The following is a 49,146-nucleotide window of genomic DNA, read 5'->3' as shown; positions in this document are numbered from 1 at the left end:
GCCAGTGCTGGGCCGGTCTTGTTGGCGGGCCGCAGCTCGGTCTGGCGGCTGACCTTGTTGGCTGGTCGCGGACCCGCGCTGGTGGCTGACCTCGTCGACCCGCTGACGGCGACGCCCGGACCTGGTCGGTCGGGACCAATGCCGGGGGCGGCCTCCTTGTAGGCCGCAGCATGGGCTGGCGGTTGGCCTCGTCGGTCGGCCGTGAACCCGCGCTGATGGACGACCTCGTCAGTCCACGGGACGGCAATGGCCGGGCCGGCCCGCGTGGTGGTTACCAGCCGCCGTGGACCAGGTCGTCCGGGGGCGGGGTGAACTTCAGCTTCGGCTTGCCCTTGAGGGCGTCCTTCAGGGTCTGCGCCACCGTGTACTTGGAGATCGTGCCCCGGCTGGTCCCCACCGTGTTATCCGGGTTGTCGGGATCCGCCACGAAGGCCGCCGCCGCCAGCTGCGGCGTGAACCCGCAGAACCAGGCGCTCCGGTTGCTGTCCGTGGTCCCGCTCTTGCCCGCCACCGGCCGGTTCATCACCGAGTGCACCATCGGCGACGTCTCCCAGCCCCCGCACCCGCCCTTGGCCGCGCCGTAGCCGGTAACGCACCGGGCCGCGTCCGTGGCGGCCTGCGCTACCTCGGCACGCAGCGCCTGGTGGCAGCGCGGCCCGGCGACCTTCTTCCCCCGGTACTCGAGCGAGGTGCCATCCCGGGTGTTGATCATGCGGACGGGCAGCGGTTCGCAGTACTTGCCCTCGGCGGCGACGGTCGCGAAGACGTTCGCCATCTCGACCGGGGTCACGTCGCTGACGCCGAGTGTGAACGCGCCCCAGCCGTCGGCGTGGTCCGGGCCGGCCAGGGTCCGGTCGATCTCGGTGCGCCACTTCAGGCCGAGCCGTTCCGCCATCTGGACCGCCTTCTCGGCGCCGACCTTCTCCTCGAGTTGCACGAAGTACGTGTTCACCGACTTGCCGAAGCCGCTCCACATGGTCTGTCGCCCGGTCATCGACTTGCTGGCGTTCTTGGGGCACCAGTGCACCCCGCAGGTCGCCGGGCCGGGCGCGGTGATGTATTTGGACACGTAGCGTTTCGGGGCGTTGAAGGACGTGGACAGTGGCATGCCCGCGTCCAGGGCCGCCAGCAACGTGAAGATCTTGAAGGTCGAGCCGGCCTGATAGCCGGCCATGTCGCCGCCGCCGAGCAGGGGGTTGACCGTGTTCGGGTAGTTGCCCTTGGCCTCGTCGCGCTTGCGGCGGTCGCTGTGCTTGCCGTTCTTCTTCTGGCTCAGCGCGTACTTGCGGTTCACCGCCATCGCCTTGATCCGGCCGGTGCCGGGCTCGATGACGACCTCGCCGTGCGCGTAGACGCTGCGCTTCTTCTCCTTGTCGAGGATGTGTTTCATGGCCGACTTCTGGATCTTCGGGTCGAGCGTGGTGACGACCTTGTAGCCGCCGCGGCGCAGGTTCTCCAGGCGCTCGCGCGGCGTCTTGCCGAACGCCGGCTGCTCCATCCACCAGTTGCGCAGGTAGTCGCAGAAGAAGCCCCAGTGGTTGCGCTTCTTCGGCACCGAGACGCAGTCGTTCGGCGGGGTGGTCAGCTTCAGCTGGATCGGGGTCCGCTTGGCCGTCGCCGCCTGGGCCGCGGTGATCGAGCCGATCTTGACCATCTGGTCGATGACGTAGTTGCGCCGCTCGGTGGCGGCGGTCTGGTCGTTGGTCGCCGGGTCGTACGCGGACGGCGCCTTGACCAGCCCGGCGAGCAGGGCCGCCTCGGTCAGGGTCAGGTCCTTCGGCTTCTTGGAGAAGAAGACCTCGGCGGCGGCGAAGATCCCGTACGCGCGGTGCCCGAAGTACGCCGAGTTCAGGTACTTCTCCAGGATCTCGGCCTTGGAGATCCGCTTCTCCAGTTCGAGCGCGAGCCGCATCTCCCGCAGCTTGCGCGCGGTGGTCTGCTCGGTCGCCTTGAGCGCCTGCATCGGGGTCTTGGCGCCGTCGCGCAGCGCCATCCGGACGTACTGCATGGTCAGCGTCGAGGCGCCCTGCGAGACGCCGCCGGCCTGCTGGTTCGCGATGAAGGCCCGGGCGACGCCCTTGGCGTCGACTCCGTTGTGCTCGTAGAAGCGGCTGTCCTCGGACGCCACGATCGCCTTGGTGATGAACGGCGACATCTCGCCGATGTCGACGGGACGGCGGTGTTCCTCGTAGAACGTGGTCAGCAGGGTCCGGCCGTCGTTGGCGTACACGTAGGTGGTCTGTGCCGAGGGGACCTCGATGAGCTCCTCCGGCATGCGCTGCAGCGCGGTGGCGCCGTCCTTGGCGGCGGCGCCGGCGAGCGCGATCAGCGGGAAGATCAGGGCGGCGATCGCGACCCCCGCGATGAGCCCGGCCCGGACGAGCGGGGCGATCCGTCCGGCTTTGGCGAGTCGGCTCTTCGTCACTTCTCGAAGGTATGACAAAACAGCTCATGTCCTGACGGAACGGCCGAAGTATTCCGGCGGATCACATCCGGCATGCTGGGTCGTGTGACCCCTTCCGTGGATCTTCATCCTCATGGTGACGACGCCGGCGGGACGGCCGTCCCCGGTTCGGGGTACGCGGCCGGAGCCGGCGACTGTGATCTGCATCATCACGGCGACGCCGAGGTCGCGCCGGGGCTGGTCGACCTCGCGGTCAACGTGCGCCGCCAGCCGATGCCGCCCTGGCTGTCCGGGCCGATCCACGCGGCGCTGGCGGACCTGGCCGCGTACCCGGATCACTCCGCGGCCACCGCGGCCGTCGCGGCGCGGCACGGCCGCGCGCCGGGCGAGGTCCTGCTCACCGCCGGCGCGGCGCAGGCGTTCGTGCTGATCGCGCAGGCGCTGCGCGACGCGCGCCGGCCGGTCGTGGTGCATCCGCAGTTCACCGAGCCGGAGGCGGCGCTGCGCAACGCCGGGCACGCCGTCGGGCGGGTGCTGCTGCGCGAGGCCGACGGCTTCCGGCTCGACCCGGACCTGGTGCCGCCGGACGCCGACCTGGTCTTCGTCGGCAACCCGACCAACCCGACGTCGGTGCTGCACCCGGCCGCCGACGTCGCCGCGCTGGCCCGGCCGGGCCGGGTGCTGGTGGTGGACGAGGCGTTCGCCGACACGACGTTCCGGCCGGGGACGCCCGGTGAACCCGAGTCGCTCGCCGGCCGCCGCGACGTTCCCGGCCTGATCGTGCTGCGCAGCCTCACCAAGACCTGGGGCCTGGCCGGGCTGCGGATCGGCTACGCGCTCGGCCCGGCCGGCCTGCTGGCCCGGCTCGCCGCCGCGCAGCCGCTCTGGGCGGTCTCGACGCCGGCGCTCGCGGCGGCCGCCGCCTGCGCGGGGCCGGTCGCGGTGGCCGCGGAGCGGGAGATCGCCGCGGAACTCGCCCGGGAACGAGACCATCTGGTCGCTCGCCTCGCCGACGTGCCGGAAGTCACTGTCGCGGGCACGCCGGCCTCCGCGTTCGTCGCGCTGCGCCTCGCGGGTGCCGCAGAGATCCGCCTTGAACTGCGCAAACGCGGGTACGCGGTGCGGCGCGGCGACACGTTCCCGGGGCTGGGCGCCGATTGGCTGCGGATTGCGGTGCGCGACACTGCCACCACCGACGCGTTCGTCGCGACACTGGTTGAAGTGCTGAAGGAGCGACCGTGACCCTGGAGACGACCCTCGCCGCGATCACACCCGCCGACGAGCAGGCCATGTCGGCGGCCCGCGACCTGCAGGCCCGGCTGACCAAGCCGGCGGGCTCGCTGGGCGAGCTCGAGGAGCTGTCGGTCCGCCTGGCCGGGCTCTCCGGTGCCTGCCCGCCCCCGCTGCCGGAGCCGGGCGCGATCGCCGTCTTCGCCGGTGACCACGGCGTGCACGCCCAAGGCGTAACCCCGTGGCCGCAGGAGGTCACCGCGCAGATGGTGGCCAACTTCGTGGCCGGCGGCGCGGTGATCAACGCGTTCGCCCGCCAGGTCGGCGCCTCGCTGATGGTGGTCGACGTCGGCGTCGCGATCCCGCTGCACGGCGGGGAGAACCTGCTCGACGCGAACATCCGGCGCGGCACCCGGGACCTCAGCGTCGAGCCGGCGATGACCACCGACGAGGCCCGCGCGGCGCTCGAGGTGGGCATCTCGGTGGCCGGCGCGCTGATCGACGGCGGCGCGCGGTGCCTGCTCACCGGCGACATGGGCATCGCGAACACCACCCCGGCGGCGGCCCTGATCGCCGCGTTCACCGGCGCGGACCCGGCCGCGGTCACCGGCCGCGGCACCGGCATCGACGACGAGACGCACGCCCGCAAGATCGCCGTGATCGCGGCCGCCCTCGAGCGGCACGCGCCCGACCCGGCCGAGCCGCTCGCCGCGCTGGCCGCCGTCGGCGGCCTCGAGCACGCCGCGCTCGCCGGCTTCATCCTCGGCGCCGCCGCGCGCCGGGTTCCGGTCATCGTCGACGGCGTGATCGCCGGCTCCGCCGCGGTGGTGGCCGCCGCGTTCGCCCCGGCCGCGGTCGACGCGATGGTCGCCGGGCACCGCTCGGTCGAGCCCGGCGCGACGGTCGCCCTCGCCCACCTCGGCCTCACCCCGCTGCTCGACCTGGGCCTGCGGCTCGGCGAGGGTACCGGCGCGGCGCTCGCCCTGCCGGTCGTCGCCGGCGCGGTCCGGGTGCTGCACGAGGTGGCCACGTTCGACTCGGCGGGGGTCTCGGAGAAGTGAATCTCTACCCCTTGGCGCTGAAGCTGGATGGCCGCCGGGTGCTGGTCGTCGGCGGCGGCGCGGTGGCGACCCGGCGGATGCCGGCCCTGCTCGCGGCCGGTGCCCGGGTCGACGTCGTCGCGCCCGCACTGACCCCCGCGCTGCGGGCGCACGCGGACGCCGGGCGGCTGACCTGGCACGAGCGGCGGTTCACCGCCTCCGACGTGGACGGTGCCTGGCTGGTCCAGGTGGCGGTCGACGACCCGGCCGCGGCGGCCGAGGTCAGCGCGGCGGCCGAGCGGCGCGGCGTCTTCTGCGTACGCGCGGACGACCGCGCCGCCGCGACGGCCTGGACCCCCGCGGTCACCCGGCACGACCAGGTCACGGTGGCGGTCACCGACGGCGGCGACCGCAAGCGCGCCCTGGCCGTACGCGATCAGATCGCCGCCGCGCTGGAGGCCACCCCGCCGCGCGAGCGGGAGTCGCTGAAGGGGCAGGTCGCGCTGGTCGGCAGCGGGCCGGGCGACCCGGAGCTGATCACCGTCAAGGGCCGGCGGCTGCTCGCCCGCGCCGACGTCGTGGTCGCCGACCGGCTCGCGCCGGGCATGCTGCTGGACGAGTTGCGCCCCGACGTCGAGCTGGTCGACGCGGCCAAGATCCCCTACGGCGCCTCGGTGGCGCAGGAGGAGATCAACCGCATCATCGTCGAGCGGGCCCTGGCCGGCGCGTTCGTCGTCCGGCTCAAGGGCGGCGACCCGTTCGTCTTCGGCCGCGGCGGCGAGGAGGTCGTCGCGTGCGCGAAGGCGGGCATACCGGTGACCGTCGTGCCGGGGGTGACCAGCTCGATCGCCGCACCGGCGCTGGCCGGCATCCCGGTGACCCATCGCGGGGTGGCGCACGAGTTCACGGTCGTCTCCGGGCACGTGCCGCCGGAGAGCCCGGAGTCGCTGGTCGACTGGGCCGCGCTGGCCCGGCTGCGCGGCACCCTGGTCGTACTGATGGGCCTGAAGAACCTGCCGCGGATCGCCGCCCGGCTCATCGCCGAGGGCCGGCCCGCCGATAGCCCGGCCGCGATCGTGCAGGAGGGCTCGACGGACTCCCAGCGGGTGCTGCGCAGCACCCTCGGCGAGGTGGCCGCGGCCGCCGCCGAGGCCGGCGTCCGGCCGCCCGCGGTCGTGGTGGTGGGTGACGTCGTCACCGTGCTGGGATAGTCGGGTGGCGGGTGGGTACTCCATCCACATGAGTGAGCGACCACACATGACCCTCGCCGGGGTCGTGCTCGACAGCCCGGACGCGCGGGAACTCGCGGCCTTCTATCAGCGGCTGCTGGGCTGGAACGTCGTGCAGGACGAGCCGGGGTGGGTGATGCTGGGCGCGCCCGACGGCTGCCCGGGCCTGTCGTTCCAGACCGACTCCGGTTACGTGCGGCCGGTCTGGCCCGCCGGCCCCGGCGACCCGCAGATGAGCGTCCACCTCGACATCCGGGTGCAGGATCTCGAGCACGCCGGTGGCCACGCGCAGAAGGCCGGCGCCGTCCTCGCCGACTACCAGCCGCAGGAGGACGTCCGGGTCTTTCTCGACCCGGACGGCCACCCCTTCTGCCTCTTCCTCTAGCCCGCCTCGGACTCCGGCTCCGGCTTCGACTCCGTCACGCCGAGCTCGTTGAGGAACGTGCGCGCCCACTCGGCGACGTCGTGGGTGCGCAGGTGACGCTGCATGACGCGCATCCGTCGCTTGAGCTCGGACGGTTCGGCGCCGGCGGCGCGCAGCAGCGCGTCCTTGACGCCGTCCGGGTCGTGCGGGTTGCAGAGGAACGCCTGCTTCAGCTCGGTCGCCGCGCCGGCGAACTCGCTGAGCACCAGCGCGCCGCCGCCGTTGGCCCGGCAGGCCACGTACTCCTTGGCGACCAGGTTCATGCCGTCGCGCAGCGGCGTCACCATCATGACGTCGGCGGCGAGGTAGAGCGCGGCCAGCTCGGTCCGGCTGTAGGACTGGTGCAGGTAGTGCACGGCCGGCATGCCGACCCGGCCGAACTCGCCGTTGATCCGGCCGACCTCGCGCTCCACCTTGACCCGTAGCGTCTGGTAGTGCTCGACGCGCTCCCGGCTCGGCGTCGCGACCTGCACCATCACGGCCTCCGGCACCTTCAGCTTGCCGTCGGCGAGCAGCTCCCGGAACGCTTTGAGACGCAGCTCGATGCCCTTGGTGTAGTCCAGCCGGTCGACGCCGAGGATGACCGTCTCCGGGTCGCCCAGCTCGGCGCGGATCTGCTTGGCGCGGGCCTGCACAGCCGGGTCGGCGGCCATCCGTTCCATGTCCGCGGTGTCGATGCTGATCGGGAACGCCCCGGCCTTGACCTTGCGGCCGTCGACCTGGATCGACTGCCCCTCGTAGCGGAGGCCGAGCAGGTGCCGGGCCAGCCGGACGAAGTTCTGCGCCGCCAGCCGCTGCTGGAAGCCGACCAGGTCCGCGCCCAGCAGCCCGCGCAGGATCTCGGCGCGGAACGGCATCTGCATGAAGAGCTCGATCGGCGGGAACGGGATGTGCAGGAAGAAGCCGATCCGCAGGTCGGGACGCATCTCGCGGAGCATCGCCGGCACCAGCTGCAGCTGGTAGTCCTGCACCCAGACCGTGGCGCCCTCGGCGGCCACGTCGGCGGCGGCCTGCGCGAAACGCTGATTGACGATCCGGTACGCCTCGCGCCAGCGACGCTTGTAGACCGGCGTCTCGACGGCATCGTGGTAGAGCGGCCAGATCGTCGCGTTCGACTGGCCCTCGTAGTAGCGCTCGAGCTCCTCGGCGCTCAGTGGCACCGGATGGATCCGGATGCCCTCGAGCTCGAACGGCTCGGGCGCCTCCCCGGCGCCGCCGGCCCAGCCGATCCACGTGCCGCGCTGCTCGGCGAGCACCGGATGCAGGGCGGTGACGAGGCCGCCCGGGCTAGGCCGCCACTGCCGCTCGCCGTCGACGATGACCTCGTCGACGGGCAGGCGGTTGGCGACAACAACAAAGGAACTTCGTTCGGCCACGCTGAGTGCACCTCCGGGTCGTTCTGGGTTCCCGCTATCGAGCCTACTGTGCGTAGCCGGTATGGGCCTTCCCAGCCACCTTCCGGCCGCGCGGCGACGCCTCTGGCCAGAGGGTGCCATCCTTGGCCGGTGAGCCTGTCCGATGATCTTCTACCGCCGCGTCGACCACTGTTCTTCCCTGTGGTCATCGCCACCGTATTTCTGAGCATCATCGGGATGTCGGCGGGTCTGGTCCTGGGCTCACACCACGGGACGCCGCCCGAGCGGGACGTCCCCGGCGGCAGCTCTGTACCTACCCAGCCGGTGATCACCTCCATCGCCTGCCCGCCTGAGATGCATGCCACTGCCCGCCGGCTCGGCTACGACGTGACCCTGGTCCAGGTCTTGAGGGTACGGGCGGAGAGCACCGGTACCACGGTGTGGATCTGCAGCGACGAGGCCGGACGCCTGTACTACCAGGGCAACCGCGGCGGGTACGAGACGTGGATCGAGGGTAAGACCGCCCTGTTCCTGACGGACGTCGTCAAGAAGGACGACGGCTACCACGCCGTCGCCGCCAACGGCACCACGTTCTTCGTCAATGAGCAGCGGCTGGAAATCGTGCGCAAGAAGGGCGAGCCGGAGGGCTGGGACGTCACGCCGGAGTGATTCCGCCGGGGAATCCTGGCGGTGTCGACGGGGTTGTTGTAGGTGGCCGGGGGCGACCTGGAAAGATTGACCTCTCGTCCGGCAACCCGGAAATCCCGATCACGGAGGTAGGCCGCACCGTGGCCCAGTTCATCTACGTACTGGAAAAGGCGCGCAAAGCGCACGGCGACAAGGTCGTGCTCGATGATGTGACGCTGAACTTCCTCCCCGGCGTCAAGATCGGTGTGGTCGGTCCCAACGGCGCCGGTAAGTCCAGCCTGTTGAAGATCATGGCCGGGCTGGACAACGTCAGCAACGGCGAGGCGCGGCTGATGCCGGGCTACACCGTCGGCATGCTGGCGCAGGAGCCCCCGCTCACCGAGACCAAGACCGTCCTCGGCAACATCGAGGAGGCCGTCGCGGAGACGAAGGCCAAGCTCGATCGGTTCAACAAGATCGCCGAGCAGATGGCCACCGACTACACCGACGAGCTGATGGAGGAGATGGGCAAGCTCCAGGAGGAGCTCGACCACGCCAACGCGTGGGACGTCGACTCCCAGCTCGAGCTCGCCATGGACGCCCTGCGGTGCCCGCCGCCGGACGCCGACGTCACCCAGCTGTCCGGCGGTGAGCGCCGCCGCGTCGCGCTGTGCAAGCTGCTCCTCGAGGCGCCCGACCTGCTGCTGCTCGACGAGCCGACCAACCACCTGGACGCCGAGAGCGTGCAGTGGCTGGAGCAGCACCTGGCCAAGTACGCCGGAACGGTCATCGCGATCACGCACGACCGGTACTTCCTCGACAACGTCGCGACCTGGATCCTCGAGCTCGACCGGGGCCGCGCGTACCCGTACGAGGGCAACTACTCGACCTACCTGGACAAGAAGGCCGCCCGCCTCCAGCTGCAGGGCCGCAAGGACCAGAAGCTGCAGAAGCGCCTCACCGACGAGCTCGAGTGGGTCCGGTCGAACGCGAAGGCCCGCCAGACCAAGTCCAAGGCGCGCCTCGAGCGCTACGAGGAGATGGCCAACGAGGCGGAGAAGACCCGCAAGCTGGACTTCGAGGAGATCCAGATCCCGCCGGGCCCGCGCCTGGGCAACACCGTTATCGAGTCGAAGGACCTGGTCAAGGGCTTCGACGACCGGGTGCTCATCGACAACCTGTCGTTCTCGCTGCCGCGCAACGGGATCGTCGGCATCATCGGCCCGAACGGCGTCGGCAAGACCACGCTGTTCAAGACCATCGTCGGGCTGGAGCAGCCGGACTCGGGCTCGGTGCGGGTCGGCGAGACGGTCAAGCTCTCGTACGTCGACCAGAACCGCTCCGGCCTCGACGGCACGAAGACGGTCTGGGAGGTCGTCTCGGACGGGCTCGACCACATGATGGTCGGCAAGGTCGAGATGCCGTCCCGGGCGTACGTCGCGGCGTTCGGCTTCAAGGGTCCGGACCAGCAGAAGCCGGTCAAGGTGCTCTCCGGTGGCGAGCGCAACCGGCTGAACCTCGCGATGACGCTGAAGATCGGCGGCAACGTGATCCTGCTCGACGAGCCGACCAACGACCTGGACGTGGAGACGCTCTCCAGCCTGGAGAACGCGCTGCTGGAGTTCCCCGGCTGCGCCGTGGTCATCTCCCACGACCGGATGTTCCTGGACCGGGTCGCCACCCACATGCTCGCGTGGGAGGGCACCGAGGAGGACCCGGACAACTGGTTCTGGTTCGAGGGCAACTACGACGCGTACGAGAAGAACAAGATCGACCGCCTGGGTGCCGACGCGGCCCGGCCGCACCGGGTCACCTATCGCAAGCTGACGCGTGACTAGGTTCGTCTACGACGTGGCCGTGCGCTGGTCCGACATGGACGCGTACGGCCACGTCAACAACTCGCGCTTTCTCACCCTCTACGAGGAGGCGCGGGTCGCCATGTTCTTCGTCGGCGCGCGGGCGCAGGGCCTCACGTCGTTCGAGGACGGCATCGTCATCTCCCGGCACGAGGTCGACTACCTGCGCCCGGTCGACTACGGCGACGCCGTGCGCATCGAGATGTGGGTCTCCCGGCTGCGGGCGGCCAGCTTCACCGTCTCCTACGAGCTCTTCGACGACGGCGTGCTCGCCAGCCGGGCCAGCTCGGTCTGCGTGCCGTACAACCTGGCCGAGCAGTTCCCGCGCCGCCTGAGCGGTCCGGAGCGCGACTTCCTCAAGCCGTACCTGGAGGCTTGACGATGACCGTTCACGGGATCACCGGCGTGGCGGACGCGGGCGCCTTCCTGGCCCGGCTGGTCCGGTTGGACCGGCAGGTGCTGGTGCGGCTGCGCTCGGCGGGTGACCGCACCGCGCTCTGGGCGCTGCTGCCGTGGGGCGTGCTGGTCACCCGCGAGGTGACCGGGCCCGGCCCGGGTGACGCGACGGTGTCGGCCGCCGAGCTGCTCGCGACGCTGGCGCGGGGCGGCCCGGAGCTGCCGTCGCGCCGTGACGCCGACTGGCGCTGGCCGTTGCCGCCCGCCCGGTCGACGGTCGTCGAGTCGGTGACGGCCGCGGAGCTGAGCCGGCTGGCGACGGCGGCGGCGGGAACGCTGCGCGAGGTCGCCGCGGGCGGCCTCGCGGGCCGGTCGGTCGGGCAGCGCGCGGTCCGCGACGCGTTGCTCGATCACGTCGCGCTGGTCGTCACGCCGGCCGCCGCCGGCCCGGTCGAGGTGTCGCAGCGGCTCGTTCAGGCGAGTTCGCGGATGGGTTTCCTCGGTCCGGCCGATGAGGACGGTCGATACGTCCGCGTGTGCGTGGCGGGACGCTGGGTGGGTCTTTCTGCACCATATGGAGTCGCATGGCTACAGCCGGTCAAAGAATTGACCGTTGTGCCTATAGGGGTTCACCCGAAAGGGTGATGAGGCATCGTTCCTCCGGTCGCGCCCTCCCTTTGAGGGGATGACCTCCGCGACCTGTACGGGTACCGTCGCCCCGTGGTCCACCGCTACGTCCGGCGGAGGGCCTGCTGGGGAGTGAGGTGCACAACGATGCCGTGGTGGTCATGGCGTCCCGGGTCGGCCGGAGGCGATGAGCCCGAGACCGGCGGCGAGGTGGCGTTGCAGAGCAGCGTCCGCGTCGGAGTGCCGGCGCAGCGTGAGCCGGGACACTCTTCGATGTCCTCCGCCGATCTGTCCGCGATCGACGAACCAGGCCAGGTCGGCCCCGTCGACCTGGCGCGGCTCGGTAAGGCCCTCGATCTGCTCGACGTCCGGTTCCTCGCCGACGGCGGCGGGAGCCTGCTGGCGATGTGGGAACGGCACGCAGTGCTGTTCACCCTCGAGGGACCCGACGACGAGATCCTGGTCATGCGTGCCCGTCCGCACGCGACCGTCCCGCCCGACTGGGCCGACCGCGCGTACCGCGTGGTCAACGAATGGAATCACACCCGCCGTTTCTGCAAGGCCTACGTCGGTGACCCCACCGAGCGCGGTCAGCTGCCGATCTACGCCGAGCTGCAGGTGCCGCTCGCGTCGGGCGCGCACGACGCGCTGCTGGTGGAGATGCTCGACTGCGGCGCCGCCGTGGCGACCTCGTTCGTCGACTGGCTGCACGACGAGGGCGCACTGCTCTGAGAGACGAAGAAGGACCCCCGTACCCGGGGGCCCTTCGCACTGCGCCGATCAGGGCAGCGGGAACATCCCGATCCGCCCGTGGTACTCCTTGGCGAGCTTGTCGGTGTCGGAGCCGACGATCAGCCCGTTCGGAACGACCTCGAACGCCCGCACCCCGACGCCCCGGTCCCGGCCCGGGTTCCAGGACAGCGCCCGGCCGGTGGTCGGGCTGATCGCGCCGATGCCCTCCCGGGCGACCGCGCCCGGGCCCGGGCCCTTCGCGTCGCTGCCGTACGGGTTGTCCAGGTAGCGGTTGTGCCCGCCGACGTAGACGGCGGTGCCGGTGACCGCGACGGCGTAGAGCGAGTCGCCGCCGGTGCGCTGCACCCAGGTCGGGTTGTGCTTGCCGCTGCCGCCGGTCTCGAAGCGCGCGGCCGAGTCGCACAGCTTGGTCGGCGAGGAGGCCCGGCCGGTGGAGGCGACGACGAAGTACTTCCCGTCGGGGGAGAACTTCACCTGCCGCAGGTACGTGTCGAAGCCCTTCATGCACGCCGGCTTGTACGCGTCCGTGTACCAGCTGGTCACGGCCGCCCCGGCGCCCGTGATGTCGAACATGGCGATCTGCGTACGGCTGACCGAGCCGACCTTGAGCAGCGCGCCGACCGCGACCAGCCGGCCCCCGTCCGGGGTGATGTCGAAGTGCTCGACCCGGGTCCGGGTCAGGCCGGGCGCGGAGAGCTTGGCGTCGAAGCCGGCGTCGACCGCGCCGCTGCCCGCGTCGAGGCGGGCCAGCCCGGCCCGTTTGACGCCGTTGATCGAGGAGAACGTGCCGCCCGCGTAGAGGTGGGCGCCGCGGGCGTTCAGCGTCCGGACGTCGCCCCAGTTGATCTTCGCGTTGAAGGCGGCCACCCGGACGCCGTCGGCGACCGAGACCCGGGCCAGGCCACGCTGGGCGACGCCGTTCACGGTCTTGAAGGAGCCGCCGACGTAGACGGTGTCGGTCGGGCCGGCCGAGAGCGCGTAGACGGGCGCGTCGACCTGAGGGGCGAAGGCGCTCACCACGCCGTCGCGCAGCCCGTACGCGAAAATGTTCTTGCGGGGGTATGTGGTCTTCCGGTCGCTGTCCTGCACCCGGGTGAAGCTGCCGCCGACGACGACCGTGTCACCCACGACGGCCAGGGCCCAGACCGTCCCGTCGAGCACGTGCGGGGTGAAGTCGACGGGGTCGGTCGAGACCACCGACGGCAGGGCCGGGTCGGCCGCGGCGGGCATCGACGCCAGCAGGGCGGCGCAGGTCAGCGCGGTGGCGGCGAACAGGCGGCGTCGCATCGGTCACTCCTGTGATCGGGCCGCGACGCCTGTGACAAGACGTTCGCGTTGTTATTCCGATCAACGAGTGGGCTGGCTCCCGGGATGCGCCTCCATCGTGTTGACCATGAAGTACGCGGCCCGCTCGAGGTAGTCCCAGAGGGCGGTGTGGTGCGGCTCGGGCAGGTGCAGCGAGTCGACCGCGGCGCGCATGTGCAGCAGCCAGGCGTCGCGCTCGGCCGGGCCGACCCGGAACGGCGCGTGTCGCATCCGCAGCCGCGGGTGGCCGCGGCTGGCCGAATAGGTGTTCGGGCCGCCCCAGTACTGCATCAGGAACAGGGTCAGGCGGTCGGCGGCCGGGCCGAGGTCCTCCTCGGGGTACATCGGGCGCAGCAGGGGGTCGTGCGCGACGCCCTCGTAGAACGCGTCGACGAGCCGGCGGAACGTCGGCTCGCCGCCGACGGCCTCGAAGAAGCTGGCTTCCGGTTGTTCGTCTGCTGCGCTCACCCGTCCAGTTTGCCAGCAGGACCGGGCCGGACCGGATCCGGTGTGACGCGCGTTGCCGGCACGCTCGGCGCGGGGACCGCCGGGGCGCTCTGTTCGGCGGCCATTCGCGGCAGGTAGACGACCAGGGCCAGCATCAGCAGCAGCCCGCTGACGCTCCAGAGGCCGACGACCAGGGGGATCGACGAGATCTGCGCCAGGGCGCCGGTGCCGATCACGGCGAAGCACTGGGTGGCCTGCACGCCACCCTGCATGACACCGAACGCCCGAGCGCGGTAGCCGTGCGGCAGGGCCAGCACGAACTCGGCGTTGAGGGTCGGCATCAGCCCGCCCTGCGCGATGCCGGAGATCACCACGAGCGCGGCGACGGTGGCGGCGCTCGGCGCGAACACGGTCGCGGCCAGCGCCGCCGGCGCCAGCAGGGCGAGCGGCTTGATCAGCCGGTGCCGCCGTGACTGGCGGACCAGCCGGCTGATGCCGAGGCCGCCGATGACGAAGCCGACCGGGCCGGCGGCCATGATCAGGCCCTGGTCGAAGCCGCGGGCGGAGGGATCCTCGTGGAACAGCGCGGCCCAGCCGGCGGCCAGGCCCTCGGGCAGGACCGTGAACGTGGTCAGGGCGAAGACGATCAGCGCGATCGAGCGCAGCAGCGGCGTACCGAAGACCAGCCGGAAGCCCTCGCCGGTCTCCCGCAGCAGGTGCCGGTGCTCGCTGCGGGCGGCCGCGGGTCTCGGCCGGACGCCCACCGCGATCAGGCCGGCGGAGACGACGAAGGAGAGCGCGTCCAGCGCGACGCCCAGCCGGGGGGAGATCGCGACGGCGAGCGTCGCGCCGGCCAGGTAGCCGAGGACCTGGGCGGCCTGCGAGGTCGAGGCGTTGACGGCCAGGCCGGTGACGAGCTGGCGGCGGTCCAGGATCAGCGGCAGCATGGCGGAGCGCGCCGCCTGGGTGGGCGGAGCGCCGAGCATCGCCACGAAGAGCAGCAGGATGATGACGTAGACGTTCATGCCGGGCAGCGCGATCAGCGCGATCGGGACGGCCCGGGCCAGGTCGGCGACGATCAGGACGCGGCGGTAGGGGTAGCGGTCCGCGAGCGTGGCCAGCACCGGGCCGCCGACGATCCACGGCACGTAGCTCATGGCGAAGGACACCGCGGAGAGCAGCACGGAGTCGGTCTGCTGGTAGACCAGCACGACGATCGCGGCGCGGGCCAGGTAGTCGCCGAGCCAGCTCACCACCAGCGAGATGTAGAGCGCGCGGTATTCCTGAACGGCGAAGAGCTCCCGGAAAGCCACGGGGCGCTCCGGCTCCGTCACGCCGCCAGCCCGGTCGGCCGGCTGCGCGGCGGGTCGGTCGTCCGACACCAAGCCCTCCATCGATCGCGACGGCCGGCGGGATCGCCGACGGCGGCCGGACACATTCGCCCGGTTTCCCCGGATTTGGAGGCCGCGCGAACGTGACGCTGCATGTGCAGATGCTCTTTGCGAGATTCTGCCCGATCGTCCGAGTCCTGGCTAGGGCGTACGGGGGAAATGTCGGCCATTCGGTGGAGGTCGGACATCCCCCATCATGCCGTCCGCACAGGTCAGGTCGCACCCCCGGTATCCGGGGGATTCGTCGACTGCGGGGTGTAGCTCGGGGGTACCGCCGCGCGGGGCAGCATCCGCGACACGGCGATCCGCTCGGAGATCCCGGCGGCCTCCAGCGCCTCGGTGAGCCGGCGGCGCAGCTCCCGCTGGATGGTGATCCGGCTGGTGGCGGTGGTCTTGGCGATCGTCCGGATGACCGCGCCGTCGACGGTCAGCTGGTCGACGCCGATGACCTCCGGCGGCTCGAGGAATTCGGTCGCGTGCTCCGGCTCCTCGGCCAAGGCGAGCGCGGCCGTGCGCAGCACCGCGGTCGCCTCCTCCGAGTTGACGAAGCCGATCGGGACGTCGATGACCACCATGGCCCAGCCCTGGCTCTTGTTGCCGACCCGGATGATCTCGCCGTTGCGGACGTACCAGAGCACGCCCTGCATGTCCCGGACGGTGGTGACCCGCAGCCCGACCGTCTCGACGATCCCGATGGCGTCGCCCAGGTCGACCGTGTCGCCGACGCCGTACTGGTCCTCGAGAAGCATGAAGAGGCCGGCGATCAGGTCCTTGACCAGGCTCTGCGCGCCGAAACCGACGGCGACACCGACGATGCCGGCGCTGGCCAGCAGCGGGGCGAGATTGAAGCCGAGCTCGCCCAGGACCAGCAGCGTCGCGATGGTGAAGACGATCGCGGTGACGAAGCTGGTCAGCACCGACCCGATCGCCTCGGCCCGCTGCCGGCGGCGCTCCGGGATGTACGTGCTCTCGGCCGCGTCCTGCTCCTTGTCGGTGCGCTCGCGCAGGGGCTTGAGCAGGGCCGGCATCTCGGCCCGCGACGTGGTGGCCGTCAGCCGCCGGATGCCGCGGCGCAGCAGCCACCGGATGAGGATCGCGACCAGGACGATCAGGATGATCCGCAGCGGCTTGACGACGATCACGTAGCTGCTGTTGGCGAGCCACTGGATGCCGGTCTGATCCAGTACCCACGAGCAGAGCGCGTCCGTCTTGCAGGACGTCGACAGCTCGGTTGGCCCGGGCACGCTGAAAAGATCGGCGGAGCCGGAGGGTGCGGGGGTGGGTGCGGGAGGGGCTAGCAGGATCACGGGGCCTTAACCTACCGGCCCTCGGCCCGCGGCCGCAGGCGCGGGGCGGGCGGACGTACACCCCCGAGACCTCAGACGTTTACGGGACGACCGCAGATTCTGCTCGCAAATTCGTCATTCATCAGGGACTATTGGCGCACGAGCACCGGTAGATCCGGCGCTCGACCTATGACCACAAGCACATGGGAGCGGTTACAAGCACCTACCCCGAAGGGTGATCACGATGCCTGACATACGACCCGCAGTCGGCTCCTCCGCGTTGGTATTGAACGCCACCTACGAGCCGCTGTGCGTCGTGTCGGTGCGTCGAGCCACCATCCTGGTGCTGACCACGAAGGCGGAATGCGTCTCCGACGGGGACGGCATCCTGCACAGCGCGCGGCAGGCCCTTCCGGTCCCCTCGGTGGTGCGCCTGACCAGGTACGTGAAGGTTCCGTACCGCACGCACGTCGGCCTCTCCCGCCGAGCGATCTTCGCCCGCGACGGCGGCCGCTGCGCGTACTGCCGCGGCTCGGCGGAGACGATCGACCACGTCTTCCCCCGCAGCCGGGGCGGCCTGCACGCCTGGGAGAACGTGGTGGCGGCCTGCGCGAAGTGCAATCACAGCAAGGGCGACAAGACGCCGGCCGAGCTGGGCTGGCGCCTGCACGCGGCGCCCGCGGCGCCCCGGGGCGTCGCCTGGCGGGTGCTGGGCCACCGCACCCCGGACCCCCGGTGGGCGGACTGGCTGGACCTGCCCGCGCCGGTGGAGGCCGAGGCCGCGTAGCCCCGTCAGGGGTCCTTCGTTCCGGTGAGGCTGGCGAAGACGATGACGTTGTCGCTATAGCCCCGTTCGCCGCCGAGCCAGCTCCCGCCGCACGTCACCAGGCGCAGCGACGGCCGGCTGTAGTCGCCGTAGACGCGCTTCTTCGGCAGTTTCTCCTTGTCGAAGTGCTCGACCGAGTTGATCCGGAAGACCGCTACCCGGTTGTCCTCGCGGAGGACCTCGATCCGCTGACCCGGCTTCAGCCTGCCCAGGTCGTGGAAGACCGAGGGGCCCGTCCTGGTGTCCGCGTGGCCGACGATCAGCGCGGGGCCGAACTGCCCCGGCGTCGGGCCCTGGTCGAACCAGCCCACCTCGTTGTGCCGCTTCAGCGGCGGCGTGCCGACCGAACCGTCCTTGGCGAAGCCGACGTTCAGGACCGGCGCCGCCACGTTGATCGCCGGAATCATCAGGCGCTGGGGCGCGCTGGGGCTCAGCACCGGGAACGCCCTCGGCGGCGGCTTGTCCGGGCCCTTGAAGAAGTCGCGCAGGTTGAAGCCGGTCGCCGCGCCGATCCCCGTGGCCACCGTGAACAGGCCGAGGAAGACCAGGATCACCGCGGCCAGGCCGAGCGGCATCACCTGGCGGCGGCCGCGGACCGGGTGCGGGGCCGGCAGCCCGCGGCTCCCCGGCGGGCGGGCCGGCGCGGGTGGCGGCGGGGGTGGGGGCGCCGGCCGGGACACCACCACGGCCGGGCGGCGCCGGAGCACGGACTCGGGCATGCGCGGGCCGGGCGGCTCCGGCCGCGACACCGTCGGGCGGGGCATCCGCCGCCGCCTCAGCCGAGCCGGCGGCGGCGGACGGCCACCACGCCGAGGATCACGCCGGCCACCACCGTGGCCAGCCCGCCGCCGATCATCGCGCCCGCGGACAGGCCCGGCGCCGTGCCGCCGCCGCCCGTGGCCGGGCCGCGCGCCGGTTCCACCTTCACGACCACGTGCAGCGTGTTCTCCGCCGTCTTCCCGTCCGGGCACTTCAGCCGTACGGGATAGTCGCCCGGGTCGGTCGCCGGCGGGACGCGCGTCGTCGAGGTGAGGAATCCGTAGCTCGGCGACACCGTTATCGCGCCGATCGCCTCGATCGTGACGGTCGCCGGTTTCAGGTTGTCGTCACAGCTCGCGCGGATTCCGATCTGGTCGCCGGCGGGCACCGTGCTGGGGTTGGTCTCCACAAAGACGCTCGCCGCCAGCGCGGGTGATTCCCCGATCAGGACGACGGGCAGGGCCAGGACAAGCGCCGCGATTGCGGCCGGGACGGATGTGCGCATGACCTCCCCCTCCTGCCGTCCGTGGCAGAAACCTCACGGACGGCGCGTGAGGGTGATTTTCGCATCTGCGCGCCGTTTCCGCGTGGCTGCGGTGATCCCACTTCGGGGTGTTGACACCCGGCGGCCCGTGACGGCACACACTCCGCTACCGTGATTACCGTTCGGATCACTGGGAACACAGTGAATTGGCCGGTTCTTTTGACGCCTGGGGGCGTTGAGATTGTCGAAATTCAGCACGATTCTGATCTTCGTTGTCATTCCATTGGCGATCATCGCCGTGATCGCGGTTGCCGGCGCGGCCGGCGGCAGCCGGCACCGGCCGTCGCGCCGTTACCGTCCTGGTCGGCCCTTCGAATTCAGGCCGATCTGGTTCCTGGCGTCACCCGCGCAGGTGACCGTCCCGGGAACGCGGCCGGCGCTCGCGGCCGGAGTCATCGAGGACTCCTCCGGCGCCCCGGTCCGGCCCGGCCCGACAGGAGGCGCAAGTGACCGTTGGTGAGACTCAGGCCCTGACGGCCGAGAGCCGGGAGCAGCCGCTCACCGCGCTCGACCACCCGGGCGGCCCGACGCTGACCGCGTACCCCGAGCTGACGATGTCGTCCGCCGGCATCGACGCGCTCGACGGGCCGTTCACGACCCGCCAGCTGCTCCGGCTCGACGAGGCGCTGCGGGTCGCCGATCAGTCGACCGGCCTGACGTTCAGCGTCTACATCGGTGACCTCGAGGAGCCGACCCGCGAGTACGCCGAGCAGCTGCACCGTCAGCTCGACGGCGCGTCGACGGCGGTGCTCGTCGCGGTCTCGCCCAACCAGCGGGTCCTCGAGATCGTGACGGGGTCGCAGGCGCGCAAGCGCATCACCGACCGCGAGTCGAAGCTGGCCGCGCTCTCGATGGCCGCGTCGTTCGCCGGGGGAGACCTCGCCGGCGGCGTGCTGTCCGGACTCGACCAGCTGGCGTCGCACGCCGGCCGGCACTAGCCGCTAGAGCCACTCTGCCGGGGCCATGAGCACCGGGAACGGGGCGTCGACCTTGACCGGGTCGGCGCCCTGCAGTGTCTTGCCGGGCAGATATCCATCCTGGCCCAGCGCGTACGTGTGCAGCACCGGCGACGGACCCGGCTCGATCCGCCAGTACGCCTGGATCCGGGCGTCCGCGTACAGGGCCGGCTTGAGCAGCCGGTCGTAGCGCCGGCTCGTGGCGGTCTCCACCTCGACGACCAGCGCGACGTCGGCCGGGTTCGCCCAGATCCTGCCCGAGGAGCGCGGCCGCAGCACCGTCACGTCCGGGACCAGGTTGCTGCCGCCGAGCTCGACGCCGAGCCGGGCGCAGACCCACCAGCCGCCCGGCGCCGCGTCGCGCAGCAGCGTCACCACGGCCTGCACCACGGTCTCGTGCGGGCCGTCCAGGGGTGGGGTGACGTGCAGGCTGCCGTCGACTATCTCGTAGCGGTGCCCGTCCTGCGGGAAGAGGTGCAGATCCGGCTCGGTCCACTGTCCTTCGGGGGCGGACCACCGTACGCCCGGGCTAGCACCGATCGTCACCGGACACCTCCATCAGCGTGGAGTGTCAGCGTACTCACGCTGTGTTGTTTCCGGTGGGTTTCGGGTCCGTAAGTTTCGCGGGTCGCAAGGAATTCAATCCCTCACGACCCGCGAAAACGCTCAACCCGCGCTGGCGTCCTTCGCCCGAGCCTTCAGGGCCCGCAGCACACCGTCGCGTCCCTCGGCGACCAGGCGGCGCAGCGACGGCGTGTGCCCGTCCTCGGCCAGCCAGGCGTCGGTCAGCGCGACCGTCTCCTCGCTCACCTGGTACGCCGGGTAGGCCAGCATCGCGAACTCCTGCGCCGGCTCGCTGTCGGAACGGGCCCAGACCCCATCGATGGCCTCGAAGAACTTCGCGGCGAACGGCGCGGTGAGCTCCACCTGCGTCGACACCTGGAAGCCCTGCAGCAGCGAGCGGTTGAGCCAGTTCGGCAGCTTCTCCTCGCCGGTGAGCTGCGCCCAGACCCGGGTCTTGTTCTCCATCGTCGGCAGCAGGGCGCGGGCGAGGGCGGCCTCGCGCTCGCCGCTGGCGGTCAGGTCCGAGGCCAGCTCCTCGTCGATCTCCGCCTCGCTCGCCGCGTCCTTGGCGGCCAGCGCCTCGAGGATGGTCCAGCGCAGCTCGGTGTCGATGGTCAGGCCCGCCGGGATCCCGGTCCCGTTGAGCCAGCCGCGCAGGGTCAGCAGGTCTTCGTCGCCGCGCGCCGCGTTGATGAACGCGCGCGCCCAGGCCAGCTGGAAGCCGCTGCCCGGCTCGGTCGCGGCCAGGGTGGTCCTGGCCGTCTCGGCCAACTGCGCCCAGCCCGTCGGCGCCCACTTCGGGTCCGCGTACATCGTCAGGGTGGTGGCGGCCTGGCGCAGCGTCGCCGTGGTCAGGTTGATGTCGCGCTCCAGCGGCAGCCCGGCGCGGACCAGGGCGATGTAGTCGCGGGCCGCGAGCTCGGCGTCGCGCAGCTGGTCCCAGGCCGCGGCCCAGCACAGCGCCCGCGGCAGCGACGACTCGAAGCCGTCGATGTGCCGCACGACCGTCGCCATCGAACGGTCGTCGAGGCGCAGCTTCGCGTACGTGAGGTCCTCGTCGTTGACCAGCAGCACGTCCGCGGCCCGGACGCCGGCCAGCGCGGGGATCTCGGTCTGCTCACCGGTCACGTCGATCTCGAGCAGCTCCCGGCGGACCAGCCGGTCGCCGTCCAGGTCGTAGAGGCCGACGCCGATGCGGTGGGTGCGCAGCGTCGGGTACGCGGCGGGCGCCTCCTGGCGCACGACCACGCTGGAGTACGCGCCGTCCGCGCCGATCGTCACCAGCGGGCGCAGCGTGTTGACCTGGGCCGTCTCGAGCCACTGCGCGGCGAACTTGCGCAGCTCCCGACCCGAGGCCGTCTCCAGCTCGGTCAGCAGGTCGTCGAAGGTGGCGTTGCCCCACGCGTGCCGCTGGAAGTAGGCGCGCAGCCCGGCGAGGAACGAGTCCAGCCCGACGTACGCGACCAGCTGCTTGATGACGCTCGCGCCCTTGGCGTACGTGATGCCGTCGAAGTTGACCTCGACGGCCTCCAGGTCCGGCATCTCGCAGTAGACCGGGTGCGTCGAGGAGAGCTGGTCCTGGCGGTAGCCCCAGGCCTTGCGCACCGAGAGGAACGTCGACCACGCGTCGGTGAACCGCGTCGCCTTCGTGTTGCACCAGTGGCTCGCCCACTCGGCGAACGACTCGTTCAGCCACAGGTCGTTCCACCAGCGCATGGTGACCAGGTCGCCGAACCACATGTGCGCCAGCTCGTGCAGGATCGTGTTGGCGCGCTGCTCGTACTCGTAGTCGGTGACCTGGGAGCGGAAGATGTAGTGCGCCTCGGCGTGCGTGACGCAGCCGAAGTTCTCCATCGCGCCGGCGTTGAAGTCGGGCACCCAGAGCTGGTCGTACTTCGGCAGCGGGTAGCGCACGCCGAACTGCTCGTGGAAGAAGTCGAAGCCCTGCTTGGTGATCAGGAACAGGTCGTCCGGGTCGAGGTAGCGCGCCATCGAGGCGCGGCAGTAGACGCCCAGGTCGATGCCGTCGTGGCTGTCGCGCAGCTCGTGGTAGGGCCCCGCGCACAGCGCCGTGATGTAGGTGCTCATCCGCGGCGACGTCTCGAAGTGGACGGTCTTCGCGCCCGCCTCGGCCGTGGCGGTTTCGCCCACCGGCATGTTCGAGACGACCTTCCAGTGCGCCGGCACCGTGGCGTGCCAGGTGAAGACGCTCTTCAGGTCGGGCTGGTCGAAGGCGGCGTAGACGCGCTGCGCGTCCGCCGTCTCGAACTGGCTGTAGAGGTAGATCTCCTTGTCGACCGGGTCCTCGCTGCGCTGCATGCCCTGCCCGCTCGCCGAGTACGCGAAGTCGGCATCGACGAGCAGCGTGTTCTGCTCCGCCAGGCCGGTCAGGGTCAGGCCGTCCTCCGCCGACCAGCCGGACAGGTCGACGGGCGTGCCGTTGAGCGTCGCGGACCGGACGCTCGCCGCCGCGACCTCGATGAACGTCGACGCGCCGGGCTCGGTGCAGCGGAAGTCGACCCGGGTGGTCGAGCGGAAGGTGCCCGCACCCGGTCCTCCCTGGCCGTCGGTCAGGTCCAGGGCGATGTCGTACCCCGTCACCTCGAGCAGGCGGGCTCGCTCGGCGGCCTCGACCTGGGTCAGGTTACGAACTCCGGCCACTTCAATCTCCTCAATGCCGATCCAGGCTCCATCGCCCCGGCCTAGAGCTTTCCACGTCACCATATGTGGTGGGCGCGTGGCGCACGTCACCGCCGGGTCCGGCCAGTGCGAGGGAGGATCAAGGTATGAGTGAACGCGCCGCGGTCGACATGTGGTTCGACCCCCTGTGTCCATGGGCCTGGATAACCTCCCGCTGGCTGCTGGAGGTCGAGAAGGTTCGATCCGTCGATATCACGTTCAACGTCATGAGCCTCTCGGTGCTCAACTCGGGCCGCGACCTGCCCGAGCAGTACCGGGAGCTGATGACCAAGGGCTGGGGCCCGGTCCGGGTCTGCATCGCCGCCGCCGAGGCCGCCGGTCCGGAGGTCCTGCGCGACCTGTACACCGCCCTCGGCACCCGCATCCACCTGCAGAAATACGAGCTGGACGAGAAGCTCTACACCGAGGCGCTCGCCGAGGTCGGCCTCGACCCGGCGCTGGCCGCCGCGGCCGGCACCGACGCCCGGGACGACGCGCTGCGGGCCAGCCACGACGCGGGCATGAAGCCGGTCGGCACGGACGTCGGCACGCCGGTCATCCACGCGCCCGGCCCGGTCGAGGGCGAGAAGATCGCCTTCTTCGGCCCGGTCGTGACGCCCGCGCCGAAGGGCGAGGCGGCGGGCCGGCTCTGGGACGGCGTCCTGCTGGTCGCCGGCACGCCGGGCTTCTACGAGCTCAAGCGCTCCCGGGAGCTGGGTCCGATCTTCGACTGACGCGCCACCTGGGTCTCCGGCGGGTCGTTGGGTGAGGCGAAAACCACACCCGACCGGAGGCTCCGATGGCCCAGTCCGACAGCATCGCCACTTCCACCATCGCGGTACATCGCGGGGCCTGGGACGGCCTGCCCTCCGAGGTCGCCGCGATGGTGGCCCCGCCCGTGACCGTGTCCAGCTTTCCGCTGGTAGAGGCGCCGGAGCCGACGTCGGCCCGGCGCCGGGCGAAGCAGGTCAAGCTGCGCGGCAACCTGCCGCCGACGGCCAAGCTCGGCCGGCACCGGCGGCGCGGGCAGCAGTGAGACGCCGCCGGGGTGTGCGCGCGAGCGTCACCCCGCGGCGGTAGGTTCGCTGGCATGACGGTCGTGCACCCGATCAGCCGGGCCTGGATCACCACTGGCGGCACCGGCGCGCAGAATTACGACGAGTTCGCCGACGACGCCGAGATCACCGACATCATCGCCGCGAACCCGCACAGCGCGCTCGCCGTCGAGATGCCACACCGGGCGCCGGAGTCCGTCGGCAGGTCGTTCGCCGACTGCCTACCCGACGCCGCCGCGCGACTCGCGCAGGAGAAGGCCGCGGGCAGCTACTCGCCGGCCGAGGACGTGGTGGTCCTCTACCGGATCACCGCGCCCGGCGAGCCCGCCGCGTACGGGCTCTGGTCGATGGTCGACACCGACCAGATCTCCACCAGCGCCGACGAGCCGGGCCTGGTCATCCGCAACGAGGACGTGTTCATCGCCAAGGTGCGCGAGCGCGTCGCCCTGGCCGAGACGCTGCAGACGCTGCTCTCGCCCGTCCTGCTGCTGCAGACCGGCCGGGGCGACGAGCTGCACGCCGCGCTCGCCGAGGCGGCCGACGCCGCCGGCGCGCCCGCCGCGACCGACACCGACCAGACCGGCCGCACCCACGCCATCTGGGTGATTCCCGCCGGACCGGCGCAGGACCGGCTCACCGCGCTCGCGGGCGGCGGCGAGCTGGTCGTCGCCGACGGCAACCACCGCAGCCTGGCCGCGCAGACCGGCGGCCTGCCGCGCTTCCTGGCCGTCGTGACCACCCCCGCGTCCGTCGCGATCCAGCCGTACAACCGGCTGATCAGCGAGCTGCCCGCCGCCGACTTCGTCGAGCGTCTCGCCGCGGCCGGCGCCCGGGTCGAGGAGCTGCCGCGCCCCGCGGCGATCCCCGCCAAGGGCACCATCGAGCTGTACGCCGGTGGCCGCTCGTTCTCCGTCGTGCTGCCGTCGGCCGAGGCCGCCAGCCCGGTGGAGAACCTCGACCACGCCCTGGTCGAGCGGATCCTGCTCGGCGAGGTCCTCGGGCTCGACCCGGGCGACAAGCGCATCTCGTACGTCGGCGGCGACTACCCGGCGCAGTGGCTGCGCGGCGAGGTCGACGCCGGCCGCGCCGAGCTGGCCGTCCTGATCGCCCCGGTCACCGTCGACGACTTCGTCGCGGTGAACCTCGCCCGGCAGAAGCTGCCCCGCAAGAGCACCTGGTTCACCCCGAAGGCCCGCGGCGGCCTGGTCCTGGCCCAGCTCTCCTGATCCATCCGACCGCCCCGCCCGCCGCCCACAGAAGGAACAATGGCCCTTCATCCGCAGGTCGAGGTGTCGCTGGCGATCCGGCGGCGCCCGGGCGCCGACCTCCTCGCGGCCGACCCCTACACGCAGCTCATCGCCGCGCGCGCGGCGATGGAGGAGTCCAACGACGCCGAGTGCGGCCCGGCCATCCCGCTGCCCGTGGTCGTCGACGTGGACGCCGACGGCGTGCCCTGCCGGCTGTACGCGTCCGGCGTCGACGCACCCGTCCTCGTCTACGTGCACGGCGGCGGCTGGTGCTACGGCAGCATCGAGACGTTCGACCGGCTCTGCCGGCGCATCGCGGACCGCTCCGGCTGCGCGGTGCTGTCGGTCGGCTACCGGCTCGCGCCGGAGCACGTCTTCCCGGCCGCCCTCGACGACATCGAGACCGTGCTCGCCTGGGTCCGCAAGGACGGCGCGAGCCTCGGCGTCGACCCGTCCCGGCTGGCGATCGGCGGCGACAGCGCGGGCGGGCAGCTCGCCACCGTCGCCGCCCGGCGCCAGCGCGACGCCGCCACCCCGCTCGACTACCAGGTGCTGATCTACCCGGCCATCGACCCGATGACGGCGTCGGAGTCGTACGACGAGGTCGGCGGCTACGGCCTCGACCGCCAGTCGATGCGGCTGGCCTGGGAGGCCTTCGTGCCGGACCCGGCGCTGCGCTTCAGCCCCGACGTGGCGCCGCTGGCGGTCGCGGACCTGGCCGGGATGCCGCCGACGCTGCTGATCACGGCCGAGTACGACGTGCTGCGCGACGAGGGCGCCGACTACGCCGACGCGCTGCTGGCGGCCGGCGTCCAGGTGGTCCACGTCCGGTACGCGGGCGTCAACCACGGCTTCGCCCGCAAGCTGGCGCTCTTCGACGCCGCGCGGGCCGCCGCGGACCAGATCGCGGCGAGCCTGCGGGCCGCGCTGACGTTCTGATCCGCCTTTTGAAAGACTGCGGGTCATGCGCGTCTACCTGGGTTCCGACCACGCGGGCTTCGAGCTGAAGACCCACCTGGTCAACCACCTCAGCAAGCAGGATTACGACGTCGTCGACGTGGGTCCGCAGGCGTACGACCCCGAGGACGACTACCCGGCGTTCTGCCTGAACACCGGCGCCCGGGTGGTCGCCGACGAGGGCAGCCTCGGGATCGTCATCGGCGGCTCCGGCAACGGCGAGCAGATCGCCGCCAACAAGATCGCCGGGGTTCGCTCGGCGCTGGCCTGGAACGTCGAGATCGCCCAGCTCGCCCGCCAGCACAACGACTCGAACGTGCTCGCCATCGGCGGGCGCCAGCACACGCTGGACGAGGCCACCGCGATGGCCGAGGCGTTCCTGACCACGCCGTTCTCGGGCAGCGAGCGGCACGCCCGCCGGATCGGCCAGCTCGCCGAGTACGAGCGCACCCGGGAGCTGCCTGAGCTGCCGGAGAGCTGACCTCTATCGGTTCCGGGGCAGGTCCTCGCGCGGCATCCAGTTGCGCCGCACGATCGGCAGCTCGGCGTCGGCCTCGGCGAGCTGCTCCGGGGTCGGCCGGGCCGCGTCCCGGGCCCGCAGCGCGGCGCCGACGCTGACCTGGGACGATCCCGATCCGACGAGGCCACGCAGCCCCCGCTCGGACTGGTCGTCACCGCCGGCGCCCGCGCCGGAGGTCGGCCGGGAGCCGGGCGCGGGGCGCGGCCGGCCCGCGAAGGCGTTGCCGGCGGCCCGGGGCGGCCGGGCCGCGGGTCTCGGGCTCTCGGCGACGGGATCCAGCACCGGCGCGGTCGCCTCGACGGTCTCGCCGGTCACGGCCGGCGGGGGCGCGGCGGCGGCCGGGTCGGGCGGCGCGGTGGGCGCGGCCGAGGCCGATGAGGGGGGACGCAGGCGGCGGCGTCGGCGCTCGGGTTCACCCATGGCGCCGAACCTACCGCCGCCGGGCTCAATCAGAACACCTCGTTGGGATTCGGTAGGCGATGCCAGCCGAACGCGGTCGCGGCCCGGCGCAGCGCGCCCGGCGTCAGTTCGCGGACGGTGCCGGCGGCGGCGAGCGCCGCCAGCGACGTCGCTCCCAGGTAGGCCGAGCCCAGCTCCAGGATCGTGCAGGCCAGGTCGGCGGCGTCCTCGGTCGGCGTACAGGTGGCGGCGCCGTCCGGGTCGGCCCGCAGCCGCCAGCGGCCGGTGTTCGCCGGCAGCAGCGGGTCGGTGACGTCGAGGACCACGTCGACCGGCGCGGCGTACGCGCGGGCGGCGAGCGCCTTCGGCAGGTCGACGACGCGGACCCAGAGCCCGTCGACCAGGGTGCTGCCGAGCCGGCGCGGCTCGTCGACCAGGTACTGCAGCGGCTCGTCGACCGCCGCGAAGTGCATCGTCGCCGAGCGGGCCAGATCGGTCGTGAGCAGGAAGTTCCACAGGGCCGCGTAGGCGGCCGGGTCGGCGGCGACGACCTCGCGGATCTGCACCTCGCAGTCCGGGCCGAGGCGGTTCCAGCGGGACTTCGTGCGCCACAGCGCGTACCCGGTCGGGCCCTGCGGTGTGTCGTGCACCACGCCGTGCAGGGCGGTGGAGCCGTCGCGCTGCGACTCGATGTCGGAGAGCACGTAGCGCCACCACCGGTCGTCGCGGCTGGACCAGCCGGTGCGCTCGGGCCGGAGCTGCTCGTAGATCTTCGCGAACTCGGCGATCGCGTCCGCCGGCGTGACCATGCGCAGCCGGGCGCCGGAGCCGGGCGCGAGCGCCGCGGGCGGGCGTACCTCCCGGGTGGGGATCTCCACGCGGAGACGCTGCGCCGCCGGCCCGTAGCCGAACCGGGGATAGATCTTGGACTCGCTCGCCCAGAGGACGGCGATCGGCTCGCGGCCCGCGGCCGCGATGTCCTGCAGCTGGCGGTGCATCATCCGGGTGAGCAGCCCGCGCCGCCGGTGGGTCGGCGCGACACCGACGAGTGACACGTGTGCGGCCGGCACGACCGCACCGGGCACGGTCAGTTCCCTGCTGTACGCCGCCGCGTGGCCGACGACCGCACCGGCGTCGTCGGCGACCAGCGTGCGCTCGGCCTCGACGACCGAGCCCTCGGCGTCGCGGGCCTGCTGATCGAGCACCTCGTGGAACACGTGACCGAGCAGGTCGGAGACCTCGGCCCAGTCGTCGGCGTCGCCCGTCCTGATCCGGATCGCGAAGTCATCCATGGTGTTTGTGTAACGGAACCCGCGCGCGCTTGCGACCGATATTTGTTCGCTCGTTACTCTCGATGCAGGGCGGTGTCCGGCCGTACCGGGGGAGGGGAACGATGTCAGAGCAACCGCAGTGGCCTGAGCGGACGCTCAACATGCCACCGCAGGACCCCTGGGCCGAGCCGCCGACCGCGCGGACGGTGCCGCAACCCGGATCCGCGCCGCCGGCGCCGTCTCCGTTCTCCAGCGGCCGCGCCGCGGTGAACCCGCGCCCGCGCCCCCAGCAGTTCGTGGCGGAGCACGAACCGACCGGCACCGGCTGGCCCGGCGCCGAGGCGCCGCAGGAACGCCGTCCGCTCGGCTGGCACCTCGCTCAGCTGCGCCGCGGCGGCGAATGGAGCTTCGCGGGCCTGCTCTTCGCGTTCGTCTGCTGGGGCATCTGGGCGCTCTCCTCGGACGGCGACCTGACCACGCCGATCGTGGTGTTCATCGTGTCGGTACTGGTCGCCGCCGGTCTGTTCGCCCTGTCCCGGCTGGTGGGCCGGGTGATCCTGGAACGCCAGTTCGGCCGGGTTCGGCACACGGCCCGCGGCTCCCACATGGTGGCGGGGCTGTTCCTGGTCGGCGTGGGTATCGCACACCTGCGCCAGACGGAATGGGTGATGACCGCCTTCAACTGGGTCGTCGACCTGTTCCGGTAGGCCGCCCGGCCGATTTGCCGCCGGCAACGCCGGTGAACAGGGTTAACGGAGTGCAGTCATGGGCAAGACTGTGAGTTATGGCGTACCCACCCGAGGACCGTCGCCCCGCCGCCCCGGAGCCCGCCCCGCCGCCGCTGCCGCCGGAGCTGGCCGGAACCCTCGCTGGCCTGGAGGGCGCCGGTGAGGCGCCCCCGCCGCGGCGGCCGGACTCCTCGGTGCCGCGCACGCGTACGAGTGCGATCTGGTTCGGGGTGTGGGCCGGCGCCGTCGCGCTCATCCTGCTGATCATCTTCGTCGCGCAGAACACCGGGAACGTGCGGATCAGCTTCCTCTGGATGGACGGCCAGATCTCGCTGGCGCTGGCGATGCTGATCGCGGGCGTCTGCGGCGCGTTCGTCGCGATGGCCGTCGGCTCGGTCCGGATCATCCAGCTGCGCCGTCTGGTTCGCCGCCGGCCTTGACATGTGACCTTTTGGTCACATAACTTTGGGTCATGGCGGACGACGACCGGGTGTTCAAGGCCCTCGCCGACCCGACCCGCCGCTTCCTGCTCGACCTGCTCTTCGCTCGCGAGGGTCGCACCCTCACCGAGCTCGAGTCCGAGGTGGAGATGACGCGCTTCGGCGTGTCCAAGCACCTCAAGGTGCTCGAGGAGGCCGGGCTCGTGGTGGTGCGCCGGGAGGGCCGGGAGAAGTTGCACTTCCTCAATCCCGTGCCGATCCGGCTGATCCACGACCGCTGGATCGACAAGTACACCGAGCGTCACGTGACGGCGCTCGTTGACCTCAAGAGATCGTTGGAGGACGAGTCATGACCGACACCACCACCCAGGTGTACCGCGTGTGGATCAAGACGGACCCGGAGAAGATCTGGGCCGCGATCACGGAGCCCGAGTGGACGCGGCGCTACGGGCACGCCGCCCCGGCCTACTACGAGCTGAAGCCCGGCGGCGCCTACCGGTCCGAGGCCACCGAGGAGATGCGCGAGTTCGGCCGGCAGAACGGCTTCCCGATCCCGGACACCATCGTCGACGGCGAGGTGCTGGAGAGCGACCCGCCGCGGCTGCTGGTGCAGACCTGGCGGATGCTCATGGACCCGACGACGGCGGCCGAGCCGTTCACCAAGCTGACCTACCTGATCGAGGAGCTGAAGTCGGCGCCCGGCGTCTGCCGGCTCACCATCACCCACGAGCTCGTCGACGCGCCGGCGACGGCGACCATGGTGGCCGGTTCGCCGCTGGACGAGGCCGGTGGCGGCGGCTGGGCCTGGGTGCTCAGCGACCTCAAGTCGCTGCTCGAGACCGGCTCGCCGCTCAGCGCGGCCTGACCGGCCGGGGGTGCCGGCCCGCCGTCGCGGGCCGGTCCTCCTACCGGGACCAGGGCTCGGCGGGCCGGCGAATATGTCATTCGCCCTATCCCGGTCGCGGTTCGCCTGGCACTAGCTTTGCCTGCCAGCGCGACCCGCGCACGGATCGGAGATGACTGTGAAGTCCGGCAACTTCCACGCTTTCAGCGCCCCGCTGGCGACCCTGCTGGCATTGACGGCCGTCCTGGCCGGGTGCGCCGACGCCGCTGAGGAGCCGGCGTCGGGAGCCGCGCCGGTGAGCGTGCCGTCCCCGGAGGAGACCGTGGCGGCGACCGCGGACAGCGCGGCGAAGGCGGCGGCGCCGGACTCCTGCGACCTGCTCACGATCGCGGAGATCGACAAGCTGACCGGTCTCGCCGTGTCGATCCGCACGGACACGCCGGACCGGTGCATCTGGATCGTCGAGAAGCCGACGGACAGCCACTACGGCGGGCTCACCATCGGCGTGGAGGGCTACGCCACGGCGGAGAAGGCCGTGGAGGCGTTCAAGTGGTACGTCGACGAGCCGGTGCCGGGCATCGGCGACGAGGCGTCGTTCAAGAACGACGACCCCGCCTCGCTGGCCATCCGCGTCGGCGCCGCGAAGATCACAATCACCGAGCAGAACCCGGCCATCACCCGGGAGATCCTTTTTGAACTCGGTCGTTCCGCCGCCCGCAACGCCGCCTGATTCCGACGTTCGTCCACTCTTGCCGGACGGGACAGCCAGGAGTGGCGATTGTGCCGTGCGGGATACAGTCGTGGCTCTCATTGTGGCGCGTTTACGCGGAGCGAGGGATGCGATATGGCGACTGCCTCGATCGAGGTGTCCGGACCCGATGCGGAACGGCAGGCCGGGGAGTTGCGGGTGGCCCTGGGCCGGGCGGTGAAACCCGGTGAGAGTGTCTCCCCGGTCGAGGTACACCGGTCCCTGGAATTGGTGATCGCGGCGATCGGCCTGGTGTTCAGCGGCGTCGACGCGGCCAAGACGATCTGGGACTGGTGGAGCGAGCGTAAATCGCAGGGTACTCAGGTCAGGATCATTCTCGACGACGGTGCCATTGTTGATCTTTCTGGAGTGGATCAGGAACGGTTGGAGATCGAACTCCAACGTCGAGCGAAAGCCGGGCGGTGAGGGCCCACGGCGATGGAACAGTTCGAGATGGAGATCTTCCCGCAGACCTCCGACTACTCCGAGATTCGGCTTTCGCACGGCGACGCGCTGCGGACCCGTGGCCTGGACGGAAAGGCGATCGACGACCTGATCGAGGTGGTCGGACGCATTTACGCCGAGGACTCCATGGCGCAGCGGGTCTTCGGCGCCGCGCAGCTGCGTGAGCTCGGCAAGCAGCTCTATCACTTCCTCGACGGCGACGAGCGGTGGCTGGGCGAGGTAGCGGGCGACCCGCGGGGTGTGGTCCTGCGGATCTCGGCGGAGGCGCGGCTGCGTCACCTGCCCTGGGAACTGGTCGTCAAGGACGACGTGCACCTCGCCGTCAACGAACGCACGCCGCTGCTGCCGATCCGGGCCTGCAGCGCGATCGCGGCCGTCGCCGCCGAGGCCAAGGCACAAAACCGGCCGCTGCGCGTGCTGTTCATGGCCGCCTCGCCCGAGGGGGTCGAGCCGGTCCTGAGCTACGAGGCCGAGGAGTCCGGGATCCTGACCGCGACCGCCGACACCGGCACGGACCTCGTGGTCGAGGAGAGCGGGACCCTGGAAGGGCTGCGTTTCACCGCGGAGTCGTACGGCGCCGGCTACTTCGACGTCCTGCACCTGAGCGGCCACGCCACGATCCAGGACGGTCAACCCAAGTTCCTGATCGAGAACGAGCTCGGCGGGCCGGTCCTGGCCTCGGCCGACGAGATCGCCCGCGCGATGGTCGGCCAGTGGCCGCGCGTGGTGTTCGTCTCGGGATGCCTCACGGGCGGCGCCGCCGGCAACGGAACCATCCCGTCGATGAGCGAGAGCCTGGTCAACTCGGGCGCCCCGGTCGTGCTGGGCTGGGCGCTGCCGGTCGGCGACGTCTCGGCCACCATGTTCGCGACGTACCTCTACCGGGCGCTCGCCGCCGGGCAGCGGCTCGACCTGTCCGTGGTGCGGGCCCGCCAGCAGCTCTACGGCGAGCAGAGCCGCAGCTGGCATCTGCTGCGCGTCTACGCCGACAAGTCGCCGCTGACGCCGATGGTGACGCCGCTGAACACCCCCGGGCGCGGCCGGATCCGGGTTCGTCACGCGGCCGACGAGTTCCTCGACCCGCAGACGCAGATCTCCCGGGTCGCCTCGCGCACCAACTTCGTCGGGCGCCGGCGGGTGATTCAGCGCTGCCTGCGTACGCTCAAGCAGCCCCTCGGCACGCCGGGCGCGGCACAGGCCCTGGTGCTGCAGGGCATGGGCGGCCTGGGCAAGAGCACCCTCGCCTCCCGGCTGCTGGAGCGCATGCCGACACACCAGCGGGCGGTCTGGTTCGGCCGGGTCGACCTCACCAAGTTCCGGGAACTGACCTCGAAGGTACGGTTCCAGAGCCTCGACCAGCAGATCGAGGCGGCCGCGGTGCTCGCCAAGGACGAGGTCGACCTGTACACGCGGCTCACCTACCTGTTCGACGGACCGCTCGGACAGGTGCCCTGCCTGCTGGTCTTCGACGACTTCGAGCAGGGCAACCTCGAGGAACGCGACGGCGGCCACGTGCTCTCGCCCGAGATGGCGAAGATCCTCCCGGCCCTGCTCAAGGCCATCGACGAGACCAACAGCCCGAGCCGGGTCATCATCACCAGCCGCTACCAGTTCCCGGCGCCGCCCGGGGTGACCCTGCGCGTCGAGGCGCTCGAGACGTTCACCGACGTCGAGCAGGTCAAGAAGGTGGCGAACCTGCCGAACCTGCGCCCCGAGTCCGTCATCCCCACCGCCGTCAAGGAACGGGCGGTCGCGGCCGCCAGCGGCAACCCCCGGCTGCTCGACTGGCTCGACCGGATCCTGCCCGACGCCACCCTCGACGTGGACGCCCTGATGGCCGCCATCGAGAACGAGGCCGACCGGTTCCGCAAGGAGAACATCTTCGCCCAGAAGCTGCTCGGCACCCAGCCGATGGAGCTGCAGAAGATGCTGGCCCGGCTCAACGTCGTCGAGCTGCCCATCCCTTCCGCGACCGTCTTCGCCATCCAGGACCATCCCGAGGCGCAGACCCACGTCCGGCGGGCCGTCCAGCTCGGCCTGCTCGAGGAGGGCACCGACCCGGAGACCAACGAGCCGCGCTACTTCGTCTCCAACGTCCTTCGGCCCCTGATCAGGCCGCTCATCACCGACGACGAATACCGCGAGGCCTGCGCCGCCGCGGCGCGATCGCTCTACCAGATCTGGGTCACGGCCGAGCCGGCCGTGGACGCCGAACCGGAACCATGACCTCGACGGCCCGGCTCGTGGAGGTGCACCGCCTGGCGGTGGCCGGCCGCGAGGCCGGCATCGCGAGTGCGGTAGGAGACCGGGTCGGCCGGGTGTGGCTGGCCCGGTCGCGGTTCGCCGACGTGGTCCGCCTGGCCGAGCAGACCCTCACCCTGGGCGAGGACCCCGCCGCCTACTACCACCTGGGTTGGGCCAAACAGGTCACCGGCTTCCCGGCCGAGGCGCTGGCCGTCTACGAGCGCGCGCTGAGCCTGTACCGGGCCGCACACGAGCGTGGAAACGAGGCCGCCGCCCTGAGCAACATCGGCGGCGTGTACGACGGCTGGGGCGACCGAAAGCGGGCGCTGGACTATTACGGTCAGGCCCTGCCGATCCTGCGCGAGGTCGGTGACCGGGCCGGCGAGGCCGCCACGCTGAACAACATCGGCCACGTGTACGACGGGCTCGGTGAACTCCAGCAGGCGCTGGACTACTTCGGCCAATCCCTGCCCATTCGCCGGGAGGTCGGCGACCGGGGCGGCGAGGCTGTCACGTTGAGCAACATCGGCCACGTCTTCTCGGCGGCGGGCGACGCGCAGCGGGCGCTGGACTACTACGGTCAGGCCCTGCCGATCCTGCGCGAGGTCGGTGACCGGGCCGGCGAGGCCACCACGCTGAACAACATCGGCCGGGTCTTCGACGGTGTGGGCGACCGGCAGCGGGCGCTGGAGTACTTCGGTCAGGCCCTGCCGATCACGCGGGAGGTCGGCAACCGGGCCGGCGAGGCCAACACGCTGAACAACATCGGCCACGTGTTCCACGGCCTGGGCGACCGGCAGCAGGCGCTGGGCTACTACCGGCAGTCGCTGCCGATCGTGCAGGAGGTGGGCGACCGGGTCGGCGAGGCCGTCACGCTGAACAACATCGGCGGCGTGTACGACGGGCTGGGCGACCCGCAGCAGGCCCTGGACTACTACGGCCGGGCACTGCCGATCCGCCGCGAGGTCGGTGACCGGGTCGGCGAATCGGTCACGCGGTTCAACATCGCGATGATCCACCGCCAGCTGGGCGAGCTCGACCGCGCCGTCGCCGAACTGGAACAGGTGGTGGAGCTGGACCGCCAGGTCGGCCACCCCGACCTGGCATCCGACACCGCCATGCTGGAACAGGTCCGCCGCGAACGAGGATGATGAGATACATCCATGGAGCTCACCAAGCAGTTCAGCGACGATCAGTACGCCGCCGCGCTGGAGTCGTGGTCGTGGCTGGACCTGAGCGGCAAGACGCCCCGCTTCGCCTCACTGTTCGGAAACATCTTCCTGGAGGACGAACACGGCGCGTGGTGGTTCCTCGACACACTCGGCGGTGAGCTCACGCCGCTGTGGGCAAGCCGGGCCGACCTGATCGCCGACCTGGAGACGGAGGACGGCCAGGACCAGTACCTGTTGGGCGCGCTGGCCATGGCCGCATTCCACCGGCGCGGCCTGAGCCTGAACGACGACGAGGTGTACGCCTACGCGCCGCCACCCATCGTCACCGGCAGCTTCAGCGTCGACGAGATCCAGGTGTTCAAGTTCTCGGTCGTCGTCAACATCGCCGGACAGCTTCACCAGCAGCTTCAGGTCTAGGGTGCCCCCGTGGACCGGCCGTTTCGGCTACGGGGCGGAAGCCGCCACCCTTCTCGCGGAACGCGACCGCGCCCGGCACAGGGATGCCCGCCGGGCGCGTTCATCGGAAGGGTGGCGGAGAGATCGTCAAACCGTGAACTGGCCGACAAGGGTCTGTAGCTTGCTGGCGAGGCCAGACAGTTCGTTCGCGGTCTGGCGGGTTTCCCCGACCCCCAGGTAGGTGTCCTGAGCTGCCTTGGCGACCACCGTGATGGTGTCGCTGATGTTGACGGCGCCGGTTGCGGCTTCAGCAACGTTGCGGCCGATCTCGCTGGTGGTCGCGGTCTGTTCCTCAACGGCTGAGGCGATGGTGTTCGAGTACCCGTTGATCCGTTCGATGACATCCGTGATCTCACCGATCGCCGTGACCGCGGCACTGGTATCCGTTTGGATGACCTTGATGCGGCTGGAGATCTCGTCGGTGGCCTTGGCGGTCTCCTGAGCCAGGTCCTTCACCTCGGAGGCGACCACCGCGAAGCCCTTGCCGGCCTCGCCCGCGCGGGCGGCCTCGATGGTGGCGTTGAGCGCCAGCAGGTTGGTCTGCTCGGCGATCGAGGTGATCACCTTGACGATGTCGCCGATCTCGGCGGACGAGGCGCCGAGCTTGCCCATGGTGCCGTTGGCGGCCTGGGCGACCAAGACGGCGTTCTGGGCGATCCCGGCGGCGTCGGTGGCGCTGCCCGCGATCTCCCGGATGGACGCGGTCATCTCCTCGACGGCGGCCGCGACGGTGTCGACGTTCGCCGAGACCTGTCCAGCCGCCGTCGACACCGCGTCGGCTTGGCCGCTGGTCTGCTCGGCGGTGCCGGCGATCTGGGTGCTGGCGGTCGCCATCCGCTGGGCGGATTCGGTCAGTGTCTGACTGCTGCCGCTGATCTGCCCAACGGTGGCGCGCAGGGTACCGCAGGCGCGGTTCAGCTCGCCGGCCATTTGTCCGATCTCGTCCCGGCTGTCCGCGTCGCTACTGCGGGTCAGGTCGCCGTCGGCGATGGCGCGGATCACTTCCGACAGGCTACGTACCCGCCGCGCCAGGCCGCGAGCCACCAGCAGTCCGAACGATCCGGCAAGCAGCAGGCCCACAGCGAGCACGGAGATGGTGATCGTGCGTGCGGTGGTGTACCGCTGGCCGGCGTCGACGGCGTCGGCGGCGGCCTCGGCGTTCTCGGCGGCGATCAGCTCGTTCAGGTGGGTCATGGCCTGTTTCGCGGCCGGGTCCAGCTCGTTCTCGCGGATGTGTTCCACGTCCGCATGGCGTTTGCTGGCGGGTAGGAAGCTGGTGTCCCGCGCGGTGCGGTAGCGCTGCCACGCCGCCTCCAGCCGGGTGAGCAGGGCGGGGTCAACGGTGATCTTCTGGTACTCCTGCGCATCCTGCTGGAACGTCGCGTCGGCGGTCTTGATCTCCTGCTCGTAGCGGGCCTTGTGGGCGTCCGAGGTGCTCAGGGCGTGCTTGAGCACCGAAGACCGCATGGCACCGATGTCGACGGCGATCCTCTCCAGGTGCTGACCGGGCACGATGCTGCCGGTGTACAGCTCGTTGACTGCGGCGCTGAGCTGTGACATCTGCGCTATCGCGAAGGCCCCGATGCCGGCGCCAACCGCCGACAGCACGACCACGACAAGGAGGATCTTGGTGTATAGGCGGCGGTCGCGCATCCAGCGCGTCGCTACGCCGGGCCGCTTGCGGGTAGTCGATACTTCAGCAGTCATTGCCATCGCCTGGGCTTTCAACCGGAGGTGCGCCAGTAGGTTTTGCCTGTTGAATCGGTGGCGCCGCTCGGATCTCGCTGAGGTTGCGACCCAGCTCATACGCCGCCCGTCACCGTGGCCCGGGCTGCAAGATCATCTAGGGCTCTGGAACGACGAAGGCCCAGGCTCGGGATATGCTCCCTGACCTGGGCCTCCGTACTCGGAGCGGGCGACGAGAATCGAACTCGCGTAGTCAGTTTGGAAGATCGTTTCCACTGGGGTGGTCTGACCGAAACGCCTGCTCAGTATGGGTGACTGACTGCCCGCTCGTGCCCGCTCACGGCCCCTGTTGATCAGGGCTACTGGCCCGTCAATGGCCCGGATTCACGCGCCGACCCAGCCACTCGCAGCCCCGCCGGCGATTCTCCCGCGTTGACCACATGTCCCGGTGGCAAGCCGCGAAGCGGTGCGGCAGCGATCGACGGAAGCACGGCGGTGGGTGACCACCCGCGGCGATCGTCAAGGCCGGTCCGCGGGCCTGGGTTTGTCGCCGGTGGGCGCCACGATGTCTCCGGCGGCCTGGATGGCATCGAGGAAGCGCCGAAAGACCGGCCAGGGGAGTGTCCAGCGGCCGTGCATGGTTAGTGTCACGTGGTCGGCAGGCATCGGGGTGAACGGGCCATTCTCCGGCGTTGCGTCGGGGATGCGGACGTCGAGGTAGTTGTTCTCGGTGGCGTCCGGGTCGACTTCGGACAGCTCGTAGCTCCACGAGTCGGCGTCGCCGTTGTGGAAATGGTTGACCTCGAACCGTTGGCTTCCGTGTGACCAAGCGTTGATTGTCAACGGGAGCGCCGTCGCCTCGGCTGACAAGTCGCGTTCCCCGTCGACCAGGTCACCGCTGGAGTCGAGCTGGTCAATCAGCTTCTTCAGGATGAGCCAGGGAACGACGCCGCCACCGGCGTGGACTACGACGTGTTGAGCCGGCCTCGGCGTGAACGGCCCGTCCGGAGTCGCGTCGGGGATGTCGATGGCCAGGTATGGCCCGGTGCCGGGGGATCCGGTCAGCCCGGTCAGCTCGTAGTGCCAGGCAGCGTCGGGGAGGCTGTACATCGAGATGATTTCGTACAGCTTGCCGTCGTAGGACCAGATCTCCATCGTCGGATGATCGCAGCCTCCGTCGAGGACGCCGAATAAGTTCCCGTTGGCCGGCCCGCCGGCCGATGCCGTCCGAAGGCCGCCATCAGGCCGAGCGGTCCGGCCGCGCCGCGCTTGCGCGGCGCCTTGATCCAGAAGAGATCAATTCGGCAGTGAGGCGCGCAGTAGACATGTGACCCGACGATTGATGTGCGACGCGGATCCGCCAGGTGATGCGCGACAGACGTTCTCGGGGTTGGCAGTAGGGCGTCGGGACTCATCGCTTTGGTGAGGGAGTGCTGTCGGTTGGCTGCGGAAGCGTCGTCGGTGGTGGCTTTGGATCACGCGTTCGGGGTTGGGTGTGGTCGCTGTCAGATCATGGTCGTTGAGGTCGACCGTGTCGGTGTCGGTCGTATCGTGCTCGCCGTGGTGGAGGACTTCCGGCTGCTGGGTGAGGGTGGCTGGTGCCGGAAATCGCGGGTGCGGGGCAGGCACGGTGCCGAGTTGACGGCCAACGGTGGGCAGGCCGGGAGGGAACCTTGGTTCGCGATAGGTCGACTGTCACGGTCGCCCGATGGGTGGAGGTGCACCGGCTGGCGGTCGCGGGCCAGGAGCCCGCGATAGCCCGGGATCTCGGGGGCCGGGTGTCGGGGCTGTGGCTGCCCAGATCCCGGTTCGCGGACGTGGCCGCACTGGCCACCGCAACCCTGTCGCTCGGCCCGGACGCCGGATCCTTCTACGACCTGGGCTGGGCACAATCCTCCACCGGGCAGCCCCGAAAGGCTCTGGCCAACTACGAGCACGCGCTCCACCGGTACCGCAAGGTCGGCAACCGCGGCGGCGAGGCTGCCGCCCTCAGCGGCATCGGCCTCGTTTACAACGGGCTCGGGGACCGGCCGCAGGCCCTGGCCTACTTCCAGGAGGCCCTGTCCATCCGGCGGGAGGTCGGCGACCGCGAAGGCGCGGCCGCGACCCTTAACAGCATCGGCCTCGTGTACGACGGGCTCGAAGACTGGCAGCAGGCCCTGGCCTACTTCCAGCAGGCCCTGCCCATCGCCCGGGAGGTCGGCTCTCGCGTCGGCGAAGGCGCAACCCTCAACAGCATCGGCCTCGCGTACAACGGGCTCGGGGACCGGCCGCGGGCCCTGGCCTACTGCCAGCAGGCTCTGCCCATCACTCGGGAGGTCGGCGACCGCGCCGGCGAAGCCGCCACCCTCAACAACATTGGCCTCGTTCACAACGGGCTCGGGGACCGGCCGCAGGCCCTGGCCTACTACCAGCAGGCCCTGTCCATCCGGCGGGAGGTCGGCGACCGTGCCGGAGAAGCTACTACTCGGTACAACATCGCGATGATCCACAGGGCGGAACGGAATCTCGACCAAGCCGTCGGCGAACTTGAAATCGTCGTCGACCTCGACCGCCAAGTCGGCCACCCTAATCTCGAGTCGGACACCACCGCGCTCGAACAGGTACGCCAAGAACGAGCAAGAGATCGGAGAGGGACCTGATCACTCGATCGATCGGCATGGTTGAACATCCGACCTGAGTCGCCGAGATTGACTGCGCCGTTCTGCCGCCGACATGGCGCGCCTGACCGTCGCACGTCACGTGACGGACGCCTGTCGCACATCAGTTGTCGGGTCAAAGGGACTCCTCGCCGCTGTCCCGTCATGGCTGATGCTTGACACCTGCCGTGCGACGCTAGCGCTGCTTCGTTACTTGGTGATCAGGGCGCGTTCCACCGGGACCGGTTGACCCTCTCGCACTTCCAGGACTGCCCGGGGCGAGCCGGCCGAGAAATCAGGTTCGGGCGTTGCCTTGTGCTCTCCGCGTACGGGGAGCGGTGGATCGCCGAACGCAACCTCGCCCCGCGTACCCGCCAGGGCTACGAGTACCTGTTAGTTCTGCACATCAGGCCACACCTCGGCGCGCTGGCTCTCGGCGCGGTCTAGCCGGCCACGATCCGTGCATGGCGGCGCATCCTGATCGACGGCGGCACGCCCGAGCCGCAGGCGGTCAAGGCATACGCCCTGCTCCGGGCCATCTTCAACACGGCGATGAAGGGGGACGAGATCATCCGGCAGAATCCGTGCCGGATCAGCGGCTATGACCGCTATCACACTCCCGAGCGCCCCACGGCGAGCATCGCCCAGGTCTTCGCGCTCGCGGACGCCATGCCGACTCACTTCTCGGCCCTGGTCGTCGTCGCCGCGCTGTCGGGCCTGCGCTGGGGCGAGCTGGCCGCGCTGCGCCGGCGTGACGTCGACCTGGACGCCGCGCTCGTCCGGGTGCCGCGCAAGCTCGCCGTGTTGGACGGCCGGGTGGAGTTCGGGCCGCCGAAGTCCGCGGCCGGGGTCCGGGTCGTCGCGCTGCCGGCCGCCGCCGTCGAAGCGCTCACGGCGCACCTGGCCGCCTTCGTCGACGGCCACCCGGACGTGCTGATCTTCACAGGGGCGAAGGGCCGCGTGCTGCGGTCGAGTTCTTTCGGCAAGGCGTCCGGCTGGCGCGAGGCGGTGGCGTCGGTCGGGCTGCCCGGTTTCCACTTCCACGATCTGCGGCACACCGGGAACACCCTCGCCGCGTCCTCCGGTGCGAGCACTCGGGAGCTGATGCATCGGATGGGTCACTCAACGATGCGGGCGGCGCTGATCTATCAGCACGCGACCAGCGAGCGGGACCGTGAGATCGCCTCGGCGATGGACCGCCGGATCGCCAAGCAGTCCGGCAGGAAGACGGCGAAGGGTAAGAAGGCCGGCGGCCGGAAGAAGAAGGACGAGCGACCCTCGGGCTGAGCTAGTGGCCCGCCAATGGCCGCAAGATCATCTAGGGCTATGGAACGACGAAGGCCCAGGCTCGGGATATGCTCCCTGACCTGGGCCTTCGCGCTCGGAGCGGGCGACGAGAATCGAACTCGCGTAATCAGTTTGGAAGACTGAGGCTCTACCATTGAGCTACGCCCGCGTGACACCGCACTACTGCGCGGTGCCGGGGTCAGCCTACTGAATGCGGGCGCGGCATGCGAACCCGATATCCCCCGCGTGGCGCACGCGGGTGACGCCGCGGCACACGACACGCGGTGGACCGCATACACTTGCCGTCGCCACGGGGTGTGGCGCAGCTTGGTAGCGCACTCGCTTTGGGAGCGAGGGGCCGTGGGTTCAAATCCCGCCACCCCGACTTCACCAACACACGAAGAGATCCATCAAGGAGTACGCCTGTGAAGAGCACCGTCGAGACTCTGAGTCCGACTCGGGTGCGGCTCGCCATCGAGGTGCCGTTCGACGAGCTGAAGCCCAGCCTGCTGAAGGCGTACCGTGAGATCGGTTCTCAGGTTCAGATCCCGGGCTTCCGCCGGGGAAAGATCCCCGCAGCGGTCATCGATCAGCGCGTCGGCCGGGGTGCGGTCCTCAACGAGGCCGTGCAGGAGGCCATCCCGCAGCAGATCCTGGCCGCGGTGCGCGAGCACGACGTCAAGACGCTCGGCCGCCCCGAGGTGGAGATCACCGAGTTCGCGGACAACGAGCCGCTGAAGTTCACCGCGGAGGTCGACGTCCGTCCGGAGATCACCATTCCGGACCTTTCGGGCATCACCGTCGAGGTTCCGGCCGTCGAGATCGGCGATAACGAGATCGACGAGCAGATCTCCGGCCTGCGTGAGCGCTTCGCCACCCTCAAGACCGTCGACCGTCCGGCCGCGGAGGGCGACTACGTCCAGCTCGACCTCCGGGCGACCGTCGACGGCGAGGAGGTGCCCGGCGGCTCCGCGACCAACATCTCGCACGAGGTCGGCAGCAAGCAGCTTCTCCCCGGCCTCGACGACGTCCTCGTCGGCCTGGTCACGGGCGCCGACGCCACGTTCACCACGCAGCTGGTCGGCGGCGACTTCGCCGGCCGCGACGCCGAGGTGGCCGTCACGGTGCGTAGCGTCAAGGACAAGCAGCTGCCCGAGATCGACGACGAGTTCGCGCAGCTGGCGAGCGAGTTCGACACCCTCGACGAGCTCAAGGCCGACCTCAAGGAGCGGCTGGGCAAGGTCAAGAAGGTCGAGCAGATCTACGCCGCCCGCGACGAGGCGCTCAAGCAGCTCGTCGAGGCCGCCGACATCCCGGCGCCCGAGGGCATCGTCAAGGACGAGGTCGAGGGCCGCAAGCAGGCGATGACCGACCAGCTCGAGCGCATCGGCGCCAGCCTCGAGGACTACCTGACCTCCGAGGAGAAGACCGAGGAGCAGATCGACACCGAGCTGACCGAGGCGGCCACCGAGGGCGTCCGGATCCAGCTGCTGCTCGACACGATCGCGGACGCGGAGGAGATCCAGGTCTCCGACGACGAGTTCGGCCACGAGATCGTGCACCGCGCCCAGCGCGCGCAGATGCAGCCCCAGCAGTACTACGACCAGCTCGTGAAGTCGGGTGCGGCCGCGGCCGTCTTCGGCGACGTGCGCCGCGGCAAGGCCCTGGCCAACGTCATGGAGCAGGTCACGATGAAGGACTCCGACGGCAACACGCTCAGCCTCGATGACCTCCGCGAGGCCTCCGAGGACGAGCACGCCGGGCACAACCACTGATATCCGCCTCGGTTCGGCCGCCGCGCGCCCCTCGCGGCACGCGGCGGCCCACGCTTTTTTTCGGGTACGGCGGGAGCCGATGCGCTGTCAGCGAACACCTGCCCGAGCGGGAAGCTGATGCGGATGCGACCGGTTAGGTTGGTTCTACGACGGACAACCTGTCGGCCGGATCCCTCGGCCGACACAGTCAGCTGTGAAGGGCTGCCATGACCGATCTGCACATCCCTGCAAGTCCCACGCTGCGTGGTGACTCCCTCAGTGGCAACCTGGACGACTCGGTCTACAACCGCCTCCTGCGTGAGCGGATCATCTTCCTCGGCAGCGAGGTGACCGATCAGGTTGCCAACCGCATCTGCGCACAGCTGCTGCTGCTCTCCGCGGAAGACCCCGAGCGCGACATCAACCTGTGGATCAACTCGCCGGGTGGTTCCGTCTACTCCGGCATGGCGATCTACGACACCATGCAGTTCATCGACAACGACGTCTCCACCGTGGCCATGGGCATGGCCGCGTCGATGGGGCAGTTGCTGCTCTGTGCCGGCACGGCGGGCAAGCGCTACGCGCTGCCGCACGCGCGGATCATGATGCACCAGCCGTCGGGTGGCATGGGCGGCACGGCCGCCGACATCGCCATCCAGGCCGAGCAGATGCTCTACACCAAGCGCATGTTCCAGGACCGGGTGGCCTTCCACACCGGCCAGGACCAGGCGCAGATCGAGGCCGACTCCGACCGGGACCGCTGGTTCACGGCCGAGGAGGCCAAGAACTACGGCTTCATCGACAAGGTGATCACGGGTGCCACGCAGGTTCCCGAGGGCGCCGGAACGCTGAACTGAGGAGCTGACAATGACCGACCTGACGATGCCTCCCGGGTTCGCTCCGGTGCACAACCGCTACGTCCTGCCCTCGTTCGTCGAGCGCACGTCGTACGGCGTGAAGGAGTCGAACCCGTACAACAAGATGTTCGAGGACCGGATCATCTTCCTCGGCGTCCAGGTGGACGACGCGTCGGCCAACGACGTGATGGCCCAGCTGCTGACGCTGGAGAGCGCCGACCCGGACCGCGACATCCTGATGTACATCAACTCGCCCGGTGGGTCGTTCACCGCGATGACGGCGATCTACGACACGATGCAGTATGTCCGCCCGGACATCAGCACGGTCTGCCTCGGCCAGGCGGCCAGCGCGGCCGCGGTGCTGCTCTCCGGCGGCACCCCCGGCAAGCGGATGGCGCTCCCGCACTCGCGGATCATCATCCACCAGCCGGCCACCGAGGGCGGCTACGGCCAGGGCTCGGACATCGAGATCCAGGCCCGCGAGATCATGCGCATGCGTACCCAGCTCGAGGAGATGCTCGCGAAGCACTCCAACCAGTCGGTGGAGAAGGTCCGCAAGGACATCGACCGCGACAAGATCATGACGGCCAGCGAGGCCAAGGAGTACGGCCTGGTCGACACCGTCCTGGCCACCCGTAAGAAGAGCCTGCAGAACGCCGGCGTCTGAGCATCGACGTGTCATGTCGGGGGTCGGTCAGCGCGCGCTAGACTGACTGACCCCTGACACGCCCGTTTTGGGGGGTCGGAGAACTGCCCGACAGCGGGTAACGTCGAGCCAGCAACCTCAGTAACGCGGGTCGGCAGACGATGAACTCTGTAGGACGTTGTTTGGCGACGAGGAAACCATCCTCAGGCCAGGGGCCGGCATGAGCCGGCCGATGAGCGCAGGGAGAACGTAGGTGGCACGGATCGGCGACGGTGGCGACCTACTGAAGTGCTCCTTCTGTGGGAAGTCCCAGAAGCAGGTCAAGAAGCTCATCGCGGGCCCTGGTGTCTACATCTGCGACGAGTGCATCGACCTCTGTAACGAGATCATCGAGGAAGAGCTGGCCGAAACCGGCGAGGTGAAGTGGGAAGAGCTTCCCAAGCCGATGGAGATCTGCCAGTTCCTCGACAACTACGTGGTCGGGCAGGAGCAGGCCAAGAAGGCCCTCTCGGTTGCTGTCTACAACCACTACAAGAGGATTCAGGCCGAGTCGGCAGGCGCGCCCGGAGGTGGCAGCGACGTCGAGGTGGCCAAGTCCAACATCATGCTCATCGGCCCCACCGGCTGCGGTAAGACCCACCTGGCGCAGACGCTGGCCCGGATGCTCAACGTCCCGTTCGCGATCGCGGACGCCACGGCGCTGACCGAGGCCGGCTACGTCGGCGAGGACGTCGAGAACATCCTGCTCAAGTTGATACAGGCCGCCGACTACGACGTGAAGCGCGCCGAGCAGGGCATCATCTACATCGACGAGGTCGACAAGATCGCTCGCAAGAGCGAAAACCCGTCGATCACCCGCGACGTGTCCGGCGAGGGCGTCCAGCAGGCCCTGCTGAAGATCCTCGAAGGTACGGTGGCGAACGTGCCGCCGCAGGGCGGCCGCAAGCACCCGCACCAGGAGTTCATCCAGATCGACACCACCAACGTGCTGTTCATCGTCGGTGGGGCGTTCGCGGGCCTGGACCGGATCATCGAGTCCCGGGTCGGCCAGGGCGGCGTCGGCTTCGGCGCACACCTGCGCTCGATCTCGGACCGCGACACGGACGACATCTTCAGCAAGGTCATGCCCGAGGACATGCTGAAGTTCGGCCTGATCCCCGAGTTCATCGGCCGGCTGCCCGTCATCACCACCGTGCGCAACCTCGACCGCCAGGCGCTCATCAAGATCCTCACCGAGCCCCGCAACGCGTACGTGAAGCAGTACCAGCGGCTCTTCGAACTCGACGGCGTCGAGCTGGAGTTCGACACCGGCGCCCTCGAGGCGATCGCCGACCAGGCGATGCTCCGTGGCACCGGCGCCCGCGGCCTGCGCGCCATCATGGAAGAGGTCCTCCTCTCCGTGATGTACGAGGTGCCCAGCAACCCCGACGCCGCCCGGGTGCTCATCACCCGTGAGGTCGTGGTGGAGAACGTCATCCCGACGATCGTCCCCCGCGAGTTCGTCGGTCGCCGGGCCCGTCGCGAACGCGAGGAGAAGTCGGCCTGACCGCACCACACGGACTTCCGGAGGTCCTGGCCCGGGTCGAGCACCGCGAACGACTCCCGACCGACCCCTGGCTCGAGCTCGTGCCACCACCGTCGCCCCAACGGGCGGCGGTGGTGTCGTTTCCCGGCCATGTCGTGGTGGCCGCCGACGTCGACCGGTGCTGGGTCGACTCCCGGCTCGGCACCGACGACGACCTCAGCGCACCGCTCTCACCGGGGTTCCTCGGCGCCCTCGAGGAGCGCCTGGTCCTGACCGCCGGCAACATCGACGCGGTGCTGCTCGCCCCGCCGACGCCCGGCAAACCGGCGATCCCGCTCTCGCCGATCGCGGACAGCGACCACCCCCGGGTGGCCCGCGCTCGGCAGTACCGCCAGGACGTACGGGCCTGGACGTACGGGCCCGCGCTGCTCGTCCTGGGCCGGGGCCTCGCCGGCCGCTGGGAGGCCGCCGTCGAGGTGGCGGAGGGTGCCCGCAACGGGGGCCTGGGACGCTCTCTCGCGGCCGCCGCCCGTCAACTGGTACCCGACGGCCGGCCCGTGTGGGCGCAGGTCGCTCCGGGCAACGCGGCGAGCCTGCGCGCGTTCCTGGCGGCCGGCTACCAGCCCGTCGGCGCCGAGGCCCTGTTCATGCCGCCGCCTCGCTGAGCCCTCGTTCCTGGGAGCGGCGGGCGCGTGGCGTTGGCCGTACGCTGGCAGTCATGCGCGTCGCCGTATGCCAGCTGAACGCTCGGGACGATCGGGCCGCGAATCTGGCCGCCGCCCGCGACCTGCTTGGCCGCGCGGCCTCGGCCGGCGCGGACCTCGCGGTCCTGCCCGAGTACGTGGACTACCTGGGCCGGTCCGCCGGCCGGCCGAAACCCGAACCGGTCGACGGCGAGTTCGCCGAGTTCTTCTCCGCCGCCGCCCGCGAGCTGGGCATCTGGGTGCACGCCGGCTCCTTCCACGAGGCCGGCCCGGACGACGCGCGGACCTACAACACGTCGCTGGTCTTCGACCGCTCCGGCGAGCTCGCCGCCTCCTACCGCAAGATCCACCTGTACGACGTGGAGATCCCCGGCCGGGTGTCCTACCAGGAGTCCCGCTCGGTGGCACCGGGCGACAAGACCGTGGTGACCGACATCGACGGCGTCCGCACGGGCCTGTCGATCTGCTACGACCTGCGCTTTCCGGAGCTCTACCGGCGCCTGGCCGTCGAGGGCGAAGCCCGGATGATCGTGGTGCCGGCGGCGTTCATGATGCACACGGGGCGTGACCATTGGGAGGTCCTGCTCCGCGCCCGCGCGATCGAGAACCAGTGCTACGTGCTCGCGGCCGGCCAGATCGGCGACCATGATCCCGGCCGCACCTGCTTCGGCCGCAGCATGATCATCGACCCCTGGGGGACGGTGCTGGCGCAGGCGCCGGACACGGCCGGCGTCGTGACGGCGGACATCGATCTGGGCCGGCTGGAGGAGATCCGCAGCGAGCTGCCGAGCCTGGCCAACCGCCGTTTGTAGCCCGCCTCCCTACGGCCTCCAAAGCTCCCCGGCGCAGGCATCCTCGGCGACGCCGCCACGGCTAGGGCGTGCATCGCCTGCTTGAGATTCCGGCGATCTGGAGTAGCTCCGCCGTGGCCGGCTTCGGTGTGCCTCGCCCGCGGAAGTCACCGCGAGCTGCAGTGAGGCGATCTCGAGCCGTTCCTGTCGGCTGGTTACGGTGTGTATCGCCAACCCGCGCTGCTTCGGGTTCAAGGCAGGTCTTGCCCGGTGGTCGATGCGCGATGCTGGGCCGGTTGGCCAGACCGGCGTCGCCCTCGGCCCTCACCGGGCCGGCCGTTTGTAGCCGGTCCGTGGGAACAGCCGAGTCCGTGACCACCTGAGCGACCGAGACGCCCTTGGCCACGTCACGTGTGATCAGCACAGCCACCTGCCATGCGAAGACCTCGGGTCTCGGAGGAAGCGTCGCAACTCGCACCTCGTCGGAGGTCTACTCACATCAAGCCACACGCCGTCAAAGGCCTCGCCACCATGGGTTTCCGCGGGAGGCTCCGGCGGTGCGGGTGAGTCGATCTGGAGTCGGCCGACTGTTGCCGCACCGCCGTGGCTTGGCCAATCGGGGCATGGCTGGGGCGACTCTGATCCGGGACGCAGGGCTTGCCCATCCGCAGCCGGTCGGTGTGCCGCCGCGGTCCACCGGCCGTCGTATGTCCGTGGGCCGCTTGTCCCACGTTCGAGCGACCCGCTCCGGTGTTGCGAGCCAGCTTCTTGATCATCGTGCACCGGACCGGCTGGCAAAGGCCGAGTTGCTGGACGGCGATCTGATTCGCGGTTCCTGAACGGGCGGTGGGCTGAGGGGTGGCCACGGCGTGGAACCGCGCCGACGACAGCCGGGCAGCGCAAGCAGGGGTCTCGGCAGCTCCGCCGCCCTCAGTTCGTGAAGGTCGGCGTCGGGGCGCTGGCATTCCGAACGCGCCGGGCCGGGCCGGGGTGCAGGTGCGGGCGACACCGGGCGTTGGCGGCTAGAAATGGCGGGTGGAGCAGGGTGGTGGTGGCGGCCGGCGATGGGCCGGCGTCGTCTTCCGGGTCAAGTGCGACGAGATGTACCGCGGCGTGACTGCGTATCGGCAGGGCGGCTACAGGCTTTGCACGAGATAGCTGAGGACCGCGACGCACACCAGGGCGCCGCCCACGAGGAGCATTGCTCCGCCCATCCGGGTAGGTCCGCGCATGAACAGGCGGTGGACGGAGACGACCACCGCGGCCAGCACGAGAACGCCGATGAGCAGCTGTGTCAGCGGCGTCAGCAGACTGAACAGTGCGTCGGCGGCAAGCACCGGGGAAGCGGCCATGACTGCCACTCTGGCACGGGCGGGCACGTGATGGCGGGACGTGCATGACCGTCGATTTGCGTTTCGGGTGGGGGGTCGCGTAACTTTCTCTCTGCCCGAGGGGAACCGGACGGAGCGGCACGAAAGTGACCGATCCGAAGGAACCTCGAGGGCGGCTGACGGGAAGCGATATGCTGACCTCAGCGACCGGGCGAAGCGGGTGCCGGGAAACCGGATTTGCGCCAGCGAGAACGACCGGGTAGAGTCAAACGGCCAGCAGGAGCCGGGCGGATGGATCGTTAAGCGATCATCGGCCGGTCTGCAGAGGCCATCCGCATCGACGACCACCCCGGCGGGGTGAGCGTCAGCGCGGGAACCATTCGGGCGATGCTACGAAGGTCTTCGGATCTTCCAAGATCTAGGTCTTGCGCTGGCGAAGTCGACCGGGTAAGTTAGAGCGGTTGCCCCGAGCGGGTCACCTGAACAAGGTGGCAAGGTCGGTGTGTGGTTGTTCTTTGAGAACTCAACAGGGTGCTTGATAAGCCAGTGCCAATAGGTTTATGTCATGGCTGGGTCTGCTTTTTGCAGGTTTGGTTGTGGTTTCCTTTGGCAGCAAGTTTTCGGAATTTGTTGCCGGGATGATTTTCCAAAGGTTTTTGTTGGAGAGTTTGATCCTGGCTCA

At 70.4% G+C, this 49,146-nt stretch carries 48 protein-coding genes and 2 tRNA genes; 34 read left to right on the top strand and 16 right to left on the bottom strand.

Annotated features, from left to right (window positions below; all coding sequences use genetic code 11):
- Positions 1–271: 271 nt before the first annotated feature.
- Entirely contained in the window at positions 272–2,425 is a 2,154-nt protein-coding gene (locus tag ACIBSW_RS31140; RefSeq protein ID WP_354719695.1) for a transglycosylase domain-containing protein, read from the bottom strand.
- Positions 2,426–2,605: 180 nt separating this feature from the next.
- Here ACIBSW_RS31140 and cobC point away from each other — a divergent pair, with 180 nt between their 5' ends.
- Genes cobC through ACIBSW_RS31120 form a run of 4 tightly spaced genes read left to right on the top strand, consistent with a single transcriptional unit; the run spans position 2,606 to position 6,288 of the window.
- Positions 2,606–3,646: an Rv2231c family pyridoxal phosphate-dependent protein CobC gene (gene cobC / locus ACIBSW_RS31135; RefSeq protein ID WP_354719776.1), complete on the top strand. Its 1,041-nt coding sequence runs from the start codon at positions 2,606–2,608 to the stop codon at positions 3,644–3,646.
- Positions 3,643–4,695 (top strand): nicotinate-nucleotide--dimethylbenzimidazole phosphoribosyltransferase, encoded by a 1,053-nt coding sequence (gene cobT / locus ACIBSW_RS31130; protein WP_354719697.1) that lies wholly within the window; start codon positions 3,643–3,645, stop codon positions 4,693–4,695. Before cobC ends, cobT begins: the two co-directional genes overlap by 4 nt.
- Positions 4,692–5,885 (top strand): uroporphyrinogen-III C-methyltransferase, encoded by a 1,194-nt coding sequence (gene cobA / locus ACIBSW_RS31125; RefSeq protein WP_354719699.1) that lies wholly within the window; start codon positions 4,692–4,694, stop codon positions 5,883–5,885. The genes cobT and cobA overlap by 4 nt, the downstream gene beginning before the upstream one ends.
- A gap of 28 nt (positions 5,886–5,913) precedes the next feature.
- Entirely contained in the window at positions 5,914–6,288 is a 375-nt protein-coding gene (locus ACIBSW_RS31120; protein ID WP_354719701.1) for a VOC family protein, read from the top strand.
- Here the strand turns inward: ACIBSW_RS31120 and ACIBSW_RS31115 are convergent.
- Positions 6,285–7,703 (bottom strand): trehalose-6-phosphate synthase, encoded by a 1,419-nt coding sequence (locus ACIBSW_RS31115; protein WP_354719703.1) that lies wholly within the window; start codon positions 7,701–7,703, stop codon positions 6,285–6,287. The genes ACIBSW_RS31120 and ACIBSW_RS31115 overlap by 4 nt on opposite strands.
- A gap of 216 nt (positions 7,704–7,919) precedes the next feature.
- Here ACIBSW_RS31115 and ACIBSW_RS31110 point away from each other — a divergent pair, with 216 nt between their 5' ends.
- From ACIBSW_RS31110 to ACIBSW_RS31090, 5 genes are all read left to right on the top strand, one after another.
- Positions 7,920–8,351 carry a hypothetical protein gene (locus ACIBSW_RS31110; protein ID WP_354719705.1) on the top strand — a complete coding sequence of 144 codons (432 nt, stop codon included), beginning with the start codon at positions 7,920–7,922 and terminating at the stop codon, positions 8,349–8,351.
- Positions 8,352–8,470: 119 nt separating this feature from the next.
- Positions 8,471–10,147 (top strand): energy-dependent translational throttle protein EttA, encoded by a 1,677-nt coding sequence (gene ettA / locus ACIBSW_RS31105; RefSeq protein WP_354719707.1) that lies wholly within the window; start codon positions 8,471–8,473, stop codon positions 10,145–10,147.
- Complete coding sequence (locus ACIBSW_RS31100) at positions 10,140–10,544, top strand: thioesterase family protein (RefSeq protein ID WP_354719709.1); 405 nt, start codon at positions 10,140–10,142, stop codon at positions 10,542–10,544. The genes ettA and ACIBSW_RS31100 overlap by 8 nt, the downstream gene beginning before the upstream one ends.
- Positions 10,545–10,546: 2 nt before the next feature.
- A complete protein-coding gene (locus tag ACIBSW_RS31095; RefSeq protein WP_354719710.1) occupies positions 10,547–11,206 on the top strand; it encodes a hypothetical protein in 660 nt (219 codons plus the stop codon).
- 129 nt (positions 11,207–11,335) lie between these two features.
- Positions 11,336–11,920: a YbjN domain-containing protein gene (locus ACIBSW_RS31090; RefSeq protein ID WP_354719712.1), complete on the top strand. Its 585-nt coding sequence runs from the start codon at positions 11,336–11,338 to the stop codon at positions 11,918–11,920.
- 48 nt (positions 11,921–11,968) lie between these two features.
- Here ACIBSW_RS31090 and ACIBSW_RS31085 read toward each other — a convergent pair whose 3' ends face one another.
- The 4 genes from ACIBSW_RS31085 to ACIBSW_RS31070 all read right to left on the bottom strand — a co-directional run bounded on the left by ACIBSW_RS31085 (position 11,969) and on the right by ACIBSW_RS31070 (position 16,328).
- Entirely contained in the window at positions 11,969–13,228 is a 1,260-nt protein-coding gene (locus ACIBSW_RS31085) for a delta-60 repeat domain-containing protein (RefSeq protein ID WP_354719714.1), read from the bottom strand.
- 60 nt (positions 13,229–13,288) lie between these two features.
- A complete protein-coding gene (locus ACIBSW_RS31080) occupies positions 13,289–13,714 on the bottom strand; it encodes a globin (protein WP_354719715.1) in 426 nt (141 codons plus the stop codon).
- The gene (locus ACIBSW_RS31075) at positions 13,711–15,075 is read right to left on the bottom strand and encodes an MFS transporter (protein WP_354719717.1); all 1,365 of its coding nucleotides are present in this window, start codon (positions 15,073–15,075) and stop codon (positions 13,711–13,713) included. Before ACIBSW_RS31075 ends, ACIBSW_RS31080 begins: the two co-directional genes overlap by 4 nt.
- A gap of 221 nt (positions 15,076–15,296) precedes the next feature.
- Positions 15,297–16,328, bottom strand: a complete 1,032-nt coding sequence (locus ACIBSW_RS31070) for a mechanosensitive ion channel family protein (protein ID WP_354719719.1) — start codon at positions 16,326–16,328, stop codon at positions 15,297–15,299.
- 286 nt (positions 16,329–16,614) lie between these two features.
- On the opposite strand from ACIBSW_RS31070, the gene ACIBSW_RS31065 reads away from it, so the two are divergent.
- Positions 16,615–17,157 (top strand): HNH endonuclease, encoded by a 543-nt coding sequence (locus ACIBSW_RS31065; RefSeq protein ID WP_354719721.1) that lies wholly within the window; start codon positions 16,615–16,617, stop codon positions 17,155–17,157.
- A gap of 5 nt (positions 17,158–17,162) precedes the next feature.
- On the opposite strand, the gene ACIBSW_RS31060 is transcribed toward ACIBSW_RS31065, so the two are convergent.
- Positions 17,163–17,960, bottom strand: coding sequence for a class F sortase (locus ACIBSW_RS31060; protein ID WP_354719723.1), 798 nt, complete (start codon positions 17,958–17,960; stop codon positions 17,163–17,165).
- Between the two features lie 11 nt (positions 17,961–17,971).
- A complete protein-coding gene (locus tag ACIBSW_RS31055) occupies positions 17,972–18,460 on the bottom strand; it encodes a hypothetical protein (protein ID WP_354719725.1) in 489 nt (162 codons plus the stop codon).
- A 593-nt stretch (positions 18,461–19,053) separates the two neighbouring features.
- Between ACIBSW_RS31055 and ACIBSW_RS31050 the strand changes: the two genes are divergently transcribed.
- The gene (locus ACIBSW_RS31050) at positions 19,054–19,437 is read left to right on the top strand and encodes a DUF5130 family protein (RefSeq protein WP_354719778.1); all 384 of its coding nucleotides are present in this window, start codon (positions 19,054–19,056) and stop codon (positions 19,435–19,437) included.
- Positions 19,438–19,440: 3 nt separating this feature from the next.
- On the opposite strand, the gene ACIBSW_RS31045 is transcribed toward ACIBSW_RS31050, so the two are convergent.
- Positions 19,441–20,001, bottom strand: coding sequence for a Uma2 family endonuclease (locus tag ACIBSW_RS31045; RefSeq protein WP_354719726.1), 561 nt, complete (start codon positions 19,999–20,001; stop codon positions 19,441–19,443).
- Between the two features lie 120 nt (positions 20,002–20,121).
- On the bottom strand, positions 20,122–22,680 hold the full coding sequence (gene pepN, locus ACIBSW_RS31040; protein WP_354719727.1) for an aminopeptidase N: 2,559 nt from the start codon (positions 22,678–22,680) through the stop codon (positions 20,122–20,124).
- Positions 22,681–22,805: 125 nt separating this feature from the next.
- Here pepN and ACIBSW_RS31035 point away from each other — a divergent pair, with 125 nt between their 5' ends.
- The 5 genes from ACIBSW_RS31035 (at position 22,806) to ACIBSW_RS31015 (ending at position 26,438) form a co-directional block, all read left to right on the top strand.
- Positions 22,806–23,432: a disulfide bond formation protein DsbA gene (locus tag ACIBSW_RS31035; protein WP_354719728.1), complete on the top strand. Its 627-nt coding sequence runs from the start codon at positions 22,806–22,808 to the stop codon at positions 23,430–23,432.
- A gap of 65 nt (positions 23,433–23,497) precedes the next feature.
- Positions 23,498–23,734: a hypothetical protein gene (locus ACIBSW_RS31030; protein ID WP_354719730.1), complete on the top strand. Its 237-nt coding sequence runs from the start codon at positions 23,498–23,500 to the stop codon at positions 23,732–23,734.
- Between the two features lie 54 nt (positions 23,735–23,788).
- Positions 23,789–24,979, top strand: coding sequence for a DUF1015 family protein (locus ACIBSW_RS31025; RefSeq protein WP_354719732.1), 1,191 nt, complete (start codon positions 23,789–23,791; stop codon positions 24,977–24,979).
- Between the two features lie 39 nt (positions 24,980–25,018).
- A complete protein-coding gene (locus ACIBSW_RS31020) occupies positions 25,019–25,939 on the top strand; it encodes an alpha/beta hydrolase (RefSeq protein WP_354719734.1) in 921 nt (306 codons plus the stop codon).
- Between the two features lie 25 nt (positions 25,940–25,964).
- Entirely contained in the window at positions 25,965–26,438 is a 474-nt protein-coding gene (locus tag ACIBSW_RS31015) for a ribose-5-phosphate isomerase (protein ID WP_354719736.1), read from the top strand.
- Between the two features lie 3 nt (positions 26,439–26,441).
- Here ACIBSW_RS31015 and ACIBSW_RS31010 read toward each other — a convergent pair whose 3' ends face one another.
- Entirely contained in the window at positions 26,442–26,897 is a 456-nt protein-coding gene (locus ACIBSW_RS31010; RefSeq protein ID WP_404799514.1) for a hypothetical protein, read from the bottom strand.
- 29 nt (positions 26,898–26,926) lie between these two features.
- On the bottom strand, positions 26,927–28,168 hold the full coding sequence (locus ACIBSW_RS31005) for a GNAT family N-acetyltransferase (RefSeq protein ID WP_354719738.1): 1,242 nt from the start codon (positions 28,166–28,168) through the stop codon (positions 26,927–26,929).
- A 101-nt stretch (positions 28,169–28,269) separates the two neighbouring features.
- Between ACIBSW_RS31005 and ACIBSW_RS31000 the strand changes: the two genes are divergently transcribed.
- From ACIBSW_RS31000 to ACIBSW_RS30960, 9 genes are all read left to right on the top strand, one after another.
- The gene (locus ACIBSW_RS31000; RefSeq protein ID WP_354719740.1) at positions 28,270–28,854 is read left to right on the top strand and encodes a DNA-directed RNA polymerase II; all 585 of its coding nucleotides are present in this window, start codon (positions 28,270–28,272) and stop codon (positions 28,852–28,854) included.
- A 77-nt stretch (positions 28,855–28,931) separates the two neighbouring features.
- Positions 28,932–29,315, top strand: a complete 384-nt coding sequence (locus tag ACIBSW_RS30995) for a lipopolysaccharide assembly protein LapA domain-containing protein (protein WP_354719741.1) — start codon at positions 28,932–28,934, stop codon at positions 29,313–29,315.
- 32 nt (positions 29,316–29,347) lie between these two features.
- A complete protein-coding gene (locus ACIBSW_RS30990) occupies positions 29,348–29,668 on the top strand; it encodes a metalloregulator ArsR/SmtB family transcription factor (RefSeq protein ID WP_354719743.1) in 321 nt (106 codons plus the stop codon).
- Positions 29,665–30,180, top strand: a complete 516-nt coding sequence (locus ACIBSW_RS30985; RefSeq protein WP_354719745.1) for an SRPBCC domain-containing protein — start codon at positions 29,665–29,667, stop codon at positions 30,178–30,180. The genes ACIBSW_RS30990 and ACIBSW_RS30985 overlap by 4 nt, the downstream gene beginning before the upstream one ends.
- 151 nt (positions 30,181–30,331) lie before the next feature.
- Entirely contained in the window at positions 30,332–30,889 is a 558-nt protein-coding gene (locus tag ACIBSW_RS30980) for a hypothetical protein (protein ID WP_354719747.1), read from the top strand.
- 114 nt (positions 30,890–31,003) lie between these two features.
- Entirely contained in the window at positions 31,004–31,333 is a 330-nt protein-coding gene (locus ACIBSW_RS30975; protein ID WP_354719749.1) for a hypothetical protein, read from the top strand.
- 12 nt (positions 31,334–31,345) lie between these two features.
- Entirely contained in the window at positions 31,346–33,598 is a 2,253-nt protein-coding gene (locus ACIBSW_RS30970; RefSeq protein ID WP_354719750.1) for a CHAT domain-containing protein, read from the top strand.
- Positions 33,595–34,767 (top strand): tetratricopeptide repeat protein, encoded by a 1,173-nt coding sequence (locus ACIBSW_RS30965; protein WP_354719752.1) that lies wholly within the window; start codon positions 33,595–33,597, stop codon positions 34,765–34,767. The genes ACIBSW_RS30970 and ACIBSW_RS30965 overlap by 4 nt, the downstream gene beginning before the upstream one ends.
- A gap of 12 nt (positions 34,768–34,779) precedes the next feature.
- Entirely contained in the window at positions 34,780–35,205 is a 426-nt protein-coding gene (locus tag ACIBSW_RS30960; protein ID WP_354719754.1) for a hypothetical protein, read from the top strand.
- Positions 35,206–35,331: 126 nt separating this feature from the next.
- Here ACIBSW_RS30960 and ACIBSW_RS30955 read toward each other — a convergent pair whose 3' ends face one another.
- Together ACIBSW_RS30955 and ACIBSW_RS30950 are read right to left on the bottom strand one after the other, a co-directional pair.
- Positions 35,332–36,972: a methyl-accepting chemotaxis protein gene (locus ACIBSW_RS30955; RefSeq protein ID WP_354719756.1), complete on the bottom strand. Its 1,641-nt coding sequence runs from the start codon at positions 36,970–36,972 to the stop codon at positions 35,332–35,334.
- A 477-nt stretch (positions 36,973–37,449) separates the two neighbouring features.
- Positions 37,450–38,085, bottom strand: coding sequence for a hypothetical protein (locus ACIBSW_RS30950; RefSeq protein WP_354719758.1), 636 nt, complete (start codon positions 38,083–38,085; stop codon positions 37,450–37,452).
- A 557-nt stretch (positions 38,086–38,642) separates the two neighbouring features.
- Between ACIBSW_RS30950 and ACIBSW_RS30945 the strand changes: the two genes are divergently transcribed.
- Together ACIBSW_RS30945 and ACIBSW_RS30940 are read left to right on the top strand one after the other, a co-directional pair.
- Complete coding sequence (locus tag ACIBSW_RS30945) at positions 38,643–39,572, top strand: tetratricopeptide repeat protein (RefSeq protein ID WP_354719759.1); 930 nt, start codon at positions 38,643–38,645, stop codon at positions 39,570–39,572.
- A 549-nt stretch (positions 39,573–40,121) separates the two neighbouring features.
- Complete coding sequence (locus tag ACIBSW_RS30940; RefSeq protein WP_354719761.1) at positions 40,122–40,856, top strand: site-specific integrase; 735 nt, start codon at positions 40,122–40,124, stop codon at positions 40,854–40,856.
- Positions 40,857–40,954: 98 nt separating this feature from the next.
- On the opposite strand, the gene ACIBSW_RS30935 is transcribed toward ACIBSW_RS30940, so the two are convergent.
- A tRNA-Gly gene (locus tag ACIBSW_RS30935) sits at positions 40,955–41,025 on the bottom strand.
- A gap of 142 nt (positions 41,026–41,167) precedes the next feature.
- Between ACIBSW_RS30935 and ACIBSW_RS30930 the strand changes: the two genes are divergently transcribed.
- The 7 genes from ACIBSW_RS30930 (at position 41,168) to ACIBSW_RS30900 (ending at position 47,154) form a co-directional block, all read left to right on the top strand.
- Positions 41,168–41,241 (top strand) — tRNA-Pro (locus ACIBSW_RS30930).
- Between the two features lie 40 nt (positions 41,242–41,281).
- Positions 41,282–42,631 (top strand): trigger factor, encoded by a 1,350-nt coding sequence (gene tig, locus ACIBSW_RS30925; protein WP_354719762.1) that lies wholly within the window; start codon positions 41,282–41,284, stop codon positions 42,629–42,631.
- A gap of 206 nt (positions 42,632–42,837) precedes the next feature.
- Positions 42,838–43,467, top strand: coding sequence for an ATP-dependent Clp protease proteolytic subunit (locus tag ACIBSW_RS30920; protein ID WP_184996956.1), 630 nt, complete (start codon positions 42,838–42,840; stop codon positions 43,465–43,467).
- A 10-nt stretch (positions 43,468–43,477) separates the two neighbouring features.
- Positions 43,478–44,134, top strand: a complete 657-nt coding sequence (locus ACIBSW_RS30915) for an ATP-dependent Clp protease proteolytic subunit (protein ID WP_184996955.1) — start codon at positions 43,478–43,480, stop codon at positions 44,132–44,134.
- A 232-nt stretch (positions 44,135–44,366) separates the two neighbouring features.
- The gene (gene clpX, locus ACIBSW_RS30910) at positions 44,367–45,659 is read left to right on the top strand and encodes an ATP-dependent Clp protease ATP-binding subunit ClpX (RefSeq protein WP_354719764.1); all 1,293 of its coding nucleotides are present in this window, start codon (positions 44,367–44,369) and stop codon (positions 45,657–45,659) included.
- Entirely contained in the window at positions 45,656–46,303 is a 648-nt protein-coding gene (locus ACIBSW_RS30905; RefSeq protein WP_404799531.1) for a GNAT family N-acetyltransferase, read from the top strand. The genes clpX and ACIBSW_RS30905 overlap by 4 nt, the downstream gene beginning before the upstream one ends.
- 53 nt (positions 46,304–46,356) lie before the next feature.
- Positions 46,357–47,154 carry a carbon-nitrogen hydrolase family protein gene (locus tag ACIBSW_RS30900; protein WP_354719768.1) on the top strand — a complete coding sequence of 266 codons (798 nt, stop codon included), beginning with the start codon at positions 46,357–46,359 and terminating at the stop codon, positions 47,152–47,154.
- A 1,115-nt stretch (positions 47,155–48,269) separates the two neighbouring features.
- On the opposite strand, the gene ACIBSW_RS30895 is transcribed toward ACIBSW_RS30900, so the two are convergent.
- Positions 48,270–48,485, bottom strand: a complete 216-nt coding sequence (locus tag ACIBSW_RS30895) for a hypothetical protein (protein WP_354719770.1) — start codon at positions 48,483–48,485, stop codon at positions 48,270–48,272.
- Positions 48,486–49,146: the final 661 nt, after the last annotated feature.

Source organism: Actinoplanes sp. NPDC049668, assembly GCF_044465445.1.
Classification (GTDB): Bacteria; Actinomycetota; Actinomycetes; order Mycobacteriales; family Micromonosporaceae; genus Actinoplanes.
Note: the sequence above shows the minus strand (reverse complement) of the source record. Positions and strands in the feature narration are given on the sequence as shown.

What these genes read in the sequence shown, in the direction of transcription:
- ACIBSW_RS31120 (WP_354719701.1), top strand. Translation starts at nt 5,914, where the DNA reads ATGAGTGAGCGACCACACATGACCCTCGCCGGGGTCGTGCTCGACAGC.
- ACIBSW_RS31110 (WP_354719705.1), top strand. Translation starts at nt 7,920, where the DNA reads ATGTCGGCGGGTCTGGTCCTGGGCTCACACCACGGGACGCCGCCCGAG.
- ACIBSW_RS31095 (WP_354719710.1), top strand. Translation starts at nt 10,547, where the DNA reads ATGACCGTTCACGGGATCACCGGCGTGGCGGACGCGGGCGCCTTCCTG.
- ACIBSW_RS31090 (WP_354719712.1), top strand. Translation starts at nt 11,336, where the DNA reads ATGCCGTGGTGGTCATGGCGTCCCGGGTCGGCCGGAGGCGATGAGCCC.
- ACIBSW_RS31085 (WP_354719714.1), bottom strand. Translation starts at nt 13,228, where the DNA reads ATGCGACGCCGCCTGTTCGCCGCCACCGCGCTGACCTGCGCCGCCCTG.
- ACIBSW_RS31065 (WP_354719721.1), top strand. Translation starts at nt 16,615, where the DNA reads ATGCCTGACATACGACCCGCAGTCGGCTCCTCCGCGTTGGTATTGAAC.
- ACIBSW_RS31060 (WP_354719723.1), bottom strand. Translation starts at nt 17,960, where the DNA reads ATGCCCCGCCCGACGGTGTCGCGGCCGGAGCCGCCCGGCCCGCGCATG.
- ACIBSW_RS31055 (WP_354719725.1), bottom strand. Translation starts at nt 18,460, where the DNA reads ATGCGCACATCCGTCCCGGCCGCAATCGCGGCGCTTGTCCTGGCCCTG.
- ACIBSW_RS31050 (WP_354719778.1), top strand. Translation starts at nt 19,054, where the DNA reads ATGTCGTCCGCCGGCATCGACGCGCTCGACGGGCCGTTCACGACCCGC.
- ACIBSW_RS31035 (WP_354719728.1), top strand. Translation starts at nt 22,806, where the DNA reads ATGAGTGAACGCGCCGCGGTCGACATGTGGTTCGACCCCCTGTGTCCA.
- ACIBSW_RS31030 (WP_354719730.1), top strand. Translation starts at nt 23,498, where the DNA reads ATGGCCCAGTCCGACAGCATCGCCACTTCCACCATCGCGGTACATCGC.
- ACIBSW_RS31025 (WP_354719732.1), top strand. Translation starts at nt 23,789, where the DNA reads ATGACGGTCGTGCACCCGATCAGCCGGGCCTGGATCACCACTGGCGGC.
- ACIBSW_RS31020 (WP_354719734.1), top strand. Translation starts at nt 25,019, where the DNA reads ATGGCCCTTCATCCGCAGGTCGAGGTGTCGCTGGCGATCCGGCGGCGC.
- ACIBSW_RS31015 (WP_354719736.1), top strand. Translation starts at nt 25,965, where the DNA reads ATGCGCGTCTACCTGGGTTCCGACCACGCGGGCTTCGAGCTGAAGACC.
- ACIBSW_RS31010 (WP_404799514.1), bottom strand. Translation starts at nt 26,897, where the DNA reads ATGGGTGAACCCGAGCGCCGACGCCGCCGCCTGCGTCCCCCCTCATCG.
- ACIBSW_RS31005 (WP_354719738.1), bottom strand. Translation starts at nt 28,168, where the DNA reads ATGGATGACTTCGCGATCCGGATCAGGACGGGCGACGCCGACGACTGG.
- ACIBSW_RS31000 (WP_354719740.1), top strand. Translation starts at nt 28,270, where the DNA reads ATGTCAGAGCAACCGCAGTGGCCTGAGCGGACGCTCAACATGCCACCG.
- ACIBSW_RS30995 (WP_354719741.1), top strand. Translation starts at nt 28,932, where the DNA reads ATGGCGTACCCACCCGAGGACCGTCGCCCCGCCGCCCCGGAGCCCGCC.
- ACIBSW_RS30990 (WP_354719743.1), top strand. Translation starts at nt 29,348, where the DNA reads ATGGCGGACGACGACCGGGTGTTCAAGGCCCTCGCCGACCCGACCCGC.
- ACIBSW_RS30985 (WP_354719745.1), top strand. Translation starts at nt 29,665, where the DNA reads ATGACCGACACCACCACCCAGGTGTACCGCGTGTGGATCAAGACGGAC.
- ACIBSW_RS30980 (WP_354719747.1), top strand. Translation starts at nt 30,332, where the DNA reads ATGACTGTGAAGTCCGGCAACTTCCACGCTTTCAGCGCCCCGCTGGCG.
- ACIBSW_RS30975 (WP_354719749.1), top strand. Translation starts at nt 31,004, where the DNA reads ATGGCGACTGCCTCGATCGAGGTGTCCGGACCCGATGCGGAACGGCAG.
- ACIBSW_RS30970 (WP_354719750.1), top strand. Translation starts at nt 31,346, where the DNA reads ATGGAACAGTTCGAGATGGAGATCTTCCCGCAGACCTCCGACTACTCC.
- ACIBSW_RS30965 (WP_354719752.1), top strand. Translation starts at nt 33,595, where the DNA reads ATGACCTCGACGGCCCGGCTCGTGGAGGTGCACCGCCTGGCGGTGGCC.
- ACIBSW_RS30960 (WP_354719754.1), top strand. Translation starts at nt 34,780, where the DNA reads ATGGAGCTCACCAAGCAGTTCAGCGACGATCAGTACGCCGCCGCGCTG.
- ACIBSW_RS30950 (WP_354719758.1), bottom strand. Translation starts at nt 38,085, where the DNA reads ATGGAGATCTGGTCCTACGACGGCAAGCTGTACGAAATCATCTCGATG.
- ACIBSW_RS30940 (WP_354719761.1), top strand. Translation starts at nt 40,122, where the DNA reads ATGAAGGGGGACGAGATCATCCGGCAGAATCCGTGCCGGATCAGCGGC.
- ACIBSW_RS30920 (WP_184996956.1), top strand. Translation starts at nt 42,838, where the DNA reads ATGACCGATCTGCACATCCCTGCAAGTCCCACGCTGCGTGGTGACTCC.
- ACIBSW_RS30915 (WP_184996955.1), top strand. Translation starts at nt 43,478, where the DNA reads ATGACCGACCTGACGATGCCTCCCGGGTTCGCTCCGGTGCACAACCGC.
- ACIBSW_RS30900 (WP_354719768.1), top strand. Translation starts at nt 46,357, where the DNA reads ATGCGCGTCGCCGTATGCCAGCTGAACGCTCGGGACGATCGGGCCGCG.
- ACIBSW_RS30895 (WP_354719770.1), bottom strand. Translation starts at nt 48,485, where the DNA reads ATGGCCGCTTCCCCGGTGCTTGCCGCCGACGCACTGTTCAGTCTGCTG.